The sequence below is a fragment of the Domibacillus indicus genome (assembly GCF_000970685.1).
Lineage (GTDB): Bacteria > Bacillota > Bacilli > Bacillales > Domibacillaceae > Domibacillus > Domibacillus indicus.
This window is the reverse complement of the sequence record NZ_LAJB01000002.1, coordinates 230,687-286,215: the sequence shown is the minus strand read 5'-3', so window position 1 is coordinate 286,215 and position 55,529 is coordinate 230,687. Positions and strand designations below refer to the sequence as shown.

General features: G+C 43.4%; 66 protein-coding genes and 3 pseudogenes (3 of these 69 only partly in view). 49 read left to right on the top strand and 20 right to left on the bottom strand.

Annotation, left to right across the window (positions count from 1 at the left end; genetic code table 11):
- The 7 genes from VP98_RS01680 to VP98_RS01650 form a co-directional block, all read left to right on the top strand.
- Positions 1–565, top strand: partial view of an aldo/keto reductase gene (locus tag VP98_RS01680; RefSeq protein WP_046173567.1) — the 3' portion only. Its footprint begins 284 nt before the window's first position; 565 of the gene's 849 nt are visible here — the last part of the coding sequence; its start codon lies off the left edge, out of view; it ends in the stop codon at positions 563–565.
- 247 nt (positions 566–812) lie between these two features.
- Positions 813–1,034: a hypothetical protein gene (locus VP98_RS01675; protein ID WP_046173566.1), complete on the top strand. Its 222-nt coding sequence runs from the start codon at positions 813–815 to the stop codon at positions 1,032–1,034.
- A gap of 408 nt (positions 1,035–1,442) precedes the next feature.
- Positions 1,443–2,315 carry a YitT family protein gene (locus tag VP98_RS01670; protein WP_046173565.1) on the top strand — a complete coding sequence of 291 codons (873 nt, stop codon included), beginning with the start codon at positions 1,443–1,445 and terminating at the stop codon, positions 2,313–2,315.
- 42 nt (positions 2,316–2,357) lie between these two features.
- Positions 2,358–2,678 (top strand): hypothetical protein, encoded by a 321-nt coding sequence (locus tag VP98_RS01665; RefSeq protein ID WP_046173564.1) that lies wholly within the window; start codon positions 2,358–2,360, stop codon positions 2,676–2,678.
- Between the two features lie 188 nt (positions 2,679–2,866).
- Complete coding sequence (locus VP98_RS01660; protein ID WP_046173563.1) at positions 2,867–3,319, top strand: CBO0543 family protein; 453 nt, start codon at positions 2,867–2,869, stop codon at positions 3,317–3,319.
- 215 nt (positions 3,320–3,534) lie between these two features.
- The gene (locus VP98_RS01655; protein ID WP_046173562.1) at positions 3,535–4,422 is read left to right on the top strand and encodes an ABC transporter ATP-binding protein; all 888 of its coding nucleotides are present in this window, start codon (positions 3,535–3,537) and stop codon (positions 4,420–4,422) included.
- Positions 4,419–5,228 (top strand): ABC transporter permease subunit, encoded by an 810-nt coding sequence (locus tag VP98_RS01650; protein ID WP_046173561.1) that lies wholly within the window; start codon positions 4,419–4,421, stop codon positions 5,226–5,228. The genes VP98_RS01655 and VP98_RS01650 overlap by 4 nt, the downstream gene beginning before the upstream one ends.
- A 62-nt stretch (positions 5,229–5,290) precedes the next feature.
- On the opposite strand, the gene VP98_RS19040 is transcribed toward VP98_RS01650, so the two are convergent.
- On the bottom strand, positions 5,291–5,497 hold the full coding sequence (locus tag VP98_RS19040) for a hypothetical protein (protein WP_231584095.1): 207 nt from the start codon (positions 5,495–5,497) through the stop codon (positions 5,291–5,293).
- Between the two features lie 106 nt (positions 5,498–5,603).
- Between VP98_RS19040 and VP98_RS01640 the strand changes: the two genes are divergently transcribed.
- The 3 genes from VP98_RS01640 (at position 5,604) to VP98_RS01630 (ending at position 7,255) form a co-directional block, all read left to right on the top strand.
- On the top strand, positions 5,604–5,963 hold the full coding sequence (locus VP98_RS01640; RefSeq protein WP_231584094.1) for a hypothetical protein: 360 nt from the start codon (positions 5,604–5,606) through the stop codon (positions 5,961–5,963).
- A 421-nt stretch (positions 5,964–6,384) separates the two neighbouring features.
- Positions 6,385–6,702, top strand: a complete 318-nt coding sequence (locus VP98_RS01635) for a PadR family transcriptional regulator (RefSeq protein ID WP_046173559.1) — start codon at positions 6,385–6,387, stop codon at positions 6,700–6,702.
- Entirely contained in the window at positions 6,689–7,255 is a 567-nt protein-coding gene (locus VP98_RS01630) for a DUF2812 domain-containing protein (protein WP_046173558.1), read from the top strand. Before VP98_RS01635 ends, VP98_RS01630 begins: the two co-directional genes overlap by 14 nt.
- 397 nt (positions 7,256–7,652) lie before the next feature.
- On the opposite strand, the gene VP98_RS18730 is transcribed toward VP98_RS01630, so the two are convergent.
- On the bottom strand, positions 7,653–7,811 hold the full coding sequence (locus VP98_RS18730; protein WP_046174100.1) for an integrase: 159 nt from the start codon (positions 7,809–7,811) through the stop codon (positions 7,653–7,655).
- A 162-nt stretch (positions 7,812–7,973) separates the two neighbouring features.
- On the opposite strand from VP98_RS18730, the gene VP98_RS01620 reads away from it, so the two are divergent.
- From VP98_RS01620 to VP98_RS01550, 15 genes are all read left to right on the top strand, one after another.
- Positions 7,974–8,678, top strand: coding sequence for a polysaccharide deacetylase family protein (locus tag VP98_RS01620; protein ID WP_046173557.1), 705 nt, complete (start codon positions 7,974–7,976; stop codon positions 8,676–8,678).
- 229 nt (positions 8,679–8,907) lie between these two features.
- Complete coding sequence (locus VP98_RS01615; protein WP_046173556.1) at positions 8,908–9,609, top strand: AraC family transcriptional regulator; 702 nt, start codon at positions 8,908–8,910, stop codon at positions 9,607–9,609.
- Positions 9,610–9,821: 212 nt separating this feature from the next.
- Positions 9,822–10,151 (top strand): chaperone CsaA, encoded by a 330-nt coding sequence (gene csaA / locus VP98_RS01610; protein WP_046173555.1) that lies wholly within the window; start codon positions 9,822–9,824, stop codon positions 10,149–10,151.
- Positions 10,152–10,961: 810 nt separating this feature from the next.
- Positions 10,962–11,345 carry a hypothetical protein gene (locus tag VP98_RS01605; protein WP_046173554.1) on the top strand — a complete coding sequence of 128 codons (384 nt, stop codon included), beginning with the start codon at positions 10,962–10,964 and terminating at the stop codon, positions 11,343–11,345.
- Between the two features lie 2 nt (positions 11,346–11,347).
- A complete protein-coding gene (locus tag VP98_RS01600) occupies positions 11,348–11,764 on the top strand; it encodes a hypothetical protein (protein ID WP_046173553.1) in 417 nt (138 codons plus the stop codon).
- 201 nt (positions 11,765–11,965) lie between these two features.
- Positions 11,966–12,475 carry a hypothetical protein gene (locus VP98_RS01595; RefSeq protein WP_046173552.1) on the top strand — a complete coding sequence of 170 codons (510 nt, stop codon included), beginning with the start codon at positions 11,966–11,968 and terminating at the stop codon, positions 12,473–12,475.
- A 152-nt stretch (positions 12,476–12,627) separates the two neighbouring features.
- The gene (locus tag VP98_RS01590; RefSeq protein ID WP_046173551.1) at positions 12,628–13,110 is read left to right on the top strand and encodes an SMI1/KNR4 family protein; all 483 of its coding nucleotides are present in this window, start codon (positions 12,628–12,630) and stop codon (positions 13,108–13,110) included.
- A 379-nt stretch (positions 13,111–13,489) separates the two neighbouring features.
- Positions 13,490–14,617 carry an S-layer homology domain-containing protein gene (locus VP98_RS01585; protein WP_046173550.1) on the top strand — a complete coding sequence of 376 codons (1,128 nt, stop codon included), beginning with the start codon at positions 13,490–13,492 and terminating at the stop codon, positions 14,615–14,617.
- 421 nt (positions 14,618–15,038) lie between these two features.
- Positions 15,039–15,674 carry a TetR/AcrR family transcriptional regulator gene (locus VP98_RS01580; protein ID WP_046173549.1) on the top strand — a complete coding sequence of 212 codons (636 nt, stop codon included), beginning with the start codon at positions 15,039–15,041 and terminating at the stop codon, positions 15,672–15,674.
- On the top strand, positions 15,674–15,862 hold the full coding sequence (locus VP98_RS01575; protein ID WP_046173548.1) for a hypothetical protein: 189 nt from the start codon (positions 15,674–15,676) through the stop codon (positions 15,860–15,862). The genes VP98_RS01580 and VP98_RS01575 overlap by 1 nt, the downstream gene beginning before the upstream one ends.
- A 73-nt stretch (positions 15,863–15,935) precedes the next feature.
- On the top strand, positions 15,936–18,248 hold the full coding sequence (locus VP98_RS01570) for an ABC transporter permease (protein WP_046173547.1): 2,313 nt from the start codon (positions 15,936–15,938) through the stop codon (positions 18,246–18,248).
- 3 nt (positions 18,249–18,251) lie between these two features.
- Entirely contained in the window at positions 18,252–19,010 is a 759-nt protein-coding gene (locus VP98_RS01565; RefSeq protein ID WP_046173546.1) for an ABC transporter ATP-binding protein, read from the top strand.
- Between the two features lie 482 nt (positions 19,011–19,492).
- Positions 19,493–19,852, top strand: a complete 360-nt coding sequence (locus tag VP98_RS01560; protein WP_046173545.1) for a hypothetical protein — start codon at positions 19,493–19,495, stop codon at positions 19,850–19,852.
- A gap of 504 nt (positions 19,853–20,356) precedes the next feature.
- Positions 20,357–20,710 carry a DUF5412 domain-containing protein gene (locus VP98_RS01555; RefSeq protein WP_156151287.1) on the top strand — a complete coding sequence of 118 codons (354 nt, stop codon included), beginning with the start codon at positions 20,357–20,359 and terminating at the stop codon, positions 20,708–20,710.
- 41 nt (positions 20,711–20,751) lie between these two features.
- On the top strand, positions 20,752–21,003 hold the full coding sequence (locus VP98_RS01550; protein ID WP_046173544.1) for a hypothetical protein: 252 nt from the start codon (positions 20,752–20,754) through the stop codon (positions 21,001–21,003).
- Positions 21,004–21,176: 173 nt separating this feature from the next.
- On the opposite strand, the gene VP98_RS01545 is transcribed toward VP98_RS01550, so the two are convergent.
- Entirely contained in the window at positions 21,177–21,524 is a 348-nt protein-coding gene (locus VP98_RS01545) for a VOC family protein (RefSeq protein ID WP_156151286.1), read from the bottom strand.
- Positions 21,525–21,798: 274 nt separating this feature from the next.
- On the opposite strand from VP98_RS01545, the gene VP98_RS01540 reads away from it, so the two are divergent.
- Positions 21,799–22,128, top strand: coding sequence for a hypothetical protein (locus VP98_RS01540; RefSeq protein WP_046173542.1), 330 nt, complete (start codon positions 21,799–21,801; stop codon positions 22,126–22,128).
- A 1,122-nt stretch (positions 22,129–23,250) separates the two neighbouring features.
- On the opposite strand, the gene VP98_RS01535 is transcribed toward VP98_RS01540, so the two are convergent.
- Positions 23,251–23,802 (bottom strand): TetR/AcrR family transcriptional regulator, encoded by a 552-nt coding sequence (locus tag VP98_RS01535; protein ID WP_046173541.1) that lies wholly within the window; start codon positions 23,800–23,802, stop codon positions 23,251–23,253.
- A gap of 144 nt (positions 23,803–23,946) precedes the next feature.
- Between VP98_RS01535 and VP98_RS01530 the strand changes: the two genes are divergently transcribed.
- Positions 23,947–24,705, top strand: coding sequence for an SDR family oxidoreductase (locus VP98_RS01530; protein WP_046173540.1), 759 nt, complete (start codon positions 23,947–23,949; stop codon positions 24,703–24,705).
- A 220-nt stretch (positions 24,706–24,925) separates the two neighbouring features.
- Here VP98_RS01530 and VP98_RS01525 read toward each other — a convergent pair whose 3' ends face one another.
- Entirely contained in the window at positions 24,926–25,696 is a 771-nt protein-coding gene (locus tag VP98_RS01525) for a phosphatase PAP2 family protein (RefSeq protein WP_052712090.1), read from the bottom strand.
- 151 nt (positions 25,697–25,847) lie between these two features.
- Complete coding sequence (locus VP98_RS18425) at positions 25,848–25,952, bottom strand: YjcZ family sporulation protein (protein ID WP_082087790.1); 105 nt, start codon at positions 25,950–25,952, stop codon at positions 25,848–25,850.
- A gap of 250 nt (positions 25,953–26,202) precedes the next feature.
- Here VP98_RS18425 and VP98_RS18725 point away from each other — a divergent pair, with 250 nt between their 5' ends.
- Positions 26,203–26,436: a hypothetical protein gene (locus VP98_RS18725; protein WP_156151285.1), complete on the top strand. Its 234-nt coding sequence runs from the start codon at positions 26,203–26,205 to the stop codon at positions 26,434–26,436.
- A gap of 214 nt (positions 26,437–26,650) precedes the next feature.
- Positions 26,651–26,773 carry a YjcZ family sporulation protein gene (locus VP98_RS18420; RefSeq protein WP_156151284.1) on the top strand — a complete coding sequence of 41 codons (123 nt, stop codon included), beginning with the start codon at positions 26,651–26,653 and terminating at the stop codon, positions 26,771–26,773.
- A gap of 196 nt (positions 26,774–26,969) precedes the next feature.
- On the opposite strand, the gene VP98_RS01515 is transcribed toward VP98_RS18420, so the two are convergent.
- From VP98_RS01515 to VP98_RS01505, 3 genes are all read right to left on the bottom strand, one after another.
- Positions 26,970–27,278: a hypothetical protein gene (locus tag VP98_RS01515; RefSeq protein WP_046174097.1), complete on the bottom strand. Its 309-nt coding sequence runs from the start codon at positions 27,276–27,278 to the stop codon at positions 26,970–26,972.
- Between the two features lie 69 nt (positions 27,279–27,347).
- Positions 27,348–27,719 carry a hypothetical protein gene (locus VP98_RS01510; protein WP_046173538.1) on the bottom strand — a complete coding sequence of 124 codons (372 nt, stop codon included), beginning with the start codon at positions 27,717–27,719 and terminating at the stop codon, positions 27,348–27,350.
- 27 nt (positions 27,720–27,746) lie between these two features.
- Positions 27,747–28,487 (bottom strand): class I SAM-dependent methyltransferase, encoded by a 741-nt coding sequence (locus VP98_RS01505; protein WP_046173537.1) that lies wholly within the window; start codon positions 28,485–28,487, stop codon positions 27,747–27,749.
- 544 nt (positions 28,488–29,031) lie between these two features.
- Here VP98_RS01505 and VP98_RS19175 point away from each other — a divergent pair.
- Both VP98_RS19175 and rsgA read left to right on the top strand, forming a co-directional pair.
- Positions 29,032–29,274 carry a ribosome small subunit-dependent GTPase A gene (locus VP98_RS19175; protein WP_231584093.1) on the top strand — a complete coding sequence of 81 codons (243 nt, stop codon included), beginning with the start codon at positions 29,032–29,034 and terminating at the stop codon, positions 29,272–29,274.
- 9 nt (positions 29,275–29,283) lie between these two features.
- Complete coding sequence (gene rsgA / locus VP98_RS01500; protein WP_331427833.1) at positions 29,284–30,117, top strand: ribosome small subunit-dependent GTPase A; 834 nt, start codon at positions 29,284–29,286, stop codon at positions 30,115–30,117.
- Between the two features lie 316 nt (positions 30,118–30,433).
- Here the strand turns inward: rsgA and VP98_RS19410 are convergent.
- The 3 genes and pseudogenes from VP98_RS19410 to VP98_RS01480 all read right to left on the bottom strand — a co-directional run.
- A pseudogene (locus VP98_RS19410) lies at positions 30,434–30,562 on the bottom strand (excalibur calcium-binding domain-containing protein); the annotation flags it as partial.
- Positions 30,563–31,048: 486 nt separating this feature from the next.
- Positions 31,049–31,312: an excalibur calcium-binding domain-containing protein gene (locus VP98_RS01485; protein WP_046173535.1), complete on the bottom strand. Its 264-nt coding sequence runs from the start codon at positions 31,310–31,312 to the stop codon at positions 31,049–31,051.
- Between the two features lie 243 nt (positions 31,313–31,555).
- Positions 31,556–32,470 carry a DUF4236 domain-containing protein gene (locus VP98_RS01480; protein WP_197076535.1) on the bottom strand — a complete coding sequence of 305 codons (915 nt, stop codon included), beginning with the start codon at positions 32,468–32,470 and terminating at the stop codon, positions 31,556–31,558.
- A gap of 326 nt (positions 32,471–32,796) precedes the next feature.
- On the opposite strand from VP98_RS01480, the gene VP98_RS01475 reads away from it, so the two are divergent.
- From VP98_RS01475 to VP98_RS01455, 5 genes are all read left to right on the top strand, one after another.
- On the top strand, positions 32,797–33,204 hold the full coding sequence (locus VP98_RS01475; RefSeq protein ID WP_046173534.1) for a hypothetical protein: 408 nt from the start codon (positions 32,797–32,799) through the stop codon (positions 33,202–33,204).
- A 209-nt stretch (positions 33,205–33,413) separates the two neighbouring features.
- Positions 33,414–33,740 (top strand): nucleoside triphosphate pyrophosphohydrolase, encoded by a 327-nt coding sequence (locus VP98_RS01470; protein WP_046173533.1) that lies wholly within the window; start codon positions 33,414–33,416, stop codon positions 33,738–33,740.
- Positions 33,733–36,132 (top strand): DEAD/DEAH box helicase family protein, encoded by a 2,400-nt coding sequence (locus VP98_RS01465; RefSeq protein ID WP_046173532.1) that lies wholly within the window; start codon positions 33,733–33,735, stop codon positions 36,130–36,132. Before VP98_RS01470 ends, VP98_RS01465 begins: the two co-directional genes overlap by 8 nt.
- 418 nt (positions 36,133–36,550) lie before the next feature.
- Positions 36,551–37,030 (top strand): sigma-70 family RNA polymerase sigma factor, encoded by a 480-nt coding sequence (locus VP98_RS01460; protein WP_046174095.1) that lies wholly within the window; start codon positions 36,551–36,553, stop codon positions 37,028–37,030.
- Positions 37,031–37,166: 136 nt separating this feature from the next.
- The gene (locus VP98_RS01455) at positions 37,167–38,135 is read left to right on the top strand and encodes an NAD(P)-dependent alcohol dehydrogenase (RefSeq protein WP_046174094.1); all 969 of its coding nucleotides are present in this window, start codon (positions 37,167–37,169) and stop codon (positions 38,133–38,135) included.
- Positions 38,136–38,219: 84 nt separating this feature from the next.
- On the opposite strand, the gene VP98_RS01450 is transcribed toward VP98_RS01455, so the two are convergent.
- The 3 genes from VP98_RS01450 to VP98_RS01440 form a co-directional block, all read right to left on the bottom strand.
- The gene (locus tag VP98_RS01450) at positions 38,220–38,681 is read right to left on the bottom strand and encodes a DMT family transporter (RefSeq protein WP_046173531.1); all 462 of its coding nucleotides are present in this window, start codon (positions 38,679–38,681) and stop codon (positions 38,220–38,222) included.
- 11 nt (positions 38,682–38,692) lie between these two features.
- Positions 38,693–39,121 (bottom strand): DMT family transporter, encoded by a 429-nt coding sequence (locus VP98_RS01445; protein ID WP_046173530.1) that lies wholly within the window; start codon positions 39,119–39,121, stop codon positions 38,693–38,695.
- A gap of 86 nt (positions 39,122–39,207) precedes the next feature.
- A complete protein-coding gene (locus VP98_RS01440) occupies positions 39,208–39,522 on the bottom strand; it encodes an ArsR/SmtB family transcription factor (RefSeq protein WP_046173529.1) in 315 nt (104 codons plus the stop codon).
- Positions 39,523–39,810: 288 nt separating this feature from the next.
- Between VP98_RS01440 and VP98_RS18415 the strand changes: the two genes are divergently transcribed.
- From VP98_RS18415 to VP98_RS01410, 6 genes are all read left to right on the top strand, one after another.
- A complete protein-coding gene (locus VP98_RS18415) occupies positions 39,811–39,984 on the top strand; it encodes a helix-turn-helix domain-containing protein (protein ID WP_082087789.1) in 174 nt (57 codons plus the stop codon).
- Positions 39,985–40,758: a DnaD domain protein gene (locus VP98_RS01435; protein WP_046173528.1), complete on the top strand. Its 774-nt coding sequence runs from the start codon at positions 39,985–39,987 to the stop codon at positions 40,756–40,758.
- Positions 40,755–42,008 carry a replicative DNA helicase gene (locus VP98_RS01430; protein ID WP_046173527.1) on the top strand — a complete coding sequence of 418 codons (1,254 nt, stop codon included), beginning with the start codon at positions 40,755–40,757 and terminating at the stop codon, positions 42,006–42,008. The genes VP98_RS01435 and VP98_RS01430 overlap by 4 nt, the downstream gene beginning before the upstream one ends.
- Positions 41,986–42,417 carry a hypothetical protein gene (locus VP98_RS01425; RefSeq protein WP_046173526.1) on the top strand — a complete coding sequence of 144 codons (432 nt, stop codon included), beginning with the start codon at positions 41,986–41,988 and terminating at the stop codon, positions 42,415–42,417. The genes VP98_RS01430 and VP98_RS01425 overlap by 23 nt, the downstream gene beginning before the upstream one ends.
- A gap of 118 nt (positions 42,418–42,535) precedes the next feature.
- Positions 42,536–42,745, top strand: a complete 210-nt coding sequence (locus tag VP98_RS01420) for a hypothetical protein (RefSeq protein WP_046173525.1) — start codon at positions 42,536–42,538, stop codon at positions 42,743–42,745.
- A gap of 332 nt (positions 42,746–43,077) precedes the next feature.
- Entirely contained in the window at positions 43,078–43,710 is a 633-nt protein-coding gene (locus VP98_RS01410; RefSeq protein ID WP_046173523.1) for a DUF6518 family protein, read from the top strand.
- Positions 43,711–43,843: 133 nt separating this feature from the next.
- On the opposite strand, the gene VP98_RS01405 is transcribed toward VP98_RS01410, so the two are convergent.
- Positions 43,844–44,692: a helix-turn-helix domain-containing protein gene (locus VP98_RS01405; RefSeq protein ID WP_046173522.1), complete on the bottom strand. Its 849-nt coding sequence runs from the start codon at positions 44,690–44,692 to the stop codon at positions 43,844–43,846.
- 199 nt (positions 44,693–44,891) lie between these two features.
- On the opposite strand from VP98_RS01405, the gene VP98_RS01400 reads away from it, so the two are divergent.
- The 3 genes from VP98_RS01400 (at position 44,892) to VP98_RS01390 (ending at position 49,159) form a co-directional block, all read left to right on the top strand.
- Positions 44,892–45,701: a phytanoyl-CoA dioxygenase family protein gene (locus VP98_RS01400; RefSeq protein WP_046173521.1), complete on the top strand. Its 810-nt coding sequence runs from the start codon at positions 44,892–44,894 to the stop codon at positions 45,699–45,701.
- On the top strand, positions 45,655–46,590 hold the full coding sequence (locus tag VP98_RS01395) for a sugar phosphate isomerase/epimerase family protein (RefSeq protein ID WP_231584092.1): 936 nt from the start codon (positions 45,655–45,657) through the stop codon (positions 46,588–46,590). The genes VP98_RS01400 and VP98_RS01395 overlap by 47 nt, the downstream gene beginning before the upstream one ends.
- 232 nt (positions 46,591–46,822) lie before the next feature.
- The gene (locus tag VP98_RS01390; protein ID WP_052712087.1) at positions 46,823–49,159 is read left to right on the top strand and encodes a beta-galactosidase; all 2,337 of its coding nucleotides are present in this window, start codon (positions 46,823–46,825) and stop codon (positions 49,157–49,159) included.
- 123 nt (positions 49,160–49,282) lie between these two features.
- Here the strand turns inward: VP98_RS01390 and VP98_RS01385 are convergent, their stop codons facing one another.
- Entirely contained in the window at positions 49,283–50,080 is a 798-nt protein-coding gene (locus tag VP98_RS01385; protein WP_046173520.1) for a phosphotransferase enzyme family protein, read from the bottom strand.
- Positions 50,081–50,182: 102 nt separating this feature from the next.
- Positions 50,183–51,043 carry a DMT family transporter gene (locus tag VP98_RS01380; protein WP_046173519.1) on the bottom strand — a complete coding sequence of 287 codons (861 nt, stop codon included), beginning with the start codon at positions 51,041–51,043 and terminating at the stop codon, positions 50,183–50,185.
- 172 nt (positions 51,044–51,215) lie between these two features.
- On the opposite strand from VP98_RS01380, the gene pdxR reads away from it, so the two are divergent.
- The 3 genes from pdxR (at position 51,216) to VP98_RS01365 (ending at position 54,605) form a co-directional block, all read left to right on the top strand.
- The gene (pdxR, locus tag VP98_RS01375) at positions 51,216–52,607 is read left to right on the top strand and encodes a MocR-like pyridoxine biosynthesis transcription factor PdxR (protein ID WP_046173518.1); all 1,392 of its coding nucleotides are present in this window, start codon (positions 51,216–51,218) and stop codon (positions 52,605–52,607) included.
- 73 nt (positions 52,608–52,680) lie between these two features.
- Positions 52,681–53,544, top strand: a complete 864-nt coding sequence (locus VP98_RS01370) for an MBL fold metallo-hydrolase (RefSeq protein ID WP_046173517.1) — start codon at positions 52,681–52,683, stop codon at positions 53,542–53,544.
- Positions 53,545–53,831: 287 nt separating this feature from the next.
- Positions 53,832–54,605, top strand: coding sequence for an SDR family oxidoreductase (locus tag VP98_RS01365; protein WP_156151283.1), 774 nt, complete (start codon positions 53,832–53,834; stop codon positions 54,603–54,605).
- A gap of 138 nt (positions 54,606–54,743) precedes the next feature.
- Here the strand turns inward: VP98_RS01365 and VP98_RS01360 are convergent, their stop codons facing one another.
- Both VP98_RS01360 and VP98_RS19405 read right to left on the bottom strand, forming a co-directional pair.
- Positions 54,744–55,310 carry a VanZ family protein gene (locus VP98_RS01360; RefSeq protein ID WP_052712086.1) on the bottom strand — a complete coding sequence of 189 codons (567 nt, stop codon included), beginning with the start codon at positions 55,308–55,310 and terminating at the stop codon, positions 54,744–54,746.
- A 175-nt stretch (positions 55,311–55,485) separates the two neighbouring features.
- Positions 55,486–55,529, bottom strand: a pseudogene (locus tag VP98_RS19405) (hypothetical protein); its annotated part runs 10 nt beyond the window's last position; the annotation flags it as partial.
- Positions 55,520–55,529 (top strand): annotated as a pseudogene (locus VP98_RS01355) (GyrI-like domain-containing protein) (its annotated part continues 403 nt past the right edge of the window); the annotation flags it as partial. The pseudogenes VP98_RS19405 and VP98_RS01355 overlap by 20 nt on opposite strands.

Sequence of the window (55,529 nt, the reverse complement as noted above, 5' to 3'; positions counted from 1 at the left end):
CAGCTTAAAAAGATTAAAGACAGATTATTTGGATCTTTACTTACTCCATTGGAAAGGGAATATTCCAATGGAAGAAACCATTGAAGCTCTGGAGAAAGGAAAAAGTCAGGGGAAAATTAAATCATGGGGTGTTTCTAATGTAGATGTGGATGACCTGGGAAAAATCATGAAAATACCTGATGGAATAAACTGTGCAGCCAATCAGGTACGTTATAATTTAGGAGATCGAGGGATTGAATTCGATTTAGTGCCTATGATGAACAAACGTGAAATGCCATTAATCGCCTATGCCCCGGTTGCTCGGGGTGACAGCCTCGGCACTAACCTGACGAAACAAAAAGCTTTAAAGGAAATTGCTGAAAAACACCATTCAAATTGTTTTCAAATTTTATTGGCATGGTGTATTCGAAATGGCCAAACAATTGCTATACCGCAATCCAGTAATACTGCTCATGTGATAGATAATGTGAAAGCAGCTGAGATCCAATTAACACAGCAGGATTTGAAGCAGTTAAACTCCATCTATCCAAAACCCGGAAGGAAACAGCCGCTTGCTTTATGGTAAGCAGAAAACGTAGAAATTACTGTGCAGGAAAAATGGCAGCATATTAAAAATGATTACGGTTTTTTAAAAGCTGCCTCTTGGGGATAACTATAAAATTTTCGAATAAATGATAAACGTTATTTAACTTTTAAACGTACTATTGAGCAAAATATCTGCACTTGTGTTATAGTGAGGATCAAATATATACACGGGATTCTTTCAGACTTTTTTTAGTCACTTTCCTTTGTCAGGAAAGGAGACGATCGAATTGTCTTTAAAACATATAAAAGAAATGTTAGAGACGCTGTGTTACTATAATGCTGTTGAGATTACTCATACATTCAGCAAGAATGAACAGGCTTTTTTAAAAGCCAGCTGCAAAAAAAACACTGAAACCATACAGTTAACCTTTCTTAAATCCCAAGAGATTAAATATTATGATGATATAGATGAAGCCGCGGCTGTTATTGCAGAACTAATAAATGAATAATGATTTGACTGAGAACCTCTAAAACTTTTAGAGGTTTTTTTTTATTGCACAGTTTCGGTCTGCTATTAACCAATCTGACAGTATATTGCCGTTCAAATGAATTTCGCACAAACATGATTGATTCTAATCATGTTTTTTGGCGGGGTCAAGAGGCCAAAGAACAGGGGCAGTAACAAACATATACAGCGCCGAAATATGCTTCGCCATGAAACCACCGGCCAATTCGGAGCGGCCGTGATAATGAAGACCGCATCTAGTTATCCGGTAGCGGAGGATGCTTTAGGCGGCAAACGCCTTCATTTAGAAATTCTCTTCGTATAAATACCGCATCTGTTGCCTGGCAGTTAATGGTGTTTTAAATTTTATGGTAAACTTGAACAGGACAAAAGTGTACAGAGGAGAATTAGTATGAAGAAAATCAACAGGCGCAGGCCGAATAAATTGAAAATGCTGCTGCGGGGGCTGATGGTTATCCTCGGGGGATTTATCGCCGCATACGGCCTGGAAACAGTGCTGATCCCGAACAGCGTATCAGATGGGGGAGTGACAGGCCTAAGCATCGTGGGTTCACAATTGTTTGATCTGCCATTGGGAATTCTAATAGCAGTTCTTAACATTCCGTTTATCTGGTTAGGATACAAACAAATCGGAAAAAGCTTCGCCATTTTTTCAATTATCGGCATCGTTTCACTGGCTGCTGGCACGGTTCTTATGCACCATACCCCGGCTATTATTGAAGGCGATACATTATTGATTACCGTGGTTGGCGGGATTATTCTTGGTTTGGGGATGGGGTTAGCCCTGCGTAACGGCGGTGCCCTGGATGGAATTGATATGCTTGCGGTGCTGCTTTCCCGGAAATTGCCGTTTGGAACAAGTGATTTCATTCTTTTCTTAAATATATTTGTATTTATTGTCGTTTCATCCGTATTCGGCCTGCAGGGAGCGATTCTTTCGGCGATTGCTTACTTTATTGCTTCGAAAGTTATACATATAGTTGAAGAAGGATTAAGCGGCTCAAGAACCTTTCAAATTATTACCACCCATCCTGAATTAATGATAGAGACCATCCGTGACCGTCTGGGCCGGAGTGCCACCTATAAAGAAGCGTATGGCGGCTTTACCAATGAAAACTTTAAAGAAATCACCTGTGTGATTAACCGCCTCGAAGAAACCAAGCTGAAGGAAATTATCAATGAGATTGACCCGGAATCCTTTGTTACCGTATACGATGTAGCAGAAGTGAAAGGCGGCAATTTCAAAAAGAACGATATTCATTAAATCAAAACCGCACTCCTGAATAAAGCAAGGGAGGAGATAATAATGAAAATACATTTATTGATTTTTGTATCGTCCGTAAAAGAACAGCAGGAAAGCAATGCCGCGGAACTAATGATGAAAACATTTGAATCTGCTATCCGTCCGGCAAAAGGAGATATCATCGAGGACCCGGGATTCCATCCGGGATTTCACAATGGCTATGAAGTCGTGAAGGTCACACTCAATTACGCCGCAAATGAATGCTTTGTTTCACTGCACCCGCTTGTGCTGGAAAAGGAAGAAATCACGGCAGAGACCTACGTAGAAAGACTGAAAGAACACGGCTGGCGTGCTGTTTCAAAAGAAGAAGTGAAAACCATGTAAAAAGAAAAAATTCCACAAGCCGAATTCTCACTGTTTCGAGAATCGGCTTTTTCCATTTTTTTATTTTTTTCTTACAGGTGCCGTCCCCATCTGCCGATTTTGTGTATGATTATTGTGATGAAAGGATAATGTAAAGGATAAAACAGTGATTTGTTTTGGAAATGCATGCTAAAAGGAGCTGGCCTGATATGTATTTTTCAATTGTTTTCTTAGTTGTCCCCTGGGTGATCGCCTTGCTGCATCTGCAGCGAAAAGATAAGACATTGATTCCATTGATTGCCCCGTTTTCTTCTGTAAATGCATTTCTTGTAAATGGATTAGGCGTACAGTTTGGTTTTTGGCATGTGTATCCCTTTATCAGGCGAGAATTTTTCTCCACAATATCTTTTGACCTGGGGCTTTATCCTGTCCTGGGCTGTTATATGATTTATTTTATAAAGCAAAGCCGCAGAAATCCCTATTTCATTGTGGTTCTCATGGCATTCCTCACAGCGCTAATGGAATTCTTCTTTTTGCTGATGGGAAAAGTCGCATATGGAAATGGATGGAATGTTATTTGGACGTTTGTTTCATACTTTTTTCCCTATCTCTTTGGCTACTGGTTTTATCGTTATCTTCAAAACATAAAGGTGATAAACTGACACTATAATATGAGTACAGCCTAAAGAAAAATATATTTATATAAATTGAACGAATGGTTTACATACTGCTTCTTAGAAAAGCGGAGCCGCCAGTCCGCATCCCGCTATGCTGTTTTTTAAATGAATTCTAACAGGACAGTAAACGGACAATGTAAAAAGCTGTATTCAACTTATACAATAAATTTTTGAAGATTTCATTTTCGAGGAGGGGTTATATGATACAAATTCATGGTCTGACCCAGCAGTTTTCAAATGGAAGAGGAATATTTGATGTAACCTTCGAGGTGGAAAAAGGAGAGGTGTTCGGATTTCTGGGGCCGAATGGTGCAGGAAAGTCCACAACGATCCGCCATTTGATGGGGTATATAAAGCCGCAAGAAGGAGCGGCTGTCATCCATGGGTTTAACACCTGGGAACAACAAGAGAAAGCAAGAGCAAAAGTAGGCTATTTACCGGGAGAAATTTCTTTTATGGATGGAATGAACGGATTGGAATTTATTCAGTTAATGGCAGGTATGCAAGGACGAAAGGATAAAAAAAGGCGGAATGAATTGATTGAACGGCTTCAATTCGAGCCTAAAACGCCAATTCGTAAAATGTCAAAAGGGATGAAACAGAAAGTAGGCATTGTGGTTACATTCATGCATAATCCTGAGGTATATATATTAGACGAACCAACGTCAGGATTAGACCCTTTAATGCAAAAAGTCTTTATCGATCTTGTATTAGAAGAAAAAGCAAAAGGGAAAACCTTTCTCATGTCTTCCCACAGTTTTGCAGAAATAGAGAGAACCTGTGATAGAGCTGCCATTATAAAGGATGGAAGGATTGTGACCGTTCAAAACATCAATGACCTTCAATTTATGCAGCGGAAAATCTATGAAATTACTCTTGAGAATAAAAATGATGCAGAAAGAATTCAAGCATCTAATTTAATCATTGAAGACATAAATGGCAATGTGGTCCGGATCGTGGTCCAGGGGGATTACAATAAGCTGATAGAGGAATTATCTAAAGTTAATGTTACAAATATAAATAGTGTTAATCAAAGCCTGGAAGATGTTTTTATGAACTACTATGATGCGAAGGAAACTGTAAAATGAATATTTCATTGTTCAGGCAAATGGTGAAGCTAAATATGAAAAACTTTCTTTGTTTTGGGTTTGGCTCGGCTCTTTATGTCGTTTTAATGACATCTTTATATCCTCTGTTTGCCGATAATACCGAGGCAGTCAACGAGCTGATAAAGATTGTTCCTGAAACGATGAAAAACGCACTTGGCTTTGATTCTCTAACTAGTTATGGCGGATTTATCTCTGCTGAATATTTCGGTCTGTTTTTTCCTATTATTTTAGGTGTTTTTAGTGTAATGACGGCAACCCAACTGCTGGCGCATCTTGTTGATAAGGGATCTATGGCGTATTTACTTTCCACAAAGGTTTCTCGCAGTCAAATAGCTTTTACTCAAGGATTCGTCTTGATCAGCGGATTACTGCTTATCGTATCATTAACATTTTTAGGCGGTATCGCTGCGGGAGAAGCATTAATTGATGAACAATACTCGCTTGAATTTTATACATTTTTCCAGATAAACTTTGTTGGGTTTTTATTGTTTTTTGTGGTTGGAGGATATTCTTTTCTTGTTTCATCTTTATGCAATGACGAAAAAACATCGCTTGGTACAGCCGGTGCGTTAACCTTTATTTTTTATGGGTTAGATATGGCAGGAAAAATCAGCCCGGATTTTGAATGGCTGAGGAACATAACACCATTCTCCTTATACAACCCCAGTGAAATAGCAAGTGGTGATGCGGAGATATTCGTTCCTTCACTTATTCTTTTCGGAATGGGATGTTTTACTTATGCAGCGGCAGTTGTCGTGTTTAAACATCGCAATTTACCGCTTTAAATACATCGAATACCCCCTGCAACGTCACTTGCTGTGCAGGACAATACGATTGCTCACTATTTTTACTTTTTCAATTTAAAAACGATAAAATCAGCACATTTGAAATCTTCTTCGAATGAAGGATATTTTTTTAGCATCTCTTTTGATGGCGTAGGCTCTACCAGGCTTTCTAAGATAAAGCCTGTTTTGATTAACGTGTTTATATAACTTGTTAATGTTCGATGAAAGAATAACATTTTTTCGTTCTCGCCTAAACGCTGCTCATACATCCCTTCATAAAAGTATTTGTCTACGTTCCAGTGCAGCTTTTTGCCGTCGTTCGTTTTTTCCCAGCCGCTCCCTGAAACTGAAAATTATGATTACTGGGTTCTTTTAATGAGAAAATTTATCGAGCAATCAGACACCATAGAAATTCAATGCTGGAATGACGAGAAAGATATTATTAAGGAAACGACCCTTTTATTCAAAGACTCCTATGAAATAGTAAATGAAAGAAATACTGTTAGTATCAAAGGAAGCAAAACAGAGGAGATTTCAAACCGCCTGTTGTATAAGAATGTAAAAACAAACGGGAGATTAAAATGGTTTTCGATTTCTTTAGTCAAAAATAAGGCACTCCTTTTTCACTCTGAACATTGGGGAACAGAGTTTTTCGCTCCAAATATCAGTGAGGAAGATATAGCGTATATCAAATCCGTAACGCCAAAGGAGACAAATTTTCACCAGTATAAATAAATGAGTTTTATTCAACCGTTTCGGTCTACTGTTGATCAGTGAAATTGACTACAATATAAATGCGATTATGTTGTATTGAGAGCGTCCCGGATCTTTAGAATTTGGGGCGTTTTTTCGATTCAAGTGCAAGCTCGAGGAGATTTTTATAATGCATTTTATTGTACGAACAGGGCGGATTAATTCAAGAAGCATTTTTAGATCAGATGCAATAATCAGGCCATTAAATTAAATAAGATTAACACACAAAGTCGGTTTTCCTACGTAATGGAAACCGGCTTTTTTATATATTTTTTCTCAATTATAAATATTTTACTTTGAGTTCCTTCGATGAATTTTAAAAACGCTGTTGACTACTCAGTTGAACTGTATTATATTGTTATAAAGTTAAACTGTATAGTTGAACTGAATAAGGGGTGAAAGTATGAAACACAAATTATTGCCGTTGTCTGAAACCATGCATTATATTTTATTAGCCCTTCGTGAACCTCTCCATGGCTATGCCGTAATGCAGGAGATAGAAAAAATAAGTAACGGTGCCGTTATTTTAGCAGCTGGTACATTATACGGGGCAATTGAAAATTTAAGTAAACATGGTTGGATTGAACCTGTTGGAAATTCGGGCCGGAGAAAAATTTATAGGATAACTGCAGAAGGAACAGCCATATTGAGAATGGAACAAGAAAGGCTAACGCATATTTTATCCCTATACGAAGGAAGTGAATCCAATGAAGAAGTTTAAAGTGTTTTTTAATATTGAAAGAGAAGAGCAATGGCTGAACGAGCAATTACAAAAAGGCTATCGCTGCACAAATATTAGTGGATTAGGAATATACACTTTCCAAAAAACGGACAAAAAATATGTTATGCGGCTGGATTATCAAGATTATTTACCAAAGAAAAAACTCGAGGATTACAAAGGGATATATGAAGATTTTGGCTGGATCTATATAAATGACTCCTGGCTTGGGGGAATTCGATATTGGCAAAAAGAAGAGGATGATCAAAATGAAATCTTTTCGGACCGCCAATCAAAGGCTAATTATTATAAAAGATTAATGAGTTATTCATTTTGGTTAGGGATGCTGTGTCTGGCTTTTTCTTATAGGCCTTACGAAAATTCGGGATTATATCATGAAGGTCTTTGGAGTATGAAAGGTTCATTACTTTTAAAGGCCTTTTTGTTTGAAACTCCATTTGTCCTTTTGAAGTTGGCTCCTGCACTTCTGGTTGTTTTTTTTGGTATCAGTTTCTATAAATTTTATCGGAAATATTCAATATTAAAAGAAAAATAATACGAAGAGGTTAAGTATGGCGCTTTTGATTCAAAAAAGTAATGAGATAAATGTATCTATCACAATCGGGCGCATTGATTCACTATGGATTAATGCTTTTTTATGTAGGTTCCTCCTGGCACAAAAGGGGGCAGCATCCCTGTAATAAATAAACTTTTAAAGGAAGTTTGTAAACAGATGAACTTAAACGATAGAGGGCAAGAGTTTAATGGAGCAACGATGGTTATTTGAACCTCATTGCTCTTAATGATTTTTTAAAAATACTTCTGATGAAATTCCTTCCTAAGTTGACCACGTAACTCCGCATAGATTCGAGTTGTTTTACTTTTTTCATGTCTCATTAAACTTTGTATCACTTCAATGGGGGCGCCATTATTTAACTAATTTTAGATAAATATTATTTTAATTGTTCCGCTGTAAGTGAATTGATTTCTATATCTCCCAAATGACGAATAAGCAAGGTAACTTGAAGTTGATATGCTTTTAATGTTTTCGGAGAGAATCCTTCTATTCGCTCATCCGAGTCATACATTTCCCATGCTTGTGATAATAACAAAATACACCCCCTTAAAATTTCTTTTAAAGGAATTATTGACTTGACTATAGAACTTGAAACGGAAGAGACTATTCAATGAATCATGGCAGGCTGCTTCAATAAAGCATTTGCATTTAAAATACCAGGCGTTATATAGCAGCCTTTGAAAGAAAGGAAACACAGATGAAAAAGAAACTAATATTTTTTGGAATTGGCTTTTTGTTAATAGCTCTTTTATTCGCAGGAACTTTTAAAGTGACAAAATTAAGAACCTTTCAATTATTTGGAGGGTTAACATATCAGGTTGAAACGGAAAACAAGGTTCTTGCTTTAACATTTGACGACGGTCCGACAAAGAATGTGGATCAGATTCTGCCTTTATTGGATAAATACGAGGCAAAAGCTACCTTTTTTCTTATTGGAAAGGATATTGAAAAATACCCTGAAGAAGCAAAAAAATTGGTAGAAGCAGGGCATCAAATTGGAAATCACACCTATTCACACAAAAGAATGGTTTTAAAATCTCCCGCTTTTATTAAAGAAGAAATTGAAAAAACGGATGAGTTGATTAGAAAGTCTGGATATAAGAGCGAAATTGACTTTCGACCTCCTTACGGGAAAAAATTTGCGGGATTGCCTTATTATTTAAATAAGCACAACAGAGAAACGATTATGTGGTCTTTAGAACCGGATAAATATTACACAAGTGCTGATGAAAAAGTAAAATATGTGGTGGAGAACATTAAACCAGGGTCGATAATCTTGCTGCATCCAATGTACGATCAAACAGGTGGGGCAATGCAAGCGATTGAAGATATTTTAAGAGAACTTACGAACGAAGGGTATAAATTTGTGACTGTGGATGAGCTTCAAGAATTGTCCCCATGAAAATTACTTTTTACTCAACTAACGGGTGTGTTGATCCAAAAGGGTCAGCGCTTTTTCTGTTGAATTATTAAACAAACGATGCAGTATAGTGAAAGAGATAGATTATGAATAAAAAGAATGAGAATTATCATGCTAAGAAGAGAAAATAAAATATGGGGCCTCTTTCTAAACTATTCATATATTTCTGGTTTAAATTTATAATAATATATTAATGAATAGGGGGGAGATCATGGAAAGTTTCAATCAAATATTATGTGAGAAAAGGTCATATTCTAGAGAGTTTCATTCACATCAGCATGAATATGGGCAATTGCTTTTTCCATTACAAGGTTCCTTAGAGATAATAACACAGTGGCAGGAGATAAAACTTGACTCAGATTACTGTTTTTACCTTCCTCCGGGGTTTGAGCATACCTTTCGTGCACTGGACAGGAATGAGTTCTTAATCTTAGATATTCCCTTGCGATTTTTGCCGGATGACACAAGTAGTATGTATACTCCGGTGGATAAAAAGTGGGATTCAATCCGTTATTTGCTTTTGGAGGAATCAAAGAATAAAGAGAGTACTGGCGCTTTAATAGAGTTAACTAGATATGTAACCAATAAATTTCAAATGACCAATTCTCCCTCAATCGACTATATTCATAAACATTTTAGAGAGTCAATTAGATTGAAAACTTTAGCTGAAATAGAGCATTACCATCCAGTATATTATTCAACATGGTTTAAGAAAAAAACAGGAAAAAGCCTAAAAGATTATATAGCTGGAATTCGTTTACAAGAGGCTAAAATCTTGCTGAATTCAACAGTATGGTCTATGACAAGGATTAGTGAGGAGTTAGGTTTTGTGAATTCTTCATCGTTTACAAGATGGTTTGTTAAATCTGAGGGATTGTCCCCGCAAAAGTATAGACTCCTTAATAAAGGATAAAAAGGATATGAAACTTGGTAAAGAAATTGTTTGAAAAATTTCTTACTATAAGTTTACATATCCTTTTTTTAAAAGGTGAGCAAAATGAAAGGAGCTATTTATTACGTTGCAGCAATACTCCGGGTTTAATATGGTCTTCCGAATGTATTAGACCTGACTAAAGCCAGGTTCAAAATAGCAACATTTAAAATTTTAAAAAGGTGGTTATCCGTTTGGCAGAAATAGAAGATTTTACAAAACTGGATATTCGGGCTGGGACGATTATCAATGCAAGACCTTTTCCCGAAGCCAGAAAACCAGCTATAAAGCTAGAAATCGACTTTGGGGAAATGGGCATTAAACAATCTTCAGCTCAAATTACACGAAGATATAAACCAGAACAGCTTATTGGAAGTCAAGTGGTGGCAGTAGTAAACTTCCCACATAGACGTATCGCAGGGTTTAAATCTGAGGTATTAGTACTAGGAGGTGTCCCAGAAGAAGGTGATGTGGTACTTTTAAAGCCAGATGAACCTGTTGAAAATGGAACACCCATAGCATAGAGACACCGACGAGGTAGATATTATTAAGGAAACGGCCCTGTTATCAAAGGCTCCTATGAAATAATAAATGAAAGAAATACTGCTATTATTAAAGGAAGCAAAAGAGGAACAATTATTCTGGGGACAAAGAATTGTGGAAGAACGAGGGGATTTAGAATTAAAGTAACTAAAACACTCTTCCGTACTAACCCTTAGTGAAAAGGATTAAATAGTAAATTATATTTATTACTACCAGCGGTGAATAACGGGGACTTTCCTTTCATAAAGGGAGAGTTCCTTTTATTCTGTCTCTATAGGAAAGCATTGCAATAAAAAATGTAGAGAACCTTTCTTAAGCCACAAATATGGCAGCATCCCTGTAATAAACGAACGGTATTAAAGGATAATATTGTGAAAGGATTCACTTAAACAATCAGGGGCTTTTGTTCAATATCCAAAGTTATTAATAAGCCAAAAATATGCAAATTTTTATTCGTTTCTTGCATGTTTTCGGCTTTTTATATTCAAAAAAACATAATGCCATAAACAGCATTTTTAATTGCCAAATGCAACGAACTTCCATAAATCGGGTAATTATTCAATCGGTTCTTCCGGAGAATCAGCTGTTCCTTTAAAGGAGGTATAGAAATTTACTGTTATTCAATTTAAAAAAACTGAATTTTAAATTAAATGCACACAAGAGTTTTAATATAATCAAATAAAATATTTCATCTAGTTCCCAACTCAACAGCGAAAAATAGTTAATCATTAGAATATTGAAGGGATCTAAGATTATTGTTAAGGATGAATTTTAATACTGGGGGTACTTACATGCAAACAAACAATAGGGATGAGATGAAGGAAAGTTTTTTTAACATTGAATATAAGGAAGGCATATATATAAGCTCATTATCGCATAAGGATGATCCGTATAAAATGAATTGGGTGGAAGGGACTCAACTTTGGGGAACCATTAGAGCTCCAAAAGGAATAGACACAGAGGTTACTCGGAGTTTTACTAACAACAATACTCTTCGAGAGGTTTACACGTTTACGAACAATACAGAATTTGATATTTTTTCGAAATTAGGAGACATCTCCATATACACAATATTTAATGATGATTATGAATCAGCTGATATCTGTATAACAAATAAATGCCATGCACATATTTGGTGTGGCGGCACTGTTAGTTATATTCAGGCTGTTTACTAGAAATGTATAAGTTAACGGATGATAGTAAGTATCTTGATGAAGCAAAAAAACATATAAAAATTTTAGAACTTTTCAATGGTCTTCAACCTGATTATCATCTGTACGAAACGGCAATAAGACACTGGGATGGATACTGGTTTGGTAAACATAGATTGTATGGTGATACATTCCCGCATTATTGGAGTTCCTTAACTGGACGTGTTTATCAAAACGCAGCAGAGATAACGAAAGATACTGAGTATTATAAGAAAGCAGAAGCCTCTTATCGTGGAGTGTTAAATTTGTTCAATGAAGACGGCAGCGCATCTTGTGCAAAGCTTACACCTCACACAGTGAATGGAATAAAAGCGGGATTCTATGATCCATGGGCAAATGACCAGGATTGGGGTCTATATTACATGTTTAATTATATTGATTAATCTTTATTACAGCTATTAAGAGGTAAAAGAGGACATAATAATTTAAAAAGGTGCTTGTTCAACTAAAGGGGGCTTTAACTTAACAACGGAGGTAGCTGTGGCACCTCCTTTTCTTATTGAACAAACGGGGCAGGTTAGTTGAACAAGAAATGATAAAATGGTCTAAAATTATTACTTCATTATGAAAAGGTGAATTTGTTTATGCTCGGAATTAAAAATTACAACCCCAAAATGTATACTAACCCATCTACTATTATAGGAGACCACAGAACGAAACTTGAAGCTCTGATTGGTAGAAATGTAAAAGAAATATGGACTGTTTGGGCGCAAGATGAACATGAATGGTTTAACGATTGTCCCGTTGTTATTTGTTTTGAAGACCGCCAATTAGAATTATGTGCATATAAAACGAATGAATACGCTATCACGTTTGATGAAATTCTTGTTTCCCAGGGTCTTTCTTGGTATGGGTCAGATTTAAAACTTAATTGGGAAAAGAACAAGTTAGAAGAACTTAATTTTGCTATTGGTAAAAAAGTGATGGGGATTGAAATGATTGAAATGCGTGAAACAAACTCATCGGATTATTATTTAACTGGTATAGGGCTTCACTTGAATGATGGATATTTCGCCATATGTAATGGATTGGATGAGAATGTAATAATCAAAAAAAGAGAAGAAGGACCAAATTTCAAGCACACAATCATCTGAGAGACATAAATATTCTTTAGTTAACAGGGCATTGGTTTAAAAAATGAAATATAAAATTCAGTATTCAACACAACATAAATGCCATTATGTTGTGTTGTAATATAAATCATTAAAATAGACCAAATTTGCCGTCACCATAGGAGGATACAAATATGAAGGAGTATTATACCGGCAAAAACTTTTGGGACAAAAAGAATACTTGGCGTTATCAATACCCAATCAATGATGACATCATTCGAAAAGCAGAATCTAAATTAACTATTAAATTTCCAGAAACGTTTAAACAATTAATGAAAGAGCAAAATGGCGGTCAACTTACTTATCCGTATTTTATGTTTCCTAATAGTGCAGTAGAGTGCAAGTTAGACATTGACCCTATTCACTTTGAAGAAGATGATACGAGCATTGTATCATCAGAGGATTTATTGAAAGAAGCAAACCTGCCGAAGGATTTGATTGTATTGTGGTGGGATTTTCATAATTGGCTTGTTATGGATTATCGCTTTACAAAAGAAAATCCTTCCATTCAATTTATTTGCGAGGATTATTCAACAGGAGAAATGACTTGGTACTACACCAAAATGGCAGATACCTTCGATGATTTCCTAAAACAGCTTTTTCGTCTAGTCGACTAATTTCACTGAACTTCTTACCCAACAGTATCGCTCTACTGTTGGCCAGCAGGAAAATACAATATAGTGCTTATTTTGTTGTGTTGAAAGCACCCCGGGTTTCTTTGGCAGCCGTGGTGATTAACGTAAATCCTGCCGGTGAAATTCCGTAGGGAAGCGTGTTCTCTCCTGGCCTATGCTTACGAAAGGAGTGCGGGTTCGAATCCCGTCAGAGGCATTTGAATTCTTACCAAACCGTTTCGGTCTACTGTTAGAAGCAATCCCGAAAAGTAATTCTGACAAAAAATATGATAGAATACTATTTTATACCTATTGTGCTCCCTCCTAAAATCCTATAATATACATTAGCACCAAAGAATATTAGCAGAAATGAGGATGTATTTTGAAGGCAATTCGTATTGTATTGGCTTTTGTTCTGTCACTTGGTTTATTCTCTGTTTCTACCGCTTCAGCCGCTGTAAAACCGATTGATCGTTATGATTTTTGGGATGTAGATCCAAGCCATCAGTTTTATGATGCCATTGAGCGGTTCATTTACAGTGATTTAATTGATGGATATGTAGAAAAAGAGGTAGAAGTAGAAGACGGTGAAACATATGAATACTCATTTGTGACAGTGCGTCCGAATGAAAATATTACCCGCGCTCAATTCACGAAAATTTTAGTGAATGCTTTGTCTTTAAAAGCAGGAAATAAATCAGTAGAATTCTCAGATGTGAAATCATCGCGCTGGTATTATGACTATGTCCGCATTGCGAGCAGCAACGGGATCGTAACAGGCTCGAACGGGAAATTTAATCCAGACGCCAATATTACGCGTGACCAGATGGCGGCGATGATTTACCGGGCCTTTAAAGGAACAGTCGTGTTTAAAACACCTGTAAAAACATTTAAAGATGTACCGGCAACAAGCTTTGCGTATGAAGCTGTTACGAAATCAGCGGCGAATGGAATCATTAGAGGCTACGGCGACTTGTTTAAGCCCCATGAAAAAGCAACACGCGGCCAGGCAATCGTGATGATCGACCGGGCACTTCAGCAGGAAGCTGGCACGGCTGATGACCGGACAGCTGTGAAAGAGGTTGTCGAGCGCAATACAGCGGAAGAATCCCGTTTAATGGCAGCAGGGGATCTTTCCGGTTTAGATGCTTTGTATAAAGAGACGGCAACAGGGTACTATCTGTCTCTTGCGACGGATGAAAGCCTGATGTTCACAGAAGATGACTTTGAAGAAGGTGTTACGTACAGCATTGAGCAAATTGGCACCCACACGGTCAGCCCTGGAACCGTTCATAAACGCTTTGCGCAGGCCAGAATAGATAATCTGAAGTACAAAGTTTCATTTACAGCACCGGATATGTCTTTCACCATAAATATCGACGCATCTGGAACAGCGCACCTGAAAAAAGGAAGCGATGGAAAATGGAAGATTTATAACATCGTGCTGGATGAAGAGTTTGAAGAGACCTTGGAAGATGAATTTGCCGCAGCGGCAGCAAATGCTTCCTAATCAATAAGCAAGAGTTCAAATAAAAGCAAACAGGATCATTATACCTGTTTGCTTTTATTGTTTTAGAGGCCCCGGTTATCGCTAGGAGGCTTCCCGGGCAGTTGGGATGAGCCGAATAACCGGTGAAAAGCATAACGCCTGTCTTCCTTTGCGATTATTAGCTATAGCAGATTCTTGATTATTGTATTAGGTTATTTGGAAAGCCGGGGGAATGGTCATAGCGCAGATTTAGAATAACTGAATGATGCGCAGCAATGGCAATGCCTGATCCTTTTTGAAAATGATTCATTATTTATCATCAGTTTTAATAATAACTGGGTGAGGATAAAATTTTTATTCGAATTTTATTTTTAACCCGCAGTATGCTACTATAAAAGCATAAAACCGACAGACAGACGGTCTATAAAGAGGGGTTGTAAAAATGAGAGTTACAAAAAAAGCAAAGGAGCGCAGAAACGAAATACTTGATGCTGCTGACGAGCTTTTCGGTCAAAAGGGCTTTGATGGCACAACTACAAATGATATTCTCGAAAAAGTCGGAGTTGCGCGGGGAACGCTTTACTATCATTTCAAGTCGAAGGAGGAGATTATGAATGCACTGATTGAGCGGCACACCGTCCACCTTTTGGGAGCAGCGAAAGAGATTGCCTCAGACAAGAATATACCTGTGAATGAACGCATTATCCGTGTGGTCATGGCATTGAACATAAGCGGCGGAAATGGCAGGGAAATCATGGAGCACATTCACAAGCCTCAGAATGCGCTTATGCATCAGAAAATACAAAAGGTCATAATCAACGAAGTTCCGCCGATACTCACGGAAATAATCCGGGAGGGCATCGAGCAGGGACTATTCAGCACGCCATACCCGTATGAATGCATGGAAATGGTTGTGGCGTATACGAATACCGTTTTTGATGATGAACTCGTCACTCTCACGAATAAAGAGCGCGTTTCGCGTATACAGGCGTTTGTTTTCAACGCAGAAAGGCTGCTTGGTGTTGAAAGCGGAAGTCTTACGCACATGATGAGGATGTTTGACAGCGGTGATGAGTAATGCAAGAAACTTCTGCGGCCGGTATAGCTTATTTCACCCCCAAAAAGCGGGCCTGGTATTTATTTAGAATTTATGTTTTCGGGCAGACGGAACAGGCAGTGGCACTTGCTGCTTTCCTTGCGTTTATGTACTCCACTCTTTTAAGCCGCCTGGCAGAAAAACGAGATGGCCCATTATGGCAGGCGTGATTTTGCGACATGCTGCTTAAGTCAATCTGTACAGCCTGAAATCGGTTAAAAACCTTAAAAACAGAGGTGGCGTATGTATTACAGAATAATCCGTAATGATATGTTAAAAAGCAAACTGATCACACTGACAACCATGATGTTTGTCGCGGTAGCAGCTATGCTTGTTTCTCTCTCGGCAATACTTGTCGTCAATCTTTCAGGTTCGATAAATATGCTTATGGATCAGGCGAAAACACCGCATTTTATGCAGATGCATTCAGGCGATATTGATGCCGGACGGCTTGCAGATTTCGCGGAGCAAAACAGCCATGTCGATGAATTTCAGGTGCTTGAATTTCTCAATGTCGACGGTGCGCGGATTGTCATTGACGGAAACTCGCTTGCGGACAGTGTTCAGGATAACGGCTTCACCACACAGAGCGAAAAATTTGATTACCTCCTTGATCTGGACGGAAACGTTATCACTGTCTCTGATGGAGAAATTTATATTCCAGTAAGTTACATGAAGGACGGCACTGGAAAAGTCGGCGATACGATTTCGATAAACGGGAAGACATTGACTGTGGCGGGCTTTCTCCGTGACTCACAGATGAATTCGCTGCTTGCATCGTCAAAGAGATTTCTTGTGAGCGAAAATGATTATGCGGCAATAAAGGGCAGCGGGAGCATGGAATATCTGATTGAGTTCAGATTAAAGGACTTGTCTGAAATAGGCGCCTTTGAAACGGACTACACTTCTGCAGAGCTTGAAGCAAACGGGCCGACAATCACCTATCCTCTTTTTAAAATGCTCAATGCCATTTCCGATGGGCTGATGATCGCCGTTTTGCTTCTTGTAAGTACACTTATCGTTGCCATCACCTTTATGTGCATACATTTTACGCTCCTTGCAAAAATCGAAGACGACTACCGTGAAATAGGTGTCATGAAAGCAATTGGGCTGCGGGTTTCTGACTTGAAAAAGATTTATCTGGTGAAATACGCGGTGATCGCAGCAGCTGGCTGTATGCTTGGATTTGCTCTTTCATTTGTTTTCAGGGACCTGCTTCTTGAAAACATACGGCTTTATATGGGGGAAAGTGAACATGCTTCTTTCGCTTTCCTTTTCGGAATAGTCGGTATATTGGTTGTTTTCCTTGCCATTGTTGCTTATGTGAACAACGTGCTGAAACGATTTCGAAAAATATCGGCCGCACAAGCAATACGATTGGGCACTTCACAAGGAAAAGCCGCTGGCGCAAAACATTTCCGGCTAAGTAGAAACAGGCTGCTTAATACGAATATTTTTCTGGGTGTAAAAGATGTTTTAGCAAGAAAAAGCCTATACGCCACAATGCTTGCAGTGCTCATCATTTCGACCTTTATCATTATTGTTCCACAGAACCTGTACAATACGATTTCCTCTAAAAGCTTCATTACATACATGGGAATAGGAAGCAGCGATATGCGCATGGATATTCAGCAAACCAGCCATATTTCCGAAAAAGCAGCAGAAATCGTAAAGGCGATGGAGCGCGACAGCTCTATCTCTAAGTATGCTGTACTTACGACCAAAACCTTCAAAGCAAAGGCGGCAGACGGATCGGAGCAAGGAATAAAAATTGAGCTTGGCGACCATTCAATACTCCCCGTACAATATTCCGAAGGCAAAGCGCCCGTCGCAGAGGATGAAATTGCGCTTTCAACTATGAACGCTGATGATCTGGGGATAAAAGTCGGCGACGTCATGACGCTGGTAATTGAAGGCAAGGAGAAGGATTTCACGGTGTGCGGGGTGTATTCCGACGTTACGAACGGCGGCAAAACCGCAAAAGCAGTTTTCTCCGACGAATCGGCGGATATTATGTGGTGCGTTATTTATGCGAAGCTTTCTGATCCGTCTCTTGCTGAAGCCAAGACTTCAGAATATGCGGACAGATTTCATTTCGCGAAGGTTTCGCACATTGATGAATATGTTGCACAGACATTCGGCTCGACCATAAGCTCCGTTGGAAAGGCCTCCGATACGTCGGTTGCTGTTGCGCTGATGATCACGGGATTGGTTATCCTTTTGTTTATGAAAATGCTTGTCGCAAAAGACAGCTACTCCATTGCTGTCATGAAATCGGTTGGTTTTACGGACTCGGATATTGCCATGCAGTATGTTTCGCGTTCAGTTTTTGTCCTGATGGCGGGAATGATCCTTGGGACGCTGCTCGCCAACACTATCGGAGAAGTGCTTGCGGGCGCGGTTATCTCCTCTTTCGGGGCAGCTTCATTTCAATTTGCGGATCATCCACTTTCTATGTATCCATTGCTGCTGATGGCAGGCACGGTGCTGATCGCAACCATGCTCGGCACATGGGGGGCAGGACAAATAAAACTAGCCGCAAATATGAAGGAGTAGATGATGATGAAGATTATTAGCTGTGAAAACATAGTCAAATCTTTCAGCGCAGGAAATGAAAAACACCCTGTTCTGGGTGGCGTATCTCTTGAAATCAACGAGGGGGAGTTCATTTCGATTATGGGTCCTTCAGGCTCCGGAAAAACGACACTTATGTATGCGGTGAGTGGAATGGACAGTATTGACAGCGGAACGGTTTTGTTTGATGGCAGAAATCTATCAGCACTCAGTGAAAAGGAGCTTAGCGACATACGCCGGACAAAAATGGGGTTTGTTTTTCAGCAGCCGACTTTGCTCAAAAACCTGAATATTCTCGATAATATTATTCTCCCCGCCATGCGGGATAACAGGAAAAACGCTGCAAGGACCACTGAAAAAGCAAGAGCGCTTATGAAAAAAGCAGGGATTGGGGAACTGGAAAAGCGTGATATTACCGAGGTTTCGGGAGGGCAGCTTCAGCGTGCGGGAATATGCCGCGCAGTGATGAGCCAGCCGAAAATTATCTTCGGTGACGAGCCGACTGGCGCGCTTAACTCAACATCCGCACAAAAAATCATGGATATGCTTTCCGAAATAAATACAGAAGGGACGGCGGTTATGCTTGTCACTCATGACGCAAAGGTTGCAGCCAGGACGGAGCGCATTATGTTTATGTGCGATGGAAAGATTGTGAGTGAAATGCGGTTTAAGAAATTCAATGGCACCGGTATGGAGGACAGGATAGAAGCAATCACCGCAAAAATGCGGGAAATAGGAATATGATAAGCTGTTTGGCTGCGGGACCCCGCTTTTAAGGGAAAACCAGATGAACATAACCCAGCGGAGGCTGGCGATGGTTTTTTTGAAAGCTGCTGGACTAATGGCTATGCCGCAAAATCGATGGACGCACTCATTCAGTGGGCTTTCCAAGCATCAAACGCAGAGAACAAAACGTCACTATCAGAAAAAGGCATCAAGGACGCAAAGCGGGGCTTGATTATTTATGTTGGAAAATAATTTCGCTGGAAGACTGAATTTTCTTTATATCAACATGGAAAATAGCGTTTAAAACTTGTGCAAATAGCTTAATCAACATTTTTGATCAGCTGCTGGCCGGCAAAATAGATCTCACCATAAAAGATTGCATGGTGTTAAAGCTCCCGTTTTTAAGAAACGGGGGCTTTTTTCTTCGGGTTCATTGTTCATGAATTGTAGAAAGAATGGAATGGATATATATGTTAATATAGTGGGGGGAGGTGTTCTTGATGAGAAAACTAGTTTTGGTGCTGGCTGTATGTATATTAGCTGCCTGTAATCAAAGTACAACGGCTGGTAATGGTGATGAAGGCAGCTATGCCATACTGGCCAGAGTAAAAGGGGAGAGCTACATCTTTGACGGTAATGATGAGGCAGTTCAAGATCATGGCGGGGTTGATCAGCGGATTGGAAAGATCCAAAGAGAGACGAAGCCGAGTAAAGCTCCTGATGAATTGGAGTCCAATTACTTTCCGGCCGGGTCTGCCATTTATTCAATTAAAGGTACAGATCAGCACATCGTCATCAAGCATGGTGAATCAGGAGAGCAGTTTCTTATGAAAAAAGAGCCTTCTAAGAAGTTAAAATAATAAAATTCCAGCTTGCAGATCAGTATATAGTCAGATTCAAAGATGAACCTGTTACTATGGCGTAAGAAAAAAGGGGCGAGAGGTAAAGCGATTTTGCGAAACATATAGCCCCCTGATCCAGAAATCGAGAGTCCAACTAAATATGATGAAGAGGGTTGCGTAAATTATTATGATAATAAATAAGAAACAGACCAGCGCACTGTCAAATATGAAAAAAAGTTGAGGGTGTAGACAAAGTTAGAAAGCGGGCGTTTGTCAACATCCTGAACAAGTTATCTATATGTAAAAAAATAATCTTTCTATTAAAGGAATGCCAAAATAACCAAACAGGGTTCCCAGTATAAAAATAAAAATGTAATTAGTAACTGGTGCTTTTTCTCGTTTCGACAAAGTGACCTCTCCAATCTTTTTGTATTAGTATAACATATATTTACTTATTTGGGTTTATTGGAAAGTTTCGGTCCGCTGCTGCTTAATCCGGAAATAACTTTCAGGGAGAAAAACATGAAGAAAAAAGTGACAGTTACGGCTTTGTTAGTAGCCGGGCTGCTGGGATACGGCATATACTGGGCGTTCTTCGATATGAATCGTTTACCCGAAGGAGATTTGATTTCTAAAGTGAATTCTCCGGATGGAACCTATACAATTAAAGCCTATGTTTCAAACGGGGGAGCAACAGTCGCTCCAGCTGTTCGCGGGGAGCTTACGTTTAATAAAGAAAAAAGAGCTTCAAAGAATATTTATTGGAATTACCGTGAGGACAAAGCAAACATCCACTGGATTGATGAAGATACAGTGATCATAAATGAGAAAGAATTAACGGTACCTGATGAGACATTTGATTTTCGGAATAAGTGATTGTCATCAGGGCGATTCGAGCGGTTTTAAGGGGGAAGGTTATGAAAATGGTATTCAGCATTCTTTCATTTGTATTTTTATTTGCCTGCTTGTTAGGTCCTCTTATGATTATCATGGCGCTGAACGGGGTTTTTGGTGATTTCGGCGAATATACTGTTTTTATATGGGCCTTGTTCCCTCTGCTGGGACTTGTCTCCGCCCTTTCAGGAAAGAAAGGTCTCATTAAGATAATAGGGGCTTCTTTGAACGGGATCGCATTTGGCTGTCTCCTGCTTTTGGTTTTTGTTCGTTAGGAAATGGTGTGTATCCCAATTTTCAACACTTATCTTTGGTGCTGCATCGGAAATATCCCGTATTTTGAAATTGAGAAAAGATTAAATGAAAAAAGCAGTCATTCCCTTTATCCCGGAATGACCGGGCTTTCCGAGAAATTACGGATTACTTTTAAGAGGACCAGGGGAATAATCTATTTACAAACCATAATGACATTTCCATCCAGGTCTTTAAAATTAAACCAGTGGCCGTTTTCGATGTTCGTTATGAGTTCCACATTTTTTTCTTTCATATATTCATAGGATTGATGGATATCATTCGTTCGCAATTGAAATGCCGGAACCTTATGCACATGATCGGGAGCGTAAATTTTGCTGTCAAGAATAATATTTGCCCCGTCTAACGGGAGAACATAAATGTGGCCAAAGTAAAGATCACCGTCCCGCGGCAGGCTTAAAATATCACAATACCAGTCACGGGCATTTTTAATATCACGAACAGGCACAAAAACTCCACTGATTTGATTGGCAGCAGGGTTCATCACACACCTCCAAATGATTTATTCTATTATCCATTCTATTTCTTTGGGATAATCCCTCCCGTTACCTTGAAAATCCTGTGAAAGGATTGAATGCAGCATCCTTGCTGAAGCAGCCATGAGAATGACCGGGTTCTCATGGCTGCTTGTTATTTATGCATAAACTCCAATCTTAAGCAAAATAAAGTCTACTCACTATTTTTGTAATAATTTTGAATTTATGGCGATGTGAGTGATAATATGGAGAAAGCAGGATGAGGAAATTAGGAGAATGATTATGAAGCTATTTTTGCGTGCTTTGCTGGGGACGGTTGTCTACTATGTTATCCTTTTGTTTGTCTTTCTGACAGGACGAGAAAAGCGGTGGGAGGAATCGGCGGGACATCCGATCGAAGAAAGATGGGATCAGAATTCAACGTATGTTGACAATTACTTTCCCTTCCTTGCCTGGCCACTGCTCGTCATCCTCATATGGGGGTATTGCATTTGGCTGTTCAGTGCGAAAAACACTAAAGAAAAAATCGTAATTTGCATTAGTATGATTCCGGTTGGATTTTGTTATCTGGTGTTCATTGTATTTATCGCCATGCTGGGGTATCAGCCGTAATGATCTGGAGTGATGGAGATGGAAAAAATAATTCTGCAAAAGTGCAATGATTACTGTTCAGATTTTACTTTTTCTGGCGGCCAGATAACACGGGATGGATTTTGAAGATTTAGATGCAGTGCTTTCAAAAGTAACGCAAAAATATTATGGAGCAGACTTGATGGATACGAATTGAATGAGTTCAAAAAATACTGTTAACATAAATCCAGTGATAGAAACTCTTCAATCAAAGGGCTTGTGTTCAAGAGAATCCCGTGAAAACTTAAGAGTGAATGCATTAAAAAGGTTTACCATGACGCTGACAATATAAAAGAGGTGATTAACTTGTTCTTTGTGAAAAAGTACATGACATTCTTATTCATTTTTCTGGCGGGTTATTTTGTTTATATGGCAGTGCTCGGGAACAAGTTTACTGCAGCGCCTATTGTTATATTTGCTGCAGGGGCAGCTATTGGGGAAGGTATAAACGTTTTTAGAAATCGAATAAGAGAAAATAACTAAGCAGGCATGCGCGCTGTATCGAGTCCACTGTTCCTCGCTTAAACCGGCGATCTTTCAAAGGGGAGGGGAAGTATGATCCGTCAGACTACTTTTTTGTGCTGAATGAAAAGAAAAAGAAGCCGGACGGGAGAACCCTTGCTGTTCCTTTTAAAGTGTCAGGGTGAGAACGGCGCGATTTCTTTTAAATATTCGTCGCGTTTCATTCCGTTTTGCTTCTTTTTTTACTGGCTGGTAATGGTGTAATTTGTAAAAAAGAGGGGTTATATGATTCAGGCTGCCATGCTTCACGTTAAAAAAGGAATGGAACCATAATACGAAACGGATTTTCGCAGGCGTCTGCCGGTATTACTTCCACAATCCAGCGCATATGCATCATACTAGCGGGTTCTTATTTTTTCAGATGGTGCAAATCCTTCTAAGAGAAATGTCCCCTTTACTTTAATCAGCAAAAACAATCCATCGTTACTGAAAAACCGCCCGGTTAGTTTAAGTATAATCCTTCATAATCTGTATTTCATTAATACACACTATTGTTTGTAACAGTTAATAGACGGTGCTGTTTGAATATAGTTGGGATAGCCTGCCCGCAGAATGGCTTTTCTGAAACCCTGTCCCTATCCTTTATAATTTAAGAATATTGACCAAATGGACATTCATTTCATCAGCGGATTCTTGAAAATCATGACGATACCACTCAATGATTAATCCAATAATCGCATTGGCTGAGTAGGAGTGTAAATAATTATTAAGTTTTCCCTGGTGTACAGCATGTTCATTTTCAAGGCCAAATGAACGTATTTCATCGAATAACATGTAATAATATTCTGAAGATACTTCTTGAGAAAATACAATTTTGTAAAAATCCTCATATTTTTTTATATGGTGAAAGATACGAACTGTTTTGGGGTCCAAAGTTTTTCCGTTAAGAAAATCTGTGTGATAATAAGGTTCGTTATAAGATTTTTTTAAGTCTAACATGATTTCTTCAAAAAACTCCTTAAAAACATCTCCCACTTCTTGATAATGAAAATAAAATGTTCCACGATTTATATTTGCTTCTTTACAAAGTTCAGTTACTTTTATATGAGTTAAGGGTTTCTTCTTTAATAGGTTCGTTAATGCCGAATGTATATTTTGCTTTGTTTTTAGAACGCGCAAATCATGTTTATTCAAATAGATCTCTCCCTTATTAAACACTTTCTGGTTTTTTGTTCAATATTGTACGATTTGCTTCTTTTTGATTATTGAATGCGGTTACAATTTAATATTATTATTTTATTGAACAATTGTACAATATATTTAAGGAGGATTTATCATATGAGATTAAAAGATAAAGTAGCCATCATAACAGGCGCAGCTTCAGGAATGGGGAAGGCAATCGCAGAACTTTACGCAAAAGAAGGAGCAAAAGTAGTTGTTTCTGATTATAATTTTGAAGGTGCTCAAGCAGTAGCTGAGAATATTAACGATAATGGCGGCGTGGCAATTGCCAACCGTACAAACGTTGCTGAATTAGCAGACTTAGAGCAATTATTCACTGAAACCAAAGAAGCATATGGAAAGCTAGACATTTTAGTTAACAACGCAGGCATTATGGATGGTATGGAACCAGTTGGAGAAATTTCTGATGAAAGATGGGACCGCGTATTTGCAGTTAATACTACTGGTGTCATGCGTGCAATGCGTATTGCTGTTAATATCTTCTTAGAACAAGGACATGGCGTAATCGTAAACAATATTTCGGCAGGTGGCTTGCGTGGTGCGCGTGCAGGGGCAGCATATACAGCCTCTAAGCACGCGGTTACGGGATTAACGAAAAACACTGCATATATGTATGCCCACTCTGGAATCCGTTGTAATGGTATCGCCCCTGGTGGTGTAGAGACTAACATCGGTGCTTCTATGACGAATATTTCTGAATTTGGAGCCGGGCGCCAAGCAACTGGTATCGGTACAATGCCACGTGCGGGAAAATCTGATGAAATTGCTCAACTTGCTGTTTTCTTAGGTTCTGATGAATCAAGCTTCGTAAATGGGCAAGTGATCGCAGCTGACGCAGGATGGACCGCATACTAATTTTAAAGATATATATTATAATACAAACCCTGAAAATCGTTTCAGGGTTTGTTATTTTTCATATAAAGACAATAAGGACCAGTACAATGAATTGTCTGCGAATACAGGCGGAAAATGAGGGAGGGCGGGATTCCGTTCCTGGCCGCCCGGAACTCCTGCAAACATAAAAAAAGACCGTCACGGCAAAATAATACCCGGGCTTCTTTTTTTTTGCGGCGTGTCAGTCGGGCTGCCTGGAATAAAAACCGGCAATGCTTCGCCCAATTGCCCGCCCGATCCGCAGCCCTTCGCTGCAGTCGACTGGAAAGTGCACGCCGCCGTATACGCGGGAAGCCGCGCATTCTTCCGCAAGCTTTTGCAGCCGGTTTCGCTCAGCCGGAAAAAAGCCGCCCAGCAGCTCGGCCATCATTCCCGCTATCGTGGCGTGCGCGGAAATGAAAGACGGCTGGCGGGGGGTAGGCAGAAACGAGGACAGCGGGCTGCCCAGCTGATTGGGCCGGGCTGTTTTGTAGCGGTACTTCACGGTCCAGCAAACCATCAGGGCATCGTGGATGGCACCCGGGAGAAGAACCAGAATATGTATATCCTCTGGGATTGATAAAAGCAGCGGCAGAAGAGGCAGCTGAAGGGTAAAAGGAATGCCGAATAACCGGTCAGCTGACGCCGCGCATTTCTGGATCACATTGTCAGTATCCCAGTAGCGCGCTATCGCTTTTTGTCTGGGAGTCAGGTGTTTCAGTGTTTTCTCCACAAGCAGCAGCTGTTCATCCCAGTCAATGGTGCCAGGATGCTTTACGTATGGAAGGGAGTTTCCTGCTGGATCTGCAAACCAGCCGTTTTCATCCCGTTTTAAAAAAACGAGCGGCCAGGAAGAGTGGAAAAGCTCTTCGGGGAATGAAGACGGAGAAGCTCCAGCTGGATCAGAAAGCCGTGGATAATTGGATGGGGAGCCCGGGGTAAAAACAGGACTGCCGGGAAGGCGTTGCTTCATTTTTCTCACCTCTTTTGGTTTCTTATTGTTTATGAGGATCATCCAGTCCTGCTTGAAATACATCAGTATGGAGGCGGTTTTTCCAATTGAAAATACAGGGGCCGCCCAGCCCCTGTATGCTTGTTGGCTCATATGGCATAAAGCATGCCGATTAGTAGCTCCATGATGCACCAACGATAATAAGAAGGATAAAGAGAACAACGATCAGGAAGAAACCTGAATTTCCATTGCTTCCACCGCCTGAGTAACCACCCATATGCTGCACCTCCTTTCTTTGAATCTAATACATTATATGAATGGCCGTCTTTTTTGGTATAGACAGGTGCATTATTCCAGAAAAACCTTTTCTCTTTTTGATAATAAACAAAAAAAGCGAGGCGGGCCGATTATCGTATTGCTTTGAAATCTCTTATATCCGTCTTGCAAATTCGATAAAAGGAATCGTAAAGGAGCTTAGAAGAAAAAAAGCTGAAAGTTGTAAGATAAATAGGCTGGATAAAGTTTTCTTGCGGATTTTTGAATATAGCCTGTTCAAGAAAATCCGTAAGCTTTCTTCTTTTTTTATAAAATATGCTCAAGAGCGGGGAAAGGAGCTTCATTTTTATTTTTCCTTCCTTCAGGTGCCGCATAAAGGAGTACGACATAAGGAGAGAAGCCATGCCATCGATTTTGAGGGGCCGGTGATGAATTTTACAGCGGCAATGATGGAACCCGGTCAGCCGTTTTGCGCTAGAAAGTGAAAAATCCGCTTCCTCTCCGCTTTCTGCACACACCATATCCCATCCTGTTCCATAAACTACAAAAGGAAGGGATAGGGCTTCCAGGAAAGAATGCTTTGTATGAAGTCGCGGTTCAGGCTGTTTTTTGTTAAATCCCCCTGGATCAGCAGCGGAACAAAACAAACGGTATCCAAAAGAGATGTTTCCTTTGGGGCATGGAAAGGGGGTGAACGGGATGAGCGAAGTTGTAACAGAAGGCGCCGGATATGGAGGCGGCTTTGCGTTAATTGTTGTTTTATTCATCCTTTTGATCATTATAGGTGCTGCTTACCTTAACGGTGGTCATGGTGCCTACTAACATGATAAATGCCGGCCGCCCGCAGACACGCCTTTCATACAAAGAGCATGTCTGCGGGCTTTTTGACGGGCCGGGTACATAACGATCGCTGTTTAAGAGGGGCTCTGCTATGAAGCAGAGGGGATTAGGTACTAGCTTTTTACGGCAGAATAAAACAGAGAACCCGGCGAATATCGGGTTCTCTGCAGCTGCGCGGCTATTGCTTTTTCTGCTTGCCGAGCCGGGCGATTTCCTGCGTCACCACAAACGCCAGGTCATCATTGCCAAACAGCGACAGCACGCCAAGCAGCGTTTCATCCGGTACCTCGCCGGCTTCTTCCTTCGGAACCGTCAGCGCCAGGGCATCCCGCAGCGCCTGGTTTTTCGCCTGGTCCGGATACGCCTCCAAATACAGCGCCTCCGGATCGAGATCGTGGTTGATGCACCACTGCGCAAACACGAGAATCATCATATTTTCTTCTTTCTGATAGCTCTGGACAATAAAATCTTCCATTTCCTTTGACATTCCATCACTCCTCACATAGGGCCTTGCTTCATTGTAGCGGGAACGCCTTCCGCACTCAAGCCGCAGCATTCAGCCCTCCGAAAGTGCAAGATATTTCTTTCCGTCGCCGGACATCAGAATATCCTCCCGCTCCTGAACCGAATAAAGCTTTGTTCCTGCCGGAAGCTTTGTCGACATTCCATTTGAAAACGAATCTTCACCGGAAAAAACCGCCCGGACTTCGCCGATTTCCTGCTTTTTCGTCAGCTCCAGCTCATCCACCCAGTCAATATTCGTTTGATAGACGGTATCTTTGTATTGAAAAAGATCCGCCTCCGTATCCTGTTCCAGCACTTCTTCCGCGGAGGGAGGGGAGGACACCGCAGTTTGTTCATCCTGGACACAGCCGGATAAGGTAAAAAAAGCAATTACGGTGAAAACGATTAAATGTATTTTGTGCATGTGAATTTGTCCTTCTTTTAATATAATTCAAGGCCGCTTTTTTGATTGTATGATCAGAAAAGAAGGGCGCCTTTTTTCGTTCGCCACATCGGGCATTTGCTCAAGCCCCGCTGGAATGGACTGGGGTTCGACCATTTTTTCAATGGCCAGCCCGCCGGTGATCAGCGTATTTACCAGGGTGGAAAGGGTGCGGTGGTATTTAATCACGCCGTCGATATACCAGTGCTGCTCCCGCATTCCTTCCTCCTGATAGTTGTCCAGCGCCCAGTGCAGCCGGTTGCCTTCCTCATCCCGCACCCAGTTGTTCATTTTCTGGCGGGCCGTGGCAACGGGGTGCTCCGTTGAAAAAATAAATTCCCCGCCCCCGCGCAGCAGCCCGCTCACTTTGCCCACAAGAGCCGGATAATCTTCTACATAATGAATAGCAAGAGAGCTGACAATAAGATCAAAGGACTGACCCGGCGATTCAAAGTCTTCGATCGGCACACATCTGTATGTGATGCCCGGGTGCGGATTGGAACGCTGCGCCTGTTCGATCATCTTCTCGGAAATATCAATCCCCAAAACCGACGCCGCCCCGTTTTCCACGCAGTATGCCGCAAACTGGCCCATCCCGCAGCCCACATCCAGCACCGTTTTTCCGTGGAGAGGGGGAAGGACAGACTTTATAGCCGGCTGTTCGATAAAATCGTTGTAGGTTACGCCGCTTTTGCGCAGGGTCATGTACCCGTTAAAAAAGGTGTCGTTATCGTAAATATTTTGCTTCAATCCAATTCCCTCCTGTTCTCAGTATGTACATTCTCGAATCCAGCAGCGAACTCCTCTTTTTCAGCCGCGAAAAGCCCTTGAGACCGCCAGTAACGGAAAGGGCATGTTTACACTGTGAGGAATCGAATATTTTCTGAAAAAGCAAGCAAAAGGGGCGGATAAATACGAGAGGAAGAGCCGTCAGTAAGCGCCCAGACACTCAAGCGTCACAGCTATATAAAGGAAAAAAACCGAATCAATATGCTGACTCACTCGGTTTTTATTTGTATGAAGCAGGCCATTTTGTGTTAAAGAACACCTATTCCACACATAATGATGAATTGAAAATAAGTATATAGATGAAAACTCTTTTGTTGACCGGACTCTTAAAAAAATGGCTGAACACTTGTGATATAGTAAAACATATATGTAATCGAAAGGAGATGCTGTTTTTATGTATAGCCAAAAAAATGCCGAGATTGTAACAAATAGGGAGGTATGCACAAAATAAACGTATGCATAAGCCTCCCAAAGGTTATGAACTAAACTTTAGGAGGAAATGAAGTTGAATAATAGTAACCTGGAAAACCTGGGGCTTACTGAAGAATGGATACAGGAGTCTGCATTGTATAAAAATCTTTTTATAGGCCGGGTTTCATCACAATATAAAAATGTATATAAAGTGATTACGGAAAATGGTGAGATGGCTGCTGAGATGTCGGGAAAATTTCTCTATAGTGTAAAAGAACCTTCTAAATATCCCGCTGTCGGCGATTTCGTTATGGTGGACCGGACAGATCATTCATAGGGAAATGGAATTATTCACCATATCCTTGCTCGGAAAAGTGTTTTTTCCCGGAAAGCGGCAGGTTCCAGGGAAGATATTCAGATTGTCGCCGCAAATATTGATACCGTTTTTATTTGTATGTCATTGAATAATGACTTCAATCTTCGAAGGCTGGAGCGGTACCTTTCTATTTCCTGGGATAGCGGTGCATTGCCGGTCATTGTCCTTACAAAATCAGATGTATGCAAGGAAATAGAGACAAGGCTTAAGGAAATTTCCTCTATTGCAATAGGCGTAGACGTGCTTGTTACAACAAGTACATCTGATGAAGGGTACCACTCCTTAAAAGGGTATCTTTCTAACGGTAAGACAGCAGCGTTTATAGGATCATCCGGAGTTGGGAAATCGACGTTAATCAATTGCCTGATCGGCCAAACTATACTGGATACAAGTGGGATAAGAAATGATGATAAGGGCAGACACACCACGACAAGACGTGAACTGATTGTGCTGCCGGATTCAGGCGTTGTGATCGACACTCCGGGCATGAGAGAAATTGGGGTTTTCCGTGCGGATTTAACAAAATCCTTTGCTGACATTGATGAACTTGCTTCCAGCTGCCGGTTTAACGACTGTACGCACAACAGTGAGCCAGACTGTGCCGTGCAAAAAGCCATTCAAGAGGGTACCTTATCAGCTGAAAGACTGGAAAGCTACTGGAAACTGAAAAGGGAAACTAAATATGATGCCTTGAATTCTAAAATGATTGAAAAAGAAAAGATAAATCATATGTTCAGCAGTATGGGCGGCATGAAAAACGCCAGGAAATTCATCAAGGAACAAAACAGAAAAAAAAGAAGATGAATCAGGTAACGGCTCATGATAAGGTTTCCTGTTTATATTCGACAATCGGGCGCAATTCCAAAAGAATTGTGCCCTTTCTTTATGGAGACGGCTTGTTCAAAAAGCGTACAGGACATTTATTGAAAAATAAAATAACCGAGGGAAAGGGGATGGATAGGAGGGGTTTATTTCACACGGAGATATTCTCCCGGCTAAAGTTCAAATAGCTGCAATGATTATAGGGTGGGCATGTTCTATTTAGGTAATTCCGTATTCAACAAAAAGCAGAGTGATTAATAAATAAAACCCTGCCTTATTAAAAGGCAGGGTAATAAAATTAACTGTCACAGCCAATGCCATCGCCATCGCGGTCCAGGTGGCTTGCATATCCTGGTTCACCCTTATGCACAGGAGCGGCACCAGCGGCTCTTGCTTCGGAACAGTTTTTATAATAGACACTTTCAGTTACTGGTTCTTCCTCTTCCACCACGGTTTCTTCTTCTGCAACTGGCTCCTCTTCGGCCGGTTCTACAGACTCAGGAGCTTCTTCCACAGCTGGTTCGGACTCCTGCTTTTCTTCTACAACGGGTTCATCTTCGGTTACAGAGGAATCCTCTTTTTCTTCTTCTACAACGGGTTCATCTTCAGTCACAGCAGGTTCTTCTTGTTTTTCTTCCACAGGTGTTATTTCTTCATTCCTAGTATCTACTGTATCTTGTTCTTCCGTTTCATCACTAAAAATTGCAGAGCATGCTCCAAATAATAACCCGAAGATTAATATAAGGCCTAAACAGCCAAGGCAGCCAAAGCAGCCGCCTGGTTTCTTATTGTTTCCGTTTTTCTTCTTATTGCTTGCCATTTTTTCATTCCTTCTTTTTAATTGTTTTACACTTAGAAAGCAGTCACAAGAAAATACCGCGCCTATAGAGAATAGGGGCGGATTGATTACAGGTTATCTTTCGCAGGCAATCCCGTCTTTATCACGGTCTTTACTGCTATTTGCTTTGTAAAGATCGGCAGAAACAACAGGCTTGTATTTTGTTTTGCCGCCTTTGTTTTTTACTTTGGCATCTTTAGCTACCCCGCCTTTGTATGCCTTATTGAGTTCAGTGCAATTTTTATATGATTTAGCTGCCGCGTCTGTAGAAGCAGGGGATACGGCTGTGATTCCTAAAAACAAAGCGGAAGAAAGGGTAACTGCAATGATTCGTTTCATTTATGTGCACTCCTTGTTTGTTAATGGTTCTGAAAATAATGTAAGTTAATTATGTCATTATAAAATTGTTAGTTTTTTAATTGGGACAAACCCCTGTGTTTTCTTGAATTTCATGTTATGTTCAAAATTACTCAAGGAATCCGAGCAATCAATAGAATCAAAGTTTAATGAATGAAGAATGTTTTTTTCAAACTTTACCGACAAAATGGGAACAGTATCTACATGACCGGTAGATGTGTTTATTTATTCATCTAAAGCGTGAACAACGACTGTCTCAAAAGGCAAGATCGCAAACATATCTCTCGCAATCCTTATTGCACAGCTGCAGACATAATCTTGTGTAATATCAAAGTATTTTGTTTTTGGCATTTCCTTAACAGAAAGTTTTCCAGTCTTTGTTAAAGATTTTATGTGAGTAGGAATTACGTTTTTGGAAAGTACGTTAAACTCTACTTCCAACGTTTTAGGATCTTCTATAAAGAATTCAAAACCACTCCCAAATTCTAATAAATCATCAAGAGGAGAGAGTTCTTCTATAACTTGGAAATAAGTATCAACGTCTTCACTAAGTATTTTCCTGGCAATTTCAATGGTTCTCTGCAATTCTTTATACTCCAGAGAATCTTGATCGCGGGCAGCCGTAACGTCATCTTCTAATTTTTGTTTTTCTTTGTCCGCAGACTTCAGGATTTTCTGCATAAAAGACGGAGTAAACTGCTCTAACTTTTGTTGAGCTTCTTTTTCGTGTTCACCTATTTCATTATGATCATAAGGATGGCTTGATTGGCTAATTTCCTTCCAGTCGAAGAAATCATCGCATTCTTTATGGATAGAGTGAATAACATCAATTTGATTTTCATACATTTCAACTTCATATTTGGCTTGTTGAAGCTCTTCTTGCTTAACCATTTCTTTCTGCTGTCTTAAGAGTTGCTGTCTTTGTTGATGAGCCGCACTTTTATAATTTCTTTTTGAGCTTGAAGTGCTGGAATAATAAATACCGCTGCCTGGAATGCTTGCTGTAGTCCGTCTCTGCCCTCTTGAATTAACAGAATATCTAAGACCTTTCACGCCAGCGCTGACTCCAACACTTTTATGGGAAACATTAAAACGAACTCCAGGGGCAATTTTGAAGCTTTTTCTAAAACCTAACCCCATTTAAACACTCCTTTTTCTTCTTAATTAAAAATTCTTCCCCAGCACTAATTAAAGTTGGAAAGAATCTATACAAAAAAATAAATAAACCAAAAGACAGATAATATTGAGATATTTACTATAATAAACCAACCTATTATATTTTCTTACAAAAAAATCAATTTTCATAGGATTTTTTTTCGACAAAATACGACAAATACTATCATTCCCCTTTACTTTTACTGACTATATAATTAAATTAAAGGAAAATTTTATGGAATAACAAGGGGGAATACCTGTAATTAGACAAGCGGCAGAAGTAGCGAAAAAGTATGGAAAAGGGGATTATCATGCCATCAAGCAAAAATATCGACAAAGCATTTGAGAAAATGGAATTTAAAGGGCTTGCAATAGACACTTATATATCAAGTAAGGAATATGTTAAGAGATTTATAGCTGAAAAAGAATTTACTTATGGATATAAAAAGGTTAAAGATGATGGAACTCTGACTAAAAAATTTGCCACCTTGATGATGCTCAGAGGTGTTCCAGCTTTGGTATTGCATATAGGTGAAAGAGCTGATAAAGAAGGTCTTAGAATACAAAAAGAAGTAGACCGGATACTAGGAAAGATGTATGAAAGGATACCAAACCAAATTGACGAGAAAACCCATGAAGTTTTTATACGATTAGATTGGGTTAGTGGGTTAGAAGAAATTAAACAGTTTATTGATAAGGCCTATGACGAGAGAAAATAGTTGAAATGCTCGTTGGACGCTAGCTGAAGTTGATTTACAATGCTGCACTTTTAAAATAACCCTGTTGAATTTTATTTATATCTCGGCGTTTACAAAGGGTTTCAAAAACCAAGTTTACAGAAATGTGATTGTCATAAAAAGCAACCCATGTATTTTCAATATAGTATAGTTAAATAAGATAATAAAAATAAAAAAGGAAGTGTTCACCCATGCCAGTCCACAACAAGCTTGTCCGCGACCGCATTTTGGAAGTGATTGAGAAAGCGGGCAAAACCTGCACGTCACGTATTTTGGATGAAAATGAATACATACAGGAAGTAAAAGCAAAAATGCACGAGGAGTTGGCCGAGTATGAAAGCGCGGGAAATGACCAGGAGGCAATAGAAGAACTGGCTGATTTAATGGAGTTGATCCACGCGGCGGCGGCCATTCATGGAGCGACGGCTGACGAGCTGGAAGAAGTGCGGCGCCGGAAAGCGGAAAAACGGGGCGGCTTTCAGGACCGCATTTACTTGATCGAGGTAGCGGATGACTAAGCTGCGGCTCATTACCTCTCAGCTGCTGGATGTAATTAACCGGCTTGCTGAGGAAGCAACGGAGATTGATATTTTAACGTCATTTGTGATGAAGTCGGGCGTCAAAAAGCTCGTTCCCGCTCTGCAAAAAGCCGCCGCACGGGGAGCAGAAATCCGGGTTGGGACCGGCGACTATCTGCATATTACCCAGCCGGACGCGCTGCAAATGCTTACGAAAGAAGTGCCGGAAGCGGAAATTCGTCTGTACAAAAGCGGCGGCCGTTCGTTTCACCCGAAGGCGTATTTGTTCCGCCTGGGCGAGAAGGGTCATGTGATTATCGGGTCGTCCAATATGTCGGCTATGGCTTTGACCGGCGGGGTGGAATGGAATGTCGAGGCTGAAAATGAAGCTCTTTTTGAAGAAGCGCTTGGAGAGTTTGAAGCCATTTTTTATAATGAGCGGACCATTCCGGTCAACTCGGAAACCGTCAGCGAATACCGGGACCGCTACGAAGCTTTTCATGAAAAGCAGTCGCTCCACACAGAATGGACGGAAACGGAAGAAGTGGATGCCATGTTTTCGGAGCCTGCTGACCAGGAATCCATTGTGGCAGAAGCAGCGGAGCCATACACGACTGCCCTGTTGCCGCGTCCTGCCCAGGAAGCGGCTCTTTCGGCATTGGAGCAAACAATGGAGGAAGAATATGAACGGGCGTTAGTGGTTATGGCGACGGGTCTCGGCAAAACGTATCTGGCGGCTTTTTTTGCCAGGCACTTTAAGCGGGTGCTGTTTGTCGCTCACCGGATTGAAATTCTGGAACAGGCGAAAAAATCTTTTCTCCATGTGCATCCGGACCGCACCGCAGGGATTTTAGATGGCAGGACAAAGGAAAAAAATGCGGATATGCTTTTCGCGTCTGTGTTTACCATCGGCTCCAAACACCACCTGAATACCTTTGAGCCGGATGCGTTTGACCTGGTTGTAGTGGATGAATTTCACCATGCGGCCAGCCAGTCGTACCAGCGGGTGCGTGACTACTTTACGCCAAAGTTTTTTCTTGGCATTACCGCGACACCGGACCGGATGGACAACAAGGATGTATACGGCATTTGTGACGGAAATGTTGCGTACCGGATTCATTTTATGGAAGCCATTCAAAAGCAATGGCTGGCCCCGTTTCATTATTACGGCGTTTACGATGAAACCGATTATTCAGCGCTGACCTGGCTTGGCAGCCGCTACGATGAAGAAGAACTGCTGGCGGTGCAGCTGCGGGAGGAAATGGCGGAAAAAATCTTGAACGCATGGCGTAAGCACAGGCAGACGAGAACGATTGCTTTCTGCTCATCGATCCGTCAGGCGGAATTTTTAAGCGGTTATTTCAATGAACACGGACTTCAAACCATTGCGCTTCACTCCGGGACGAAAACCATATCCCGCCCGGCAGCCGTTTCGATGCTGGACAAAGGAGATTTGGACGTGATTTTCACCGTTGACCTTTTTAATGAAGGGGTGGACATTCCATCTGTTGACACGATTTTGTTTGCGCGTCCGACTGAATCACTGACCGTGTTTACCCAGCAGATCGGACGCGGCCTCCGCACAGCGCCGGGCAAAACGCATTGTGTCATGATTGACCTGATCGGCAACTACCGGAATGCGGATGTGAAAATGCGTGTGTTCGATACCGAGCCTGACCGGAAAACGCGTGATGTGGTTCCCGCTGTGCCGGCCGGATGTGTGATGAACTTTGATTTAAAAGCGGTCGAGCTGTTAAAGGAAATGAACCGGAAGCGCAATCCGCGCAAAGAACAGCTTCATGCCGCTTACGAAGATTTAAAAAAAGAACTGGGCCGGCGTCCATCTTATGTAGAGCTTCACCTGCATGGAACGGCCGACAGCAAAATGGTGAAGGAATTCTATCAATCTTATCCGGGCTTTTTAGCCGCTATGGGAGAATTGCGAGATTCAGAGAAATCGGTCTTTCAGCAATTTGAGCACTGGTTTGCGGAAGTGGAAAAAACGAGCATGAACAAAAGCTATAAAATGGTCCTGCTCCGCTGCATGCTTGCCAGAGGAGCGGAGCGCTGGCTTGATCCGATAACGCCGGTGGAAGCAGCTCCGTACTTTCACGAGTATCTGACTTCAAAGGAATACCGGAAACGAATTGATTTTTCCGACCAGCAGGGCAAAAAGCTGGAGCAGTACAATGAGAGAGCAGTCGCAGATTTAATTGCCAGAATGCCGATGACAAAATGGAGCGGCCGCAGCAAAGGGCTTATCACCTTTGAAAACGGCGTTTTTCAAATTCAGCTTGAAGCCGCAGGAAACGAAAACGTCTTTACATGGACGCAGGATATTTGCGAGTACAGGCTGCACAGTTATTTTGAGCGGAAGGATAAACCTTCGTGAGAACAAGAGACTTGTTATTCATTAATAGAGAAAAGATTCAAAACAAGGAGCCGCCGCAAAGGGGCTCCTTGTTTGTGTTCCAGCAATGCCGGCAGGTTTTAAAAATGAAAAATAAAAATAGTATCCTAGAAAACTAAATTCTGCTTTTCTCTTCTTCGAAAAAATAATATTGTCTTTACATTTAATTTACAAAAAATGTCGAATGGTGGATAAAACAAGGGAATGTCCTGATTTTTCCTTTGGGACGGAAAGTAGTATAATCGGCATGTTTTGGAAATGCAAGTTTCATTCAAAATGAGTGATTTTTTTCTTTACAATCCCCATTTTTGTGGGTATTTACACTTATTTGGCAATCCGCTACGATGGTCATGCCCTTAAGGAGTATTGGGGCTGGCGCTGGCTGGATTGGATGTTTCACATGCAATTTGAACAACTCGCGCAGCAATACAACCCAATGATTCACCGCATCATGAACAAGCTGCACATTTACAAAAACAAAGACGATTTTCATCAGGTGGGGCTGATCGCCCTGTGGGAGGCATACACACGGTTTGATGAAACAAAAGGCGATTTTGCGCCGTACGCGTATTCTTATATTCAGGGACGCCTGAAAAATGCGTTAACGAAAGACGCCGCGTTCAGTGACGGAACGGTGCTGACGGGTGAGACGGCTTTGTTTGAGGGAGCAGACATGGATTTGTCGCCGGAGTCAGCGGCATTTGTGCAGATGTGCGGGGAGAGACTTGAAGGACGGGCGAAGGAATGGTTTGGGCTCTCGGTGATCGGCGGCCTGTCGAATCCGGATATTGCGAGAAAGTACGGGATTACACCGGCGGCAGTCCGCAAGTGGCAGCAATCCGCCGTTAAGCAGCTGAGGGAATACCTCGGCCATATGTAAATAAACAGTGTTAAAGCCGGTTCCGGGGCCGCTTTCTGGCAGGAAAAAAGCGCCTGGTAAGGGAATTGTCTTTTAATAGGAAATGTTCACCTCTGGCACGAATTCACCATGATGAAAAAGGAGAGGAGAAATGGTGATGAAAGCGATCGTGTATACGAAGTACGGCCCGCCTGATGTTCTGGAGGTAAAAGAGGTGGAAAAGCCGGTTCCGGACGGCAGCCAGGTGCTGGTGAAGGTGGAGGCCGCCTCGGTTAATTACGGCAATCTGGTGCTGTTAAAAGGAGAGCCGTTTGCGGCCCGCTTTGCGTTCGGCCTCCGCCGGCCAAAGTATCCGGTGCCGGGCGGGGACATCGCCGGCCGGGTGGAAGCGGTCGGAAAAGAAGTAACACAGTTTGCGCCGGGCGACGAGGTGTTTGGGGATCTGTCCGGCTCGGGCTGGGGCGGCTTTGCGGAGTATGCCTGTGTTCCGGAGACGGCCCTGGTGAAAAAGCCTTCCAATCTTTCATTTGAAGAAGCGGCCGCGGTCCCGATGGCGGCTGTGACCGCCTTGCAGGGCCTGCGGAATAAAGGCGGGATCAAGGAAGGGCAAAGCGTATTGATTTACGGAGCCTCGGGAGGCGTGGGCACTTTTGCCGTTCAGATTGCCAGAGCGTTCGGGGCCGAGGTAACGGGTGTGTGCAGTACGAGAAATATTGATACATTGCGATCAATCGGGGCGGATCATGCGATTGACTACAAAAAAGAGAATTTTACCGAAAGGCAGGAGCAGTATGATTTAATTGCCGGCGTAAACGGGCACCAGCCGATTTCGGCGTATGAGCGTGCCCTGCGCCCGAACGGAACCTTCGTTCATATCGGCGGGTCGGGTGCCCAGATGGCGCAGGCGATGATGCTCGGGCCGTGGATTTCGCTGACGAAAAAAAAGAAAGTCGGCAGCCTGCTGCAGCGGGCGAATCAGGACGATCTTCTTTTGATAAAAGACCTGATTGAAGCCGGGAAAGTAAAGCCGGTTCTCGACAGGCAGTTTGGGCTCGAGGAAGTGAGGGAGGCATTCACGTATTTTGCGGAAGGGCACGCCCGGGGGAAAATTGTCATTACAATGTAGAAGGGCAGGAAGAGCACTGCTTTTTTAAAAGGAATAAAAAAACACTGCAGCCGGTTTTAGCCCGGCTGCAGTGTTTTCTATTATTTACGAAGGTTCTTCGCTGGAGCGTTTGTTTCCTTTGTAGATAAAATAAAGAGCGATCACCATAAACAACAGGGCAAACGAGCGTTTTGCATCTAAAGGGATAACTAAACTGCCGAACCAGCCAAAATGATCAATCAGCAAGCCGATAACCAGCTGGCCGATAATGCCGGCAATATTCGCCGCGATGACCCCGATTCGTGGAACAGCCATTACGGTGAGAAGCAAATACATCGTACCTAAAAAAGCGGCACTTAACTGCCATTTCGGTGCTTCCAGTATTCCAAGCACGTTTCCCTGGCCAAAAAACAGAATAAAAAGGGCAAGAAACAGGGTTCCAGTGATAAACGTTAAAAAGGTCGTTTCAATGGTTCCGGCTTTTCGGCTGAACGCTCCATTGATCGACGACTGGGCGCTTAAGGTAATACCTCCCAATAAGGTGAATAAAATCATGACGATACTCATGTCCGGACCTCCTAGTTTATTAAAACAAGTGCAATAATCATGGAAATAACAGCGAATACTTTTTCTTTATTGATTCTCGTTTTTTTGCTGCCGAGCCAGCCGTAATGTTCAATGACCATACTCATAACCAGCTGGCCGATAATAACCGCAACCATCGTAATTCCGACCCCGACAAATGGAACGCTGATCACGATCGAGGTTAAATACACAACCCCGAGCAGGCCCCCGAGGATGGACCATTTCGGTGCTTCCACCGTATAGGAAAGCTTCCCTTTTCCGAAGAACACCCATAACAAGCCCATGATGATGGAGCCCACAAAGAAGTTATAAAAACTCGTTTCAAGCTGGCCGATTGTTTTTCCCAGCTCTCCGTAGATCGCTCCTTCAAAGCTAAGTGCCGACCCTGCGAGCAGCGCCAGTATATAAGCAATATAACGCATAAGATAAAGCTCTCCTTACTATCCTTATAATTAAATATCTAGAATAATCGATATAAAAGGCGGTAAAAAAACAGAAATCAGCCCGCTTAGATTTCTGTTTTAAAGAAGTCAGCCATCTGGCGAATCACTTCTTCGTTTCGCCTGTAGTAGGTCCACTGCCCATAACGGACGGATTCAAGCAGACCCGCTTTTTGCATCATATTCAGGTAGTGGGAAACGGTAGACTGAGAAGCATTCGCTTTTTCCTGAATATCTCCTACACACACTCCCCCTTTGATACTGACCTCCTTCGGCAGGTGAGCGCCCTGTTTTGGAAAGTGCTTCTCCGGTTCCTTCAGCCACTGCAAAATATTAAGCCGGGTTTCATTGGATAACGCCTTAAATATATCGATTGGTTTCATGGTTCACATTATATATCGATGTTTTTAGATATGTCAATGAATACAGCTGAAGCGGGGTGCTCGGCTGGAAAGACTTCATCGGCGCGTTTTTGTGCTGTGCCGGCGCGATTTCATATCAGGACGGCGCATTTTTTCTTAAAACGCGCCATCCTTTCGGGTAATTGCGCCGCAGCCGGGGAAAAACACGCCAGAGGGTTCCCAAATCGCGCCGCCCGTGTTTCTTTTTTGTTTTTAGTATCGATTTTTTCAACAGGTGCGTATATAGAAAGGGAAAGGAGAGGAAAGAAAATGAGAACAAGAATGACGATTAAGCAGGCAGCGGTGTTTTTGGGCGTGTATCCGGGGACTCTGTATCGGTACGTGCAGGAAGGGACGGTGCCGCACTACCGGGTCGGGCGTCGGATTTTTTTTACGCAGGAAACGCTGTCGGAGTGGATCGGCCGCCAGGAGGAGGGCTGGTAAATGGCGAAGTACCGGTTTGTATACGCGAACTTCTGGAGCGATGACAGGGTGATGGATATGGCGGCGGCCGAGAAGCTTTGTTTTTTGTATGTGCTGACCAACAGCCAGACGACGCAGATTGGCATTTATTCGTTGAATATCCGCAAGGCGGCGTTTGATATGGGCATTCCGCCGAAAAAAGTGGAGCAGTATTTCAGGCGGTTTGAGGAAAACGGGCTGATCCGCTTTAACAGGGATACAGGGGAAATGGCGGTCCGGCACTGGGGCCGCTACAATTTCACCCGGGGCGGCAAGCCGGTGGAGGACTGTGTGGAAAAGGAATTGTCTCTTGTAAAGGATGCGTCGCTTGTTTCGTTTGTGGCGGCGCATATTCCGCCGGGCCGCATCCGGTCTTTATACGATACGTGGACGGAACGGCACCAAAAACAAAACGGAAGAAAAGAAAAACAAAACGAAACGGAACCGGAGAAAACAGAGAGCCGTCCGGCGGCGGTGCGGTTTTTTGAAAGAGTGTTCGGCACCCCGGCGCCGGCTGTGGAGCAGGGCCTGCTGGAGTGGTGCTCCTCGCTCAGTGAAGAGCTGGTGATCGAAGCGCTGAAGCTGTCGTGTGAGGCGGACAGGCCCTACGCGTACGCACAGTCGATTTTAACAAGCTGGCAGGCAGAAGGAAAAAGCACGCTTCAGGACATGCGGCCCAAGCCGGAAAAAGCAGCGGAGGTTCCTTTATACGAGCCGCTTGTACTCGATCTTACGGCCGGGGAGGGAATCGGATGAAAGCCGAGATGGCCGTTTTAGGCACCTGCCTGCATGACAGCCGCGTGGCGCTTGATACCCGGGTTGTGCCGGATTATTTCGGGTCGGCGCTGCACCGGGAGCTGTTTTCTCTTATCCGGGCGGAGGCGGACGCGGGGCGGATTGTCGATGTGGTGACGCTGTCGGTCGGCGGACAGATTGAGTCGTTTGGCGGCGCGCCGTACATCAATGACCTGCTCGCTCATGCAAATATCGAACGGTTTTCACATTATGAAGCGCTGCTGATTGAGGAGTGGCAGAAGCGGGCGGTCCGGTCGATGTGCATTCAGGCATCGGCGGAGGAGTGGCCGGCAGACCGGATTATTGGGGAAGCGGCCCGTATCGGCAGCGTCTCGATTCAAAAAGCAAAGCCGGTCTCCGAGCTGGTAGAGCCGCTAAAACAAGCGCCGTTTGTGGAAGAAAAAGAAGTGCAGCGTCCCATTACCGGCATCAAAAAGCTCGATGAAACGCTCGGGGGCTTTCAGGAGGGCGAGCTCACCTTTATCGCCGCCCGCCCTTCAATGGGGAAAACGGATGTGATGCTTCATTTCGCGCGGATGGCTTCTGAAAGCGGCTGCCTGCCGGTTATTTTTTCAATTGAAATGTCCGCCGGCGCACTGACGAGGCGGCTTCTGGCGGCGGCGGGGCGGCTGAACCGGGCGAAATTGCGCAATCCGTACAAGCTGTTTGATGAAACAAACCGGAAAAACTGGCCGCATGTGATCCGCGAAGTGAGCGGGCTCAGCCTGTATGTGTCCGACCAGCCTGCTGTGACGGTGCCGGATATGCGCGCGTCGCTCAGGCGGCTCTCGCTTGACCACCCGGAGGCGCGCCCGGTCGTATTTATTGATTACCTGGGGCTGATTACGCCGCCGCATTTTTTCGACGGGAATACAGCGGCCCAGGTGGCGGCCGTTTCGCGCAGCTTAAAAGCACTGGCAAAGGATTTTTCCTGCCCGGTGATCTGCCTGGCCCAGCTGTCGCGGGCGGTAGAGACGCGGGCGAACAAGCGGCCGATGCTTTCGGATGTGCGGGACTCCGGATCGGTGGAGCAGGATGCCGATGTAATGCTGTTTTTGTACCGGGAGGCGTACTACACGAAGGAAGCGGGAGACGAACGGCTGGAGATTATTGTGGCGAAAAACCGGAACGGCCCGACCGGCTTTGTGACGGTCACCTATGTAAAAGAAAGCGGAGTGCTGATTGATCATGAACGTGAGAGCGCTGTTTAAAGAAGCGTTCCGCCGGCAGGACGACACGCTTGTATACGGGCTGCTCGATTTGCTGCGGCGCGGGGTGGTCGACGGGAAAACGGATGAAAAAGCCATTCCATTCGAGAAAATGGACAATAACGCCATCGGGGAAATGAAAAGCCGGAACGCGCTCGGCTTTCGTCCGGTTCATGTATATGCGGTCACCTCCAACCGGACGCTCTGGCTGCTGATTGCGGCGGCTTCAAAGGAACAGGCGCTGCAAAAAGCCAGTGAGCACGGCGGTCCGCCGGGTTATGTGGCGCGCTGCCGTCCGGATTATGCGGTGGAGCGGAACGGGCGGGCGGTGACCGCAGAGGAAATGATTTCCGAATGCGGCTCGTTTCCTGCTCTTGTCGGAGTGATCCATGTAAACATACATTCTATATAAGAAGCTGGTAAAGTCGATGTTCTGAAAGGAAAATTCATACAAAATACAGAAGCATATGATAAACTGATACCAGTAGCAAAATCCTGTTAGTTTCATATATAACGAAAGGAGGATGTTTATGAGCGGAAAAAATAAACACATCAAAAAAGCAGCCGGCATTTCCTTGTTCATGATAATATTGGCTTTTTTCATAGGGGACAGTTCTAACACAAATACAGCCGTTTATTTACTATTCGTGGGCGCTGCTTCGTTTGCAAGCGTTTATTTGATTTCAATGATCACCGCGAAAGCGTACCGGAAATTTGCCATACATAACGGCGGCCATTAAAATCCAATATCCGCTGTTTTATAAGGGAATGCACCTGAAGCAATTGGTTTTTATGCGAAACATCCTGAAAAAAGCGTGTTTTGAAGAAAATCAAAACATGCTTTTTTTATTTCAGCATCCTCTTATTCAAGCGTGTGCCGGATCGCCGTCAGCCAGTTTTTTAATTGTCCGGCACAGCGCCTTCAATCAAAAAGCATTTGCTGATTTTGTTCTTTCTTTACGTTATAATTCCAGGTAATATATTACAGAATAGGATTAAATGTGAATAAGGGATTGGGAGAATTTTCGCTTTGTGCTGCGAATAACAATCATTCAAATGAAGGGGCGGTAAAATGAAGTCATTATTTGCAAAGAGCATGAAAAGAAATATCTATTTATATTTTTTGTTATCCCTGCTGCTTGGTGCTGCGGTGGGTTTATTGACGATATTTGGACAGGGTCACCTGGAAGGCCACTGGAATTCACTCGCGAATCTGGGACCCGTCTGGCTGGTTCCCGCTTTTTTGATCAGTTCCCTTGGTGAAAGAAAAAGAGATTCTATTCTTTCCTGTACGCTGTGCTTAATAGGGGAAGTGATGGGATATTATTTCTTTCATTCGCTGATCGATCAATATGCTTTTTCGTTTACTTATTTTATATTCGTCTGGCTTGGCTGCGCCGCAGTCGGGGGGATCATCTTCGGGTTAGCGGGGTATCTGTGGGGGCATAAAGAAGCTAAATTTCATGAAGCAGGCAGTGCTTTACTGTCAGGCGTTTTTATAGCAGACGGGCTGAACATGCTGATCCACCTGGAGGATTACAAGCATATGATCCCGGTGCCGATTGCGGAAATTATTTTTGGTTTATTGCTCGTCCTGATACTCCAGAGAACTTGGAGAGAAAGACTCCGCTGCTGCCGTTTTCTCGTGCCCGTTATTGTTCTCGGGTTAGCCGGTTATACTATTCTCTTTAACGTAACGATATAGAGGCAGCAGGGTGATAGAATAATAGCCGGCTTCTCCTGAAGCGCGAGTTTGCTTTGTTATGCGCAGATACAGGCGCTAACCCATTGGTTCCGCTGCCCCGGATAAGCATTTGCTGAACGAGCAGAGCAAATGCTTATTTCAGTGTGTCAAAAAGCTGCTTATTAGCGCGCTGCTTTTCTTTAGACCGGACGCTTTGACTGAATTCGCTTGGAGTCAGGCCCGTATATTTGCGAAACTGCCGGGTAAAGTGGTTGTAATTTTGAAAGCCTACGTCGCGGGCGGCTTCCGTGGCATTCCGGTCCATATGTGCAAGAAGCAGGGCAGCCTGTTTAATTCGCATTCTGTTAAGCGCTTCCACAATCGATTCGCCGGTATTTTCTTTAAATAAATGCGACAGTCTCGATGCGGAGAGCCCGACGCTGTGTGCCAGCTCCTCGATTCGAACCGTCTCCTGCATCCGCTGGGCAAGAAAATAAAGTGTTTCTTCGATCCGCGGGTCAAGTCCGCTGGTTTGCTGCTTTTCGAGCAGCATCAGGACTTCCCGCAATGCGCCCAGGCACAGCTCGTGCCAATAAGGGCCTCCTTCCCGGGAGTCGGACAAAATACGGCGAAAAGCCCGGTAGACGCGCTCCCTCACCGCCTGCTGCTCAATCTGCCGGATGGTCAGCGCCTCAAGGGGCAGCAGGCTTATATCCATGAGCCCGCCCGGAAAATGCGCCCAGACGAAATGCCACCTTTTTCCTTTGGGTGTGCCATAAAGATGGGGTGTTCCCGGCTTCAATAGTGTCAGGTCACCAGCTCTTACACGCCGCTCGCAGCCGTCTGTCTCGAAGCAGCCTTCACCATCCAGCGTGTACGTGATAAGCCAGTCATTCATACCATCCGGACGTTCGATAGAATAAGTGTCGCGCTTATGAAAATGCCCGGCAATCACCATGCCATAGGCCAATCCGTCATAGTTAAAGGGGCGGTCTCGCTCCATGGTACTCATCCCTTTCAAAGCAGTACTTTATCAAGGCTAGTGTAGCTTAACTTACGGCGGCACACAAGCTGGCTTTTGAAGAAATAGCAGAATCGTATGAATAATTAGCAAGATTCGTCCTTCTTCTACTTGTTATTTCAACCCTATACTAAAGGTGTATTACATATCATTTATTGTAAAAACAGGGGAGGGCGAAGGCATGGTGTATAAGCCTCAAGTGTTAACGGATGATCAAAAGCGGCAGTTTGAAGCGGAAGGTTATTTAATGGTCAAAGGATTGTTTACAGAGGAGCAGCTGGCGGAAATGGATAGAACCTTTGAGGACATTAGCTCTCAGGTGATTCCAGGGCATTTTGAGCCGGACCTGCAGCAGGAAACGGTTGACCCGCTAAAGCGTTATCCGAGGGTCATGCATCCACACCGGTTTAACGAAACAGCTAAACGGTATATGCTGCATCAGCCGGTAATGGATGTACTTGCTGATTTGTATGAGGAAGAACCGCTGGCAGCCCAGAGCATGTTTTATTACAAGCCTCCGGGAGCACGGGGACAGGCGCTTCATCAAGACAATTTTTACTTGAAGGTCGAGCCGGGCAACTGCATTGCTGCCTGGACGGCGATCGACGCGGCAGATCAGGAGAACGGCGGTCTGCTGGTTGTGCCAAAGACGAGTTCGTATGATATCGTATGCCCTGATTTGTCCGATTCCAGGGAGTCCTTCACCACGCATTACGTGAAACCGCCGAAGGATCAAAAGGCCATTCCGGCATTGATGGAGAGGGGAGATGTGCTCTTTTTCAATGGAAATCTCATTCACGGCTCTTACCGCAATAAGACGAAAGACCGGTTCCGCCGCTCATTCATTTGCCACTATGCCAACAGCTCGGCCACGCGCATTGCGACGCATTATCGTCCTTTATTTCGTTCCGACGGTACGCCAGTGGAACTGGAGAGCAATCCTAATGGAGGGCCGTGCGGCGTTGAATATGATGCACCGTATATCCACTAAGCGTGAGCCGCGGCTCGAAGTCCTGATGTCCTGGTGGGGGATGAACGGATTGGGAGTTCAAAGCGGATCTGGCGGGGAATGGAGCCTGGAGAAGAAGATACGCTTTATCGCTGAAGCCGGGTACGATGGCATTAACGGGATGCTGCCGGAGAGCAGGGAGGCCGAACAATGGCATCGGCTGCTGGATCAATACAACCTTTCATACAGTGTAAATGCGTATCCAAAAACGGCGGAGGAGCTGGACGTTTTTCTTCATAAGGCAAAATTGTTCGGAAGGGTCGATTTCATCAATGTGCAGGTGCTAAGGCCGTTTCTGGCTGGAGAGCAAGCAGTGCAGCTGCTTGCGGACATAGGAGAACTGTCGCGGTCTGCGGGCATCCCGGCGTATATCGAAACGCACCGCGGCACAATTACGCAGGATCTGCTCCGTACAGTAGAGTATGTTCAGCGCTTACCCGGGCTTGAGCTGACGATCGACTTCTCCCATTACGTTGTGGCCGGAGAAATGCGTACGGTGTCAGACGAGGCAGAAGAAATGCTTCAGAAGCTGCTTCATCGGACGAAGAGTATACACGCTCGTGTATCAAACGGGGAACAGGTACAGGTCGACGTGCCCATTTCTGAAAGGGTAAACGAGGAAGGTGCTGCTGAGTACGGCTTCGAGCATCAAATGGTAAAGCGGTTTCAAAATTGGTGGCTCGGAGGGATGCGCAGCTGGCGCCAGGCGGCACAGGAAGGCGAAGTTCTGCCTTTTGTCTGCGAGCTGGGGCCGCCGCCTTATGCAATCACGGTCCAGGACCTGAATGGCGTGCAGCATGAGGTGAGCGACCGCTGGGAGCAGGCGCTGCTGTTTGCAAGGATCGCCCGCTCTTTATGGGAGCAGGTTTAAATAAAAAAGAGGCTAAGGTTTTGAGTGTTAAAACCTGCTTCCTCATTGAAAAAGGGAGTCGTCAAGAAGATAGTCCTTTTTCGGGCTGAAATTATCTTTCTTTTATGGGCTGGAAACGGGCTATGTTCTTTCAAAAGGAGTGTCAGGGCTGCGGTCTGCCGGTTCTGAACAATAAAAAGGAAACAGATAAAGAGTTGTCCGTTTAAAGACACAGGAAAGGCGGGGGAAATTGATGAACGAGAATAGGGTGAATGTAAATAAAATAGCGTTACATAGTATTGAAAATAAAATTTATCCAACACTTGATCATTTTCAAGGTGCGAATTTAAACGGAGATCACATTCATTTCACTAATTATTATATGATGAAAAATGATAAACCGTATTTCGGCATTTGTGGTGAGTTTCATTACAGCCGGTATCATTTTGAGAAGTGGGAAGATGAAATTATTAAAATGAAAATGGCTGGCATCACCATTATTCCCACCTATATTATTTGGAATCATCATGAAGAGATTAAAGGCCAGTTTGATTGGACTGGCTCAAAAAACCTGCGTTCCTTTGTTTCTCTTTGTAAAAAGCACCGTATTCACGTTATTATCCGTATCGGGCCATTTGTTCATGGAGAAGTGAGAAATGGAGGATTCCCGGATTGGCTGTATGGAGAGCCCTGCAGGGTGAGATCGAATGATCCGCGTTATCTTCAGTACGTTAAACGATTGTACAATGAAATAGGACAGCAGCTTCAAGGGCTGTTTTTTAAAGACAACGGGCCTATCATCGGCATTCAATTAGAAAATGAATTTTATCATGCGGGTGCCCCCTGGGAAATAACAGCAGGTACAAGCAATGAGTGGATTCCTACAGGTGAGGATGGGAAAGACCACCTTCTTGCGCTTAAAAAGTATGCCAATGAAGCTGGAATGGATGCACCTCTGTATACGGCCACCGGCTGGGGAGGGGCTATGGCTCCCATAGATGCTGTCCTGCCGTTATGGGGCGGATATGCATTTCGGCCATGGATTTTTTATGATGACACGGTGAAAGAACATCCCGTAACCCCGGAGTTTATATACAGAGATTATCGCCAGCCTGCATATAATTTTGAGCCGCAGTATGACCCTTCGACAGTGCCTTTTGCCTGCTGCGAAATGGGCGGGGGAATGACGGTTTTCTATAAATATCGTTTTCAATTGCCTTATCAAAGCATAGAAGCCATGGCGAATATGAAAGCTGCAGGGGGCTGTAATTTTGTAGGATATTACGTGTTTCATGGCGGTTCAAATCCGGCGGGAAAGAAAACGCCTTTTTTGAATGAAAATGCAGCGCCAAAAATTTCGTATGACTACCAGGCTCCTATTGGGGAGTTTGGACAGGTACGCGAATCGTATAAACGTTTGAAACGCCTGCATTATTTTTTTCAAAAATTTGAAGAGTCCTTTTGTCCAACGAAAACCGTTCTGCCATACGACACAAGCAGCATGGATCCGAAAGATACAGAAACACTTCGTTATGCAGTACGTGTTCATAATGGAAGCGGCTATATTTTTATCAATAATTACCAGGACCATTTGAATTCATCTGCTAAAGAAAATTTTGCTTTCGAGTTATCGCTGGATAACGAAACTATTCGGGTTCCAAATAAAGATGGATTGTCGTTAGCCCCGGACGCAAGCTGTATGCTGCCATTCAATTTACAAATGGACTCAGTCTTATTAAAATATGCCGCTGCACAATTGATTACGAAAGTGGAAAAAGAGAAGGAAACGTCGTATTTTTTCTTTATACCAGCAGGAATGAAGCCCGAATATTGTTTTGATTTGAAAAATATTCAAAGCATTATCCTGGATAAAGGAACAGTGGAACAAATCGAACCGTTCGTCTTTGTGAAACCGGAGGAAGACATAGTAACCAAAATAAGTATCAAATCGAAAGACGGGCAAATCATTCAGGTGTATACGTTAACGGATGAGCAAAGTATGAATTTCTGGAAATTCACCTGGGGAAACAAAGAGCAGGTATTGCTTACGGATGCCACATTGTTAGTCGATGAAACGAGTATCCGATTTGAATCTGCCAATAATTGTGTAACATTTTCTACAATAGATCAATTGGCAGATGAAACACTGATGGAAAGATTTTTTTCAAGTGAAGTAGAGAAAAAAGGATTGCTTACCTCCTATACATTTTCACAGGAGCAAAGAAATATTTCGTTAAAAATTGAAAAAATGGATAACCGGCGTACAGTAGTATTTGTTGATCACTCACAATTAGCCGGTTTAAAAGAAGCGTTATTGCAAGTTCATTATAACGGTGATATCGGGTACGCTTTTATGAATAATGAATTAATTCATGATAATTTCCATAATGGGGCAGCCTGGGAAATTGGACTGAAACACCTGCAGCAAGAATTAAAAGATCAGCCGATCTATTTATTCATATCGCCAATAAAGGAAAAGAAAGTAGTAAAAAGCGATTCACCTATGGCGGCAAGAAGTGAGGCTGCTGCGAAAGAAACGGCAGAAGTGAATCAAATCAAGATCCAGCCCATTTATGAATTTATCTTTTAATCTATGTAAAAATGGATGTAATTTGAACCTCAAATGGATTTATGGGAAAAGCAGCCCTCTTTAGAAAACAGCCAAAAGAAAAAACGTGCTTTGATTGTTTCAAAACACGCTTTTTCTATCCCATTATCCTTCGATCCATTCGTTTCCGTGTTCCCGGATGAACGCGATATCGTCCTGATAATGGGTGAGGTGGCCTTCGTCTATCATTTTTTGAAAAGCCGGATCGCCTTCACCGGCTTTTCTTCGGATCGTCCGGCACAGCCCTTCCAGACGCAGCAGGACGATTTCGAGAAAGTCCGGGGGCATTTTCTCATCGTAGGCTTCAAAAAACAATTGTAATCTTTCCTTAATAGAGCTGGCGTGCCGTGAAGGGGTATAATGAACCGGCTCTCCTGCTTCGGAAAGAGAAAACCGGCTGAGCGGCAGGCACGTATACACTGTATACGCGATATCCCATATTTTCGGGCCGGGCCCGGCGGTGTCAAAGTCAATGATGCCGACCGGCTTTTGCCCGTTAAAAATAATGTTGTATACGGCAAAGTCATTATGGCACAATACTTCCACGTTTGGCGGAGTGCGATCAATCGGCTCAAAGTTATGTATGAACGGAAAATCACACACCGCCTCATGATACAGCCGGAGCATCCCCGCGATTTCTGCCAGCACCTCCTTTGACCACATGTATTTCTTTAAAGGGTAGTGGCCGGCCTCTCCTTCAATGAAAGACAGAATTTCTCTGCCCTGCCCGTCCATTCCTAAAAACCGTGGTGCATAAGAGAAGCCTTTGTTCTCGAGATGCAGCAGCAGCTTATGAATGTGCGGGCTTACAGGCTTTACTTCCCGCCGGACCGTATCTCCCACGCGGCTGACGCGTGAAACATTTCCGCCTGCCAGTTCTTCTTCGCTTTGATGATCTGCCATTTATCTATCCTCCCTTGCTTGAGGCTTCTCCTTTGCTCATTTACATCAGCAGGAAAATGCTTACAATGATTATAGCGCATATGATGCAAGCTTGAATACAGATCAGGCGAACCGCCGGGCGGCTGCCACGCACAGAACAACGGCGATATTTACGGCGATAAGTGCCAGGCCCACTGTTTCATTGACAAGGAAAGACGCAAGCAGCAGCCCGAAAAAAGGCTGAAGAAGCTGCAGCTGCCCGACTGCGGCGATGCCGCCCTGGGCGAGGCCACGGTACCAGAACACAAAGCCAATAAGCATGCTGAATAAAGACACATACGCAAGGCTGAGAAGAGCCGGCTCACCGATGTCCGCCCACGAGTCCGGCGCAAAAACCAGCGCAAGCGGCAGCATCAGGGGAAGCGACAGCACGAGCGCCCAGGAGATCACCTGCCAGTTTCCGAGCTTTTTTGAAAGCAGGGCTCCTTCTGCATAGCCGAGGCCGCACACAATAATAGAAGCGAGCATCAATGCGTCGCCGATCGGTGAGGACTCCCCGTCCTGCAGCAGGGCGAATCCCGCGACGAGAAAGCTGCCCGCCGCTGAAAAAATCCAGAAGGCGGGGCGGGGCCGCTCGCCGCCCCGAAGCACCCCGAAGATTGCCGTTGAGAGCGGAAGAAGGCCGATAAAGAGAATGGCATGCGCCGACGTGACATATTGAAGGGCGAGCGCCGTCAGCAGCGGAAAGCCTGCCACCACGCCGAACGCCACCACGAGCAGGGGGATCATATCGCTTCCGGACGGCCGCTGCTGCCGGAAGACGAGAAGAAGAACGCCGGCCAGAACGCCCGCGATCGTAGCGCGGCAGACGGTGAGGAAGAACGGGTCAAAATCAGCCACTGCCAGGCGTGTCGCCGGCAGTGAGCCGCTGAAAATCAATACACCTGCAAAACCATTTACCCAGCCACTGGCTGCTTTGTTCATCACAATCACTCCAAATCATGTTTTCTGTTGAGTAAGGCAGGTAAATCAATTTTGACCAATCATCTTACCAATCCTTTCCTAATAGATTACAATGACTATAAATGGGAACTGGCTTTTGATAAACAGCCAGTTTTAATAAAAAACATCATGCCAGTTAGGAGAAGCCGCGCAAATGGATATCACACCTTTTTTAAACCGGAGCCTGGAGATTCCGCTTTATCAGCAGCTCTATCAGTTTTTCAAAAAAACAATGCATGAAGGCCGTATCCAAAAGGGGGTGAAGCTTCCTTCCAAAAGGCTGCTTGCCGCGCAGCTTTCGATCAGCCAGACGACGGTGGAGCGGGCGTATGAACAGCTTGCGGCGGAGGGCTATATTGTGAGCAGGCCGAGAAGCGGCTGGTTTGCGGATTACGACGGTTCGGATTTTGTGCAGATGAAAATGCCGGGCATGCCGGCTATGAAGCTCGAAGCGGAAGATACGAAACAAATCATTGATTTTCACTACGGAAATGTGGATTCCGCCCGCTTCCCGTTTTCCGCCTGGCGAAAAAGCATGGTCGGCAGCCTGGACCAGTACGGGCACCTGCTTTACCAGCCGGGAGATGTGCTGGGCGAGCTTGAGCTGAGAGGGCTGATTGCAGAATACCTGTATCAGTCGCGCGGCGTCCGCTGCGTTCCCGAGCAGGTCGTGATAGGAGCCGGGAGCCCTGTTTTAATGCATCTGCTGTGCCAGATTTTCGGCCCGGATCGTTCCATTGGATTCGAAGACCCCGGTTCATCCAGGTCAAGAACGATTTTTGAAGCCGGCCATATGAAGATTCTTCCTGTTCCGGTCGATAAGGAAGGAATCCGAGTGCAGGAACTCCAAAAAGCGCAGCCGGACCTTGTGTATGTTACGCCTTCACACCAGTTTCCGCTCGGAACGGTTATGACGATTAACAGGAGAATGCAGCTGCTCAGGTGGGCGGCGGAAAAGGGGGCATTTATTATAGAGGATGATTATGACGGGGAATTCCGGTACAGCGGGCAGCCCATCCCATCACTGCAGGGACTCGACCGGCACGGCCGGGTTATCTATATGGGCACGTTCTCCAAGTCGCTGCTTCCTTCCATGCGCATCAGCTATTTGATTCTTCCGCCGTCTCTTTTGGAAAAAGGCCGGGGCATCGCTTCTTTGTACAAGCAGACGGTTTCCCGCCACAGTCAGCTGGCACTGGCGGAATTTATTCAGAAAGGCGAATGGCAGAAGCATATGAACAGAATGAGAAAGCTGTATCAGAAAAAACGGTCCGTTTTGCTGGAAGCCCTGCAAAGCGAATTGGGAAGTCAGGTGCAGATCCGGGGCGAAAACTCGGGGCTTCACATTCTGCTTGATGTGGACACGCCGTTCAGTGAAAAAGAACTGATCGAGAGAGCGAGCAGGCACGGCGTGAAAATGTATCCGGCTTCCCCGTTTTATCAGCAGGAGCCGCCGGCAGCGACCGTCCTGCTTGGATTCGCAGGAGTTCCGGAGGACGATATCCGCTCAGGGATCAGCAAGCTGAAGGCGGCCTGGAAACGATAAGCTTATGATCGGTTGACAAAGCCGGGAGGAACAGTAAACATGAAAGTAGATTGAAAGAGGGGAGAGGACAGAAATGAAGGAACAAAAAAAGATATACCGGTCGGGCCAGAGCCTGGTCCGCCAGATGGACAGCACGGCTGTGCCGGAGGAAGCGATTGCGTTCTGGCATCTTGGCCAGTCAGGCGTTGCCGTTAAAACGGGAGAGGCGGTCTGCTATTTTGATCCATACCTATCCGACTATTTGAATACAAGCGGCAGCTGGCCGAGGAAGTTTGAACCGCCGCTTGAGCCGGCGGAGGCTGTAAACGCCGCGTATGTGTTTATTTCGCATGAGCATCCGGATCATTTAGACCCTGTTACCATTAAAGGGATTGACAGCGCTTCACCGCATGTGCGGTTCGTTTGCCCGGCGCCGTCTGTTCCGTTACTGAGCGGGCTTGGCATTGAAGAGAGCCGGATTATCGCGGCGAAAGCAGGGGAGCTGATCAAAGAAGCGGGCATGGAAATCCTGCCGGTCGCCTGCAAGCACGAAGAATATGAGATTGATGAACATGGAAATCATGCGTATCTTGGCTATGTTGTCAGTGCAAACGGCGTGACATTTTATCATGCCGGAGATACGGTTTTGCACCGGGAGCTGATTGATACGCTGCAGCCGGTTTCAATTGATGTTGCTTTTTTGCCGGTCAACGGCGGGGATTTTCTTCGGCGGGAAAAAGGGATTGTCGGGAACATGGGCTTTCGGGAAGCGGCGGATCTCGCGCATTTGCTGGAAGTGGATCTGCTGGTGCCGGTTCACTATGACCTTTTTCCCTTTAATGCCGACAATCCGTCTTATTTTGTGGACTACGTGTACCGGAATTATCCAGCGCAGTGCTTTAAGCTGCTGGTACCCGGAGAGCGGATGCTGTATCTTGCGGAGAAAGAGGACGAATAAAGCCGGCAAGTGACGCCGAGCGGGGAAGAGTTTGAGGCGCAGCCTGCAAACAACGGCTCCACCAGGCGGTTTTGAAAATCAGGAAACAGGATCAAAAGATAGATTTATGTTCTCTCTCATTCATGAGGGTTATTTAACCTGTTTATAATCATTGAAGGACTGCATTATATGAATTTAAAATCCTTTATTAAAAGGACAGACGCCTGTTTTGTGCCTGTCTTTTTAGCAGGAAAAAATGATATCTCCTGTTATTCTTATTAATGTGTCCTTCATTTGGAGGGGTATGGATGAACCAATTAAAAGATAAAGTGGCAATTGTTACAGGTGCAAGCCGCCTTAAAGGGATTGGAGCGGCAATATGTAAGGAGTTGGCGGAAGCGGGGTACCATATCTTTTTTACATATTGGATGGAATATGATAAAAAGATGCCCTGGAGCATTAACTCAGATGAACCATTGAAACTGAAAGAGGAATTATTGAAAAAAGGCGTGAAGGTAGCATGTATGGAATTAGATTTAACACAGCATGATGCACCGCAGCAGCTTATAAATACAGTGATTGAAAAACTTGGTTTTCCTGATATTTTGATTAATAACGCTGCCTACTCAACGAATAATGATTTTTCTAACGTGACGGCTGACGTACTGGATAAACACTACATGGTAAATGTACGAGCTGCGACACTAGTAAGCAGTTTATTTGCTCAGGGGTTTGATAAGAAATCGGGTGGAAGAATAGTCAATATGACTTCAGGCCAGTTTCAAGGAGCGATGCCCGGTGAACTGGCATACGCAACAACAAAGGGAGCCGTTGATGCTCTAACGATTACGTTGTCGGCGGAACTTGCTCCGCTGGGTATAACCGTTAATGCCGTAAATCCTGGTCCAACGGATACAGGCTGGATGACAGAGGAAATAAAAACGCAATTAAAACCGATGTTTCCTTTTGGGAGGATGGGTGAACCGAAGGATGCTGCGAAAATAATTACATTTTTGGTGAGTGAAGAGGCAGACTGGATTACAGGGCAGATCATTCATTCAGAAGGTGGATTTAAAAGATAAACCGGTCAAGAAGGCTCTTATTTTAGAGCCTTTTTGCCTGTAGACAATGAAGCACCCGGGGCCGCCTGCTCCGCATTTACCATTCTTAAGCAGAGGGTGTTTCATTAAACAGGAAAGGAGCCATGCCTTTATCAGTAATTAATCAATATTGAGTGTTTTTAGAAGGTATGGCGTGATTGTACTGTTATATATCCATGCTATAAAGAACATCAGCACAGAAAATCCCAAAATGGACATTCCCATAGTAACGAAATACGTACTTAAAGTATTCATACGTCCACTTATTCGATATGAACAGTACCCAATGGCTGCGCCCGCTGTATTTATAAAAATATCAGCCAGGTCAAAGCTGCCTAAATACGTTACCATTTGTAAAAGTTCCATACATACAATAAAAAATACAAACAGGACAATAAACTGGAAGCAGGATTTTCCCGGTTTTTCAAACAGCATTGGAACCAGTATTCCAAACGGAACAAATGCTAAAAGGTTGCCAACAGCAAATATCCACAGTTTTAAAATATCTATTGAAAAATGGTCAGGCATCCATAAAGGGATGCTGCTAAATTCGAATGAATACCGAAATTCGCGCATCTCTATGAGCCGCTGCGGACGGCCAAATCCGAAAAACATGAAGTACAGCAATAGTGATATATACACGCCCAGAAGTATAAATAGATATGTATTGTTTTTTGGTTGTGCCAAATGAATCATCCTCCCAATTAAAAAATCGAAATCTATATGCTGCACTCTGTAAAAAATACACAAATCATCCAAATACCATTATACAAAATCAAATGATTCTTTACATCCGTTTTGGGCAAAGACGAAAAGGTGCGTTACTCGCATAATCGGCCACGTAATCAATGATTGCTGTTTTTCAGAGAATTTGAAAATTTTCAGAATCACTTAGAAAATCATCAT

Bases quoted from the DNA above. Each gene is read 5' to 3' on its own strand.
- VP98_RS01670 (WP_046173565.1), top strand. From the start codon at position 1,443: ATGAAGAAAATCAACAGGCGCAGGCCGAATAAATTGAAAATGCTGCTG.
- VP98_RS01665 (WP_046173564.1), top strand. From the start codon at position 2,358: ATGAAAATACATTTATTGATTTTTGTATCGTCCGTAAAAGAACAGCAG.
- VP98_RS01660 (WP_046173563.1), top strand. From the start codon at position 2,867: ATGTATTTTTCAATTGTTTTCTTAGTTGTCCCCTGGGTGATCGCCTTG.
- VP98_RS01655 (WP_046173562.1), top strand. From the start codon at position 3,535: ATGATACAAATTCATGGTCTGACCCAGCAGTTTTCAAATGGAAGAGGA.
- VP98_RS01650 (WP_046173561.1), top strand. From the start codon at position 4,419: ATGAATATTTCATTGTTCAGGCAAATGGTGAAGCTAAATATGAAAAAC.
- VP98_RS19040 (WP_231584095.1), bottom strand. From the start codon at position 5,497: ATGTATGAGCAGCGTTTAGGCGAGAACGAAAAAATGTTATTCTTTCAT.
- VP98_RS01640 (WP_231584094.1), top strand. From the start codon at position 5,604: ATGAGAAAATTTATCGAGCAATCAGACACCATAGAAATTCAATGCTGG.
- VP98_RS01635 (WP_046173559.1), top strand. From the start codon at position 6,385: ATGAAACACAAATTATTGCCGTTGTCTGAAACCATGCATTATATTTTA.
- VP98_RS01630 (WP_046173558.1), top strand. From the start codon at position 6,689: ATGAAGAAGTTTAAAGTGTTTTTTAATATTGAAAGAGAAGAGCAATGG.
- VP98_RS01620 (WP_046173557.1), top strand. From the start codon at position 7,974: ATGAAAAAGAAACTAATATTTTTTGGAATTGGCTTTTTGTTAATAGCT.
- VP98_RS01615 (WP_046173556.1), top strand. From the start codon at position 8,908: ATGGAAAGTTTCAATCAAATATTATGTGAGAAAAGGTCATATTCTAGA.
- VP98_RS01605 (WP_046173554.1), top strand. From the start codon at position 10,962: ATGCAAACAAACAATAGGGATGAGATGAAGGAAAGTTTTTTTAACATT.
- VP98_RS01600 (WP_046173553.1), top strand. From the start codon at position 11,348: ATGTATAAGTTAACGGATGATAGTAAGTATCTTGATGAAGCAAAAAAA.
- VP98_RS01595 (WP_046173552.1), top strand. From the start codon at position 11,966: ATGCTCGGAATTAAAAATTACAACCCCAAAATGTATACTAACCCATCT.
- VP98_RS01590 (WP_046173551.1), top strand. From the start codon at position 12,628: ATGAAGGAGTATTATACCGGCAAAAACTTTTGGGACAAAAAGAATACT.
- VP98_RS01580 (WP_046173549.1), top strand. From the start codon at position 15,039: ATGAGAGTTACAAAAAAAGCAAAGGAGCGCAGAAACGAAATACTTGAT.
- VP98_RS01575 (WP_046173548.1), top strand. From the start codon at position 15,674: ATGCAAGAAACTTCTGCGGCCGGTATAGCTTATTTCACCCCCAAAAAG.
- VP98_RS01570 (WP_046173547.1), top strand. From the start codon at position 15,936: ATGTATTACAGAATAATCCGTAATGATATGTTAAAAAGCAAACTGATC.
- VP98_RS01565 (WP_046173546.1), top strand. From the start codon at position 18,252: ATGATGAAGATTATTAGCTGTGAAAACATAGTCAAATCTTTCAGCGCA.
- VP98_RS01560 (WP_046173545.1), top strand. From the start codon at position 19,493: ATGAGAAAACTAGTTTTGGTGCTGGCTGTATGTATATTAGCTGCCTGT.
- VP98_RS01555 (WP_156151287.1), top strand. From the start codon at position 20,357: ATGAAGAAAAAAGTGACAGTTACGGCTTTGTTAGTAGCCGGGCTGCTG.
- VP98_RS01550 (WP_046173544.1), top strand. From the start codon at position 20,752: ATGAAAATGGTATTCAGCATTCTTTCATTTGTATTTTTATTTGCCTGC.
- VP98_RS01545 (WP_156151286.1), bottom strand. From the start codon at position 21,524: ATGAACCCTGCTGCCAATCAAATCAGTGGAGTTTTTGTGCCTGTTCGT.
- VP98_RS01540 (WP_046173542.1), top strand. From the start codon at position 21,799: ATGAAGCTATTTTTGCGTGCTTTGCTGGGGACGGTTGTCTACTATGTT.
- VP98_RS01530 (WP_046173540.1), top strand. From the start codon at position 23,947: ATGAGATTAAAAGATAAAGTAGCCATCATAACAGGCGCAGCTTCAGGA.
- VP98_RS01525 (WP_052712090.1), bottom strand. From the start codon at position 25,696: ATGAAGCAACGCCTTCCCGGCAGTCCTGTTTTTACCCCGGGCTCCCCA.
- VP98_RS18425 (WP_082087790.1), bottom strand. From the start codon at position 25,952: ATGGGTGGTTACTCAGGCGGTGGAAGCAATGGAAATTCAGGTTTCTTC.
- VP98_RS18420 (WP_156151284.1), top strand. From the start codon at position 26,651: ATGAGCGAAGTTGTAACAGAAGGCGCCGGATATGGAGGCGGCTTTGCG.
- VP98_RS01515 (WP_046174097.1), bottom strand. From the start codon at position 27,278: ATGTCAAAGGAAATGGAAGATTTTATTGTCCAGAGCTATCAGAAAGAA.
- VP98_RS01510 (WP_046173538.1), bottom strand. From the start codon at position 27,719: ATGCACAAAATACATTTAATCGTTTTCACCGTAATTGCTTTTTTTACC.
- VP98_RS01485 (WP_046173535.1), bottom strand. From the start codon at position 31,312: ATGAAACGAATCATTGCAGTTACCCTTTCTTCCGCTTTGTTTTTAGGA.
- VP98_RS01480 (WP_197076535.1), bottom strand. From the start codon at position 32,470: ATGGGGTTAGGTTTTAGAAAAAGCTTCAAAATTGCCCCTGGAGTTCGT.
- VP98_RS01475 (WP_046173534.1), top strand. From the start codon at position 32,797: ATGCCATCAAGCAAAAATATCGACAAAGCATTTGAGAAAATGGAATTT.
- VP98_RS01470 (WP_046173533.1), top strand. From the start codon at position 33,414: ATGCCAGTCCACAACAAGCTTGTCCGCGACCGCATTTTGGAAGTGATT.
- VP98_RS01465 (WP_046173532.1), top strand. From the start codon at position 33,733: ATGACTAAGCTGCGGCTCATTACCTCTCAGCTGCTGGATGTAATTAAC.
- VP98_RS01460 (WP_046174095.1), top strand. From the start codon at position 36,551: ATGCAATTTGAACAACTCGCGCAGCAATACAACCCAATGATTCACCGC.
- VP98_RS01455 (WP_046174094.1), top strand. From the start codon at position 37,167: ATGAAAGCGATCGTGTATACGAAGTACGGCCCGCCTGATGTTCTGGAG.
- VP98_RS01450 (WP_046173531.1), bottom strand. From the start codon at position 38,681: ATGAGTATCGTCATGATTTTATTCACCTTATTGGGAGGTATTACCTTA.
- VP98_RS01445 (WP_046173530.1), bottom strand. From the start codon at position 39,121: ATGCGTTATATTGCTTATATACTGGCGCTGCTCGCAGGGTCGGCACTT.
- VP98_RS01440 (WP_046173529.1), bottom strand. From the start codon at position 39,522: ATGAAACCAATCGATATATTTAAGGCGTTATCCAATGAAACCCGGCTT.
- VP98_RS18415 (WP_082087789.1), top strand. From the start codon at position 39,811: ATGAGAACAAGAATGACGATTAAGCAGGCAGCGGTGTTTTTGGGCGTG.
- VP98_RS01435 (WP_046173528.1), top strand. From the start codon at position 39,985: ATGGCGAAGTACCGGTTTGTATACGCGAACTTCTGGAGCGATGACAGG.
- VP98_RS01430 (WP_046173527.1), top strand. From the start codon at position 40,755: ATGAAAGCCGAGATGGCCGTTTTAGGCACCTGCCTGCATGACAGCCGC.
- VP98_RS01425 (WP_046173526.1), top strand. From the start codon at position 41,986: ATGAACGTGAGAGCGCTGTTTAAAGAAGCGTTCCGCCGGCAGGACGAC.
- VP98_RS01420 (WP_046173525.1), top strand. From the start codon at position 42,536: ATGAGCGGAAAAAATAAACACATCAAAAAAGCAGCCGGCATTTCCTTG.
- VP98_RS01410 (WP_046173523.1), top strand. From the start codon at position 43,078: ATGAAGTCATTATTTGCAAAGAGCATGAAAAGAAATATCTATTTATAT.
- VP98_RS01405 (WP_046173522.1), bottom strand. From the start codon at position 44,692: ATGGAGCGAGACCGCCCCTTTAACTATGACGGATTGGCCTATGGCATG.
- VP98_RS01400 (WP_046173521.1), top strand. From the start codon at position 44,892: ATGGTGTATAAGCCTCAAGTGTTAACGGATGATCAAAAGCGGCAGTTT.
- VP98_RS01395 (WP_231584092.1), top strand. From the start codon at position 45,655: ATGGAGGGCCGTGCGGCGTTGAATATGATGCACCGTATATCCACTAAG.
- VP98_RS01390 (WP_052712087.1), top strand. From the start codon at position 46,823: ATGAACGAGAATAGGGTGAATGTAAATAAAATAGCGTTACATAGTATT.
- VP98_RS01385 (WP_046173520.1), bottom strand. From the start codon at position 50,080: ATGGCAGATCATCAAAGCGAAGAAGAACTGGCAGGCGGAAATGTTTCA.
- VP98_RS01380 (WP_046173519.1), bottom strand. From the start codon at position 51,043: ATGAACAAAGCAGCCAGTGGCTGGGTAAATGGTTTTGCAGGTGTATTG.
- pdxR (WP_046173518.1), top strand. From the start codon at position 51,216: ATGGATATCACACCTTTTTTAAACCGGAGCCTGGAGATTCCGCTTTAT.
- VP98_RS01370 (WP_046173517.1), top strand. From the start codon at position 52,681: ATGAAGGAACAAAAAAAGATATACCGGTCGGGCCAGAGCCTGGTCCGC.
- VP98_RS01365 (WP_156151283.1), top strand. From the start codon at position 53,832: ATGAACCAATTAAAAGATAAAGTGGCAATTGTTACAGGTGCAAGCCGC.